The 56,979-nt window shown below is 69.8% G+C and carries 56 protein-coding genes and 4 pseudogenes (2 of these 60 running past the window's edge); 40 read left to right on the forward strand and 20 right to left on the reverse strand.

Features of this window, described 5'->3' with window-relative positions; genetic code table 11:
- Positions 1-365, reverse strand: partial view of a TetR/AcrR family transcriptional regulator C-terminal domain-containing protein gene (locus ACFTZC_RS01200; protein WP_382885620.1) — the 5' portion only. 283 nt of this gene lie to the left of the window's left edge; 365 of the gene's 648 nt are visible here — the first part of the coding sequence; it begins with the start codon at positions 363-365; the stop codon falls past the left edge of the window.
- A 109-nt stretch (positions 366-474) separates the two neighbouring features.
- Here ACFTZC_RS01200 and ACFTZC_RS01205 point away from each other — a divergent pair, with 109 nt between their 5' ends.
- Positions 475-1,947, forward strand: a complete 1,473-nt coding sequence (locus ACFTZC_RS01205) for an FAD-dependent monooxygenase (protein ID WP_382885621.1) — start codon at positions 475-477, stop codon at positions 1,945-1,947.
- Between the two features lie 558 nt (positions 1,948-2,505).
- On the opposite strand, the gene ACFTZC_RS01210 is transcribed toward ACFTZC_RS01205, so the two are convergent.
- The 4 genes from ACFTZC_RS01210 to ACFTZC_RS01225 form a co-directional block, all read right to left on the reverse strand.
- Positions 2,506-3,570 (reverse strand): aldo/keto reductase, encoded by a 1,065-nt coding sequence (locus tag ACFTZC_RS01210; RefSeq protein WP_382885623.1) that lies wholly within the window; start codon positions 3,568-3,570, stop codon positions 2,506-2,508.
- Between the two features lie 186 nt (positions 3,571-3,756).
- Positions 3,757-4,164 carry an Lrp/AsnC family transcriptional regulator gene (locus ACFTZC_RS01215; RefSeq protein ID WP_382885625.1) on the reverse strand — a complete coding sequence of 136 codons (408 nt, stop codon included), beginning with the start codon at positions 4,162-4,164 and terminating at the stop codon, positions 3,757-3,759.
- A 188-nt stretch (positions 4,165-4,352) separates the two neighbouring features.
- Positions 4,353-5,114: an SDR family oxidoreductase gene (locus ACFTZC_RS01220; protein ID WP_382885627.1), complete on the reverse strand. Its 762-nt coding sequence runs from the start codon at positions 5,112-5,114 to the stop codon at positions 4,353-4,355.
- A gap of 139 nt (positions 5,115-5,253) precedes the next feature.
- Complete coding sequence (locus ACFTZC_RS01225; protein ID WP_382885629.1) at positions 5,254-5,856, reverse strand: TetR family transcriptional regulator; 603 nt, start codon at positions 5,854-5,856, stop codon at positions 5,254-5,256.
- A 163-nt stretch (positions 5,857-6,019) separates the two neighbouring features.
- On the opposite strand from ACFTZC_RS01225, the gene ACFTZC_RS01230 reads away from it, so the two are divergent.
- Both ACFTZC_RS01230 and ACFTZC_RS01235 read left to right on the forward strand, forming a co-directional pair.
- Positions 6,020-6,361: a hypothetical protein gene (locus ACFTZC_RS01230; protein ID WP_382885630.1), complete on the forward strand. Its 342-nt coding sequence runs from the start codon at positions 6,020-6,022 to the stop codon at positions 6,359-6,361.
- Between the two features lie 272 nt (positions 6,362-6,633).
- A complete protein-coding gene (locus ACFTZC_RS01235; RefSeq protein ID WP_382886002.1) occupies positions 6,634-6,918 on the forward strand; it encodes a DoxX family protein in 285 nt (94 codons plus the stop codon).
- Between the two features lie 265 nt (positions 6,919-7,183).
- On the opposite strand, the gene ACFTZC_RS01240 is transcribed toward ACFTZC_RS01235, so the two are convergent.
- Positions 7,184-7,981: an IclR family transcriptional regulator gene (locus tag ACFTZC_RS01240; RefSeq protein ID WP_382885632.1), complete on the reverse strand. Its 798-nt coding sequence runs from the start codon at positions 7,979-7,981 to the stop codon at positions 7,184-7,186.
- Positions 7,982-8,183: 202 nt separating this feature from the next.
- On the opposite strand from ACFTZC_RS01240, the gene ACFTZC_RS01245 reads away from it, so the two are divergent.
- The 13 genes and pseudogenes from ACFTZC_RS01245 (at position 8,184) to ACFTZC_RS01305 (ending at position 19,341) form a co-directional block, all read left to right on the forward strand.
- On the forward strand, positions 8,184-9,065 hold the full coding sequence (locus ACFTZC_RS01245; RefSeq protein ID WP_382885634.1) for a hypothetical protein: 882 nt from the start codon (positions 8,184-8,186) through the stop codon (positions 9,063-9,065).
- A gap of 35 nt (positions 9,066-9,100) precedes the next feature.
- Positions 9,101-10,090, forward strand: coding sequence for an NAD(P)/FAD-dependent oxidoreductase (locus tag ACFTZC_RS01250; protein WP_382885636.1), 990 nt, complete (start codon positions 9,101-9,103; stop codon positions 10,088-10,090).
- Between the two features lie 14 nt (positions 10,091-10,104).
- Positions 10,105-10,434, forward strand: a complete 330-nt coding sequence (locus ACFTZC_RS01255; RefSeq protein ID WP_382885637.1) for a 4Fe-4S binding protein — start codon at positions 10,105-10,107, stop codon at positions 10,432-10,434.
- Between the two features lie 4 nt (positions 10,435-10,438).
- Complete coding sequence (locus ACFTZC_RS01260) at positions 10,439-11,623, forward strand: FAD-dependent monooxygenase (RefSeq protein ID WP_382885639.1); 1,185 nt, start codon at positions 10,439-10,441, stop codon at positions 11,621-11,623.
- A gap of 21 nt (positions 11,624-11,644) precedes the next feature.
- Entirely contained in the window at positions 11,645-12,340 is a 696-nt protein-coding gene (locus tag ACFTZC_RS01265) for a class II aldolase/adducin family protein (protein WP_382885641.1), read from the forward strand.
- On the forward strand, positions 12,337-13,425 hold the full coding sequence (locus ACFTZC_RS01270; RefSeq protein ID WP_382885642.1) for a cupin domain-containing protein: 1,089 nt from the start codon (positions 12,337-12,339) through the stop codon (positions 13,423-13,425). Before ACFTZC_RS01265 ends, ACFTZC_RS01270 begins: the two co-directional genes overlap by 4 nt.
- Positions 13,422-14,258: a fumarylacetoacetate hydrolase family protein gene (locus ACFTZC_RS01275; RefSeq protein ID WP_382885644.1), complete on the forward strand. Its 837-nt coding sequence runs from the start codon at positions 13,422-13,424 to the stop codon at positions 14,256-14,258. The genes ACFTZC_RS01270 and ACFTZC_RS01275 overlap by 4 nt, the downstream gene beginning before the upstream one ends.
- Positions 14,248-14,985, forward strand: coding sequence for a maleylpyruvate isomerase family mycothiol-dependent enzyme (locus ACFTZC_RS01280; RefSeq protein WP_382885646.1), 738 nt, complete (start codon positions 14,248-14,250; stop codon positions 14,983-14,985). The genes ACFTZC_RS01275 and ACFTZC_RS01280 overlap by 11 nt, the downstream gene beginning before the upstream one ends.
- A gap of 55 nt (positions 14,986-15,040) precedes the next feature.
- Complete coding sequence (locus ACFTZC_RS01285) at positions 15,041-15,691, forward strand: MBL fold metallo-hydrolase (RefSeq protein WP_382885648.1); 651 nt, start codon at positions 15,041-15,043, stop codon at positions 15,689-15,691.
- Positions 15,692-15,947: 256 nt separating this feature from the next.
- Positions 15,948-16,884, forward strand: a pseudogene (locus tag ACFTZC_RS01290) (ATP-binding cassette domain-containing protein).
- Positions 16,881-17,601: pseudogene (locus ACFTZC_RS01295) on the forward strand (ABC transporter permease). The pseudogenes ACFTZC_RS01290 and ACFTZC_RS01295 overlap by 4 nt, the downstream one beginning before the upstream one ends.
- A gap of 93 nt (positions 17,602-17,694) precedes the next feature.
- Complete coding sequence (locus ACFTZC_RS01300; RefSeq protein ID WP_382885650.1) at positions 17,695-18,561, forward strand: sensor histidine kinase; 867 nt, start codon at positions 17,695-17,697, stop codon at positions 18,559-18,561.
- A gap of 102 nt (positions 18,562-18,663) precedes the next feature.
- Complete coding sequence (locus ACFTZC_RS01305) at positions 18,664-19,341, forward strand: response regulator (RefSeq protein ID WP_382885652.1); 678 nt, start codon at positions 18,664-18,666, stop codon at positions 19,339-19,341.
- Positions 19,342-19,409: 68 nt separating this feature from the next.
- Here the strand turns inward: ACFTZC_RS01305 and ACFTZC_RS01310 are convergent, their stop codons facing one another.
- The 10 genes and pseudogenes from ACFTZC_RS01310 to ACFTZC_RS01355 all read right to left on the reverse strand — a co-directional run bounded on the left by ACFTZC_RS01310 (position 19,410) and on the right by ACFTZC_RS01355 (position 27,088).
- Positions 19,410-19,721: a hypothetical protein gene (locus ACFTZC_RS01310; protein ID WP_382885654.1), complete on the reverse strand. Its 312-nt coding sequence runs from the start codon at positions 19,719-19,721 to the stop codon at positions 19,410-19,412.
- Positions 19,718-20,317, reverse strand: coding sequence for a zinc-binding dehydrogenase (locus ACFTZC_RS01315; RefSeq protein WP_382885655.1), 600 nt, complete (start codon positions 20,315-20,317; stop codon positions 19,718-19,720). Before ACFTZC_RS01315 ends, ACFTZC_RS01310 begins: the two co-directional genes overlap by 4 nt.
- A gap of 2 nt (positions 20,318-20,319) precedes the next feature.
- Entirely contained in the window at positions 20,320-20,874 is a 555-nt protein-coding gene (locus ACFTZC_RS01320) for an alcohol dehydrogenase catalytic domain-containing protein (protein ID WP_382885656.1), read from the reverse strand.
- Positions 20,875-20,935: 61 nt separating this feature from the next.
- Positions 20,936-22,537 carry a bifunctional 3-(3-hydroxy-phenyl)propionate/3-hydroxycinnamic acid hydroxylase gene (locus tag ACFTZC_RS01325; RefSeq protein ID WP_382885658.1) on the reverse strand — a complete coding sequence of 534 codons (1,602 nt, stop codon included), beginning with the start codon at positions 22,535-22,537 and terminating at the stop codon, positions 20,936-20,938.
- Positions 22,534-23,124, reverse strand: a complete 591-nt coding sequence (locus ACFTZC_RS01330; RefSeq protein ID WP_382886004.1) for a zinc-binding dehydrogenase — start codon at positions 23,122-23,124, stop codon at positions 22,534-22,536. The genes ACFTZC_RS01325 and ACFTZC_RS01330 overlap by 4 nt, the downstream gene beginning before the upstream one ends.
- 122 nt (positions 23,125-23,246) lie before the next feature.
- Positions 23,247-23,645, reverse strand: a pseudogene (locus tag ACFTZC_RS01335) (alcohol dehydrogenase catalytic domain-containing protein); the annotation flags it as partial.
- Positions 23,646-23,870: 225 nt separating this feature from the next.
- The gene (locus tag ACFTZC_RS01340) at positions 23,871-24,662 is read right to left on the reverse strand and encodes a hypothetical protein (RefSeq protein ID WP_382885659.1); all 792 of its coding nucleotides are present in this window, start codon (positions 24,660-24,662) and stop codon (positions 23,871-23,873) included.
- Between the two features lie 114 nt (positions 24,663-24,776).
- Positions 24,777-25,319, reverse strand: a complete 543-nt coding sequence (locus tag ACFTZC_RS01345) for a hypothetical protein (protein WP_382885661.1) — start codon at positions 25,317-25,319, stop codon at positions 24,777-24,779.
- The gene (locus tag ACFTZC_RS01350) at positions 25,316-26,062 is read right to left on the reverse strand and encodes a hypothetical protein (protein WP_382885663.1); all 747 of its coding nucleotides are present in this window, start codon (positions 26,060-26,062) and stop codon (positions 25,316-25,318) included. The genes ACFTZC_RS01345 and ACFTZC_RS01350 overlap by 4 nt, the downstream gene beginning before the upstream one ends.
- A 225-nt stretch (positions 26,063-26,287) precedes the next feature.
- Positions 26,288-27,088, reverse strand: a complete 801-nt coding sequence (locus ACFTZC_RS01355) for an IclR family transcriptional regulator (RefSeq protein WP_382885665.1) — start codon at positions 27,086-27,088, stop codon at positions 26,288-26,290.
- Positions 27,089-27,200: 112 nt separating this feature from the next.
- Here ACFTZC_RS01355 and ACFTZC_RS01360 point away from each other — a divergent pair, with 112 nt between their 5' ends.
- From ACFTZC_RS01360 to ACFTZC_RS01370, 3 genes are all read left to right on the forward strand, one after another.
- The gene (locus tag ACFTZC_RS01360) at positions 27,201-27,482 is read left to right on the forward strand and encodes a nickel-binding protein (RefSeq protein WP_382885667.1); all 282 of its coding nucleotides are present in this window, start codon (positions 27,201-27,203) and stop codon (positions 27,480-27,482) included.
- On the forward strand, positions 27,475-28,437 hold the full coding sequence (locus ACFTZC_RS01365; RefSeq protein WP_382885669.1) for a TAXI family TRAP transporter solute-binding subunit: 963 nt from the start codon (positions 27,475-27,477) through the stop codon (positions 28,435-28,437). Before ACFTZC_RS01360 ends, ACFTZC_RS01365 begins: the two co-directional genes overlap by 8 nt.
- 95 nt (positions 28,438-28,532) lie before the next feature.
- Entirely contained in the window at positions 28,533-28,901 is a 369-nt protein-coding gene (locus ACFTZC_RS01370) for an antibiotic biosynthesis monooxygenase family protein (RefSeq protein WP_382885671.1), read from the forward strand.
- Positions 28,902-29,025: 124 nt separating this feature from the next.
- Here ACFTZC_RS01370 and ACFTZC_RS01375 read toward each other — a convergent pair whose 3' ends face one another.
- Positions 29,026-29,784 (reverse strand): IclR family transcriptional regulator, encoded by a 759-nt coding sequence (locus ACFTZC_RS01375; protein ID WP_382886006.1) that lies wholly within the window; start codon positions 29,782-29,784, stop codon positions 29,026-29,028.
- Positions 29,785-29,839: 55 nt separating this feature from the next.
- Positions 29,840-30,148, reverse strand: a complete 309-nt coding sequence (locus tag ACFTZC_RS01380; protein WP_382885673.1) for an MFS transporter — start codon at positions 30,146-30,148, stop codon at positions 29,840-29,842.
- Between the two features lie 22 nt (positions 30,149-30,170).
- On the opposite strand from ACFTZC_RS01380, the pseudogene ACFTZC_RS01385 reads away from it, so the two are divergent.
- The 10 genes and pseudogenes from ACFTZC_RS01385 to ACFTZC_RS01430 all read left to right on the forward strand — a co-directional run.
- Positions 30,171-31,157: pseudogene (locus tag ACFTZC_RS01385) on the forward strand (IS1380 family transposase); the annotation flags it as partial.
- Positions 31,158-32,131: 974 nt separating this feature from the next.
- Positions 32,132-32,785, forward strand: coding sequence for a site-specific integrase (locus ACFTZC_RS01390; protein WP_382885675.1), 654 nt, complete (start codon positions 32,132-32,134; stop codon positions 32,783-32,785).
- A 224-nt stretch (positions 32,786-33,009) separates the two neighbouring features.
- Complete coding sequence (gene pcaC / locus ACFTZC_RS01395) at positions 33,010-34,302, forward strand: 4-carboxymuconolactone decarboxylase (RefSeq protein ID WP_382885677.1); 1,293 nt, start codon at positions 33,010-33,012, stop codon at positions 34,300-34,302.
- Between the two features lie 84 nt (positions 34,303-34,386).
- Entirely contained in the window at positions 34,387-35,019 is a 633-nt protein-coding gene (locus ACFTZC_RS01400) for an MBL fold metallo-hydrolase (RefSeq protein WP_382885679.1), read from the forward strand.
- A gap of 55 nt (positions 35,020-35,074) precedes the next feature.
- Positions 35,075-35,854 carry an exodeoxyribonuclease III gene (locus ACFTZC_RS01405; RefSeq protein WP_382885681.1) on the forward strand — a complete coding sequence of 260 codons (780 nt, stop codon included), beginning with the start codon at positions 35,075-35,077 and terminating at the stop codon, positions 35,852-35,854.
- Between the two features lie 87 nt (positions 35,855-35,941).
- Positions 35,942-36,379, forward strand: a complete 438-nt coding sequence (locus ACFTZC_RS01410) for a DUF6278 family protein (RefSeq protein ID WP_382885683.1) — start codon at positions 35,942-35,944, stop codon at positions 36,377-36,379.
- Positions 36,380-36,517: 138 nt separating this feature from the next.
- The gene (locus ACFTZC_RS01415; RefSeq protein ID WP_382886008.1) at positions 36,518-37,261 is read left to right on the forward strand and encodes an amino acid ABC transporter ATP-binding protein; all 744 of its coding nucleotides are present in this window, start codon (positions 36,518-36,520) and stop codon (positions 37,259-37,261) included.
- 26 nt (positions 37,262-37,287) lie between these two features.
- Positions 37,288-38,205: a glutamate ABC transporter substrate-binding protein gene (locus tag ACFTZC_RS01420; RefSeq protein ID WP_382886010.1), complete on the forward strand. Its 918-nt coding sequence runs from the start codon at positions 37,288-37,290 to the stop codon at positions 38,203-38,205.
- A gap of 9 nt (positions 38,206-38,214) precedes the next feature.
- A complete protein-coding gene (locus ACFTZC_RS01425; protein ID WP_382885685.1) occupies positions 38,215-38,859 on the forward strand; it encodes an amino acid ABC transporter permease in 645 nt (214 codons plus the stop codon).
- Positions 38,856-39,713 carry an amino acid ABC transporter permease gene (locus ACFTZC_RS01430; RefSeq protein WP_382885687.1) on the forward strand — a complete coding sequence of 286 codons (858 nt, stop codon included), beginning with the start codon at positions 38,856-38,858 and terminating at the stop codon, positions 39,711-39,713. Before ACFTZC_RS01425 ends, ACFTZC_RS01430 begins: the two co-directional genes overlap by 4 nt.
- 154 nt (positions 39,714-39,867) lie before the next feature.
- Here the strand turns inward: ACFTZC_RS01430 and ACFTZC_RS01435 are convergent, their stop codons facing one another.
- Entirely contained in the window at positions 39,868-40,605 is a 738-nt protein-coding gene (locus tag ACFTZC_RS01435) for a hypothetical protein (protein WP_382885689.1), read from the reverse strand.
- Between the two features lie 121 nt (positions 40,606-40,726).
- Between ACFTZC_RS01435 and ggt the strand changes: the two genes are divergently transcribed.
- Positions 40,727-42,550 carry a gamma-glutamyltransferase gene (gene ggt / locus ACFTZC_RS01440; protein WP_382885691.1) on the forward strand — a complete coding sequence of 608 codons (1,824 nt, stop codon included), beginning with the start codon at positions 40,727-40,729 and terminating at the stop codon, positions 42,548-42,550.
- Between the two features lie 427 nt (positions 42,551-42,977).
- On the forward strand, positions 42,978-46,001 hold the full coding sequence (locus ACFTZC_RS01445) for a family 16 glycoside hydrolase (RefSeq protein WP_382885692.1): 3,024 nt from the start codon (positions 42,978-42,980) through the stop codon (positions 45,999-46,001).
- A gap of 64 nt (positions 46,002-46,065) precedes the next feature.
- Here ACFTZC_RS01445 and map read toward each other — a convergent pair whose 3' ends face one another.
- Positions 46,066-46,833 carry a type I methionyl aminopeptidase gene (gene map / locus ACFTZC_RS01450; protein WP_382885693.1) on the reverse strand — a complete coding sequence of 256 codons (768 nt, stop codon included), beginning with the start codon at positions 46,831-46,833 and terminating at the stop codon, positions 46,066-46,068.
- 63 nt (positions 46,834-46,896) lie between these two features.
- On the opposite strand from map, the gene ACFTZC_RS01455 reads away from it, so the two are divergent.
- From ACFTZC_RS01455 to ACFTZC_RS01495, 9 genes are all read left to right on the forward strand, one after another.
- On the forward strand, positions 46,897-47,157 hold the full coding sequence (locus ACFTZC_RS01455) for a helix-turn-helix transcriptional regulator (protein WP_365809113.1): 261 nt from the start codon (positions 46,897-46,899) through the stop codon (positions 47,155-47,157).
- 41 nt (positions 47,158-47,198) lie between these two features.
- Positions 47,199-47,582: a PPOX class F420-dependent oxidoreductase gene (locus ACFTZC_RS01460; protein WP_382885694.1), complete on the forward strand. Its 384-nt coding sequence runs from the start codon at positions 47,199-47,201 to the stop codon at positions 47,580-47,582.
- A 149-nt stretch (positions 47,583-47,731) separates the two neighbouring features.
- Entirely contained in the window at positions 47,732-49,351 is a 1,620-nt protein-coding gene (locus ACFTZC_RS01465; protein WP_382885696.1) for a hypothetical protein, read from the forward strand.
- Between the two features lie 193 nt (positions 49,352-49,544).
- Positions 49,545-50,387 (forward strand): nitrilase-related carbon-nitrogen hydrolase, encoded by an 843-nt coding sequence (locus tag ACFTZC_RS01470; RefSeq protein WP_382885698.1) that lies wholly within the window; start codon positions 49,545-49,547, stop codon positions 50,385-50,387.
- Positions 50,384-51,664 (forward strand): aspartate aminotransferase family protein, encoded by a 1,281-nt coding sequence (locus tag ACFTZC_RS01475; RefSeq protein WP_382885700.1) that lies wholly within the window; start codon positions 50,384-50,386, stop codon positions 51,662-51,664. The genes ACFTZC_RS01470 and ACFTZC_RS01475 overlap by 4 nt, the downstream gene beginning before the upstream one ends.
- Positions 51,665-51,794: 130 nt before the next feature.
- On the forward strand, positions 51,795-53,198 hold the full coding sequence (gene hydA, locus ACFTZC_RS01480; RefSeq protein ID WP_382885702.1) for a dihydropyrimidinase: 1,404 nt from the start codon (positions 51,795-51,797) through the stop codon (positions 53,196-53,198).
- 17 nt (positions 53,199-53,215) lie between these two features.
- A complete protein-coding gene (locus tag ACFTZC_RS01485; RefSeq protein WP_382885704.1) occupies positions 53,216-54,217 on the forward strand; it encodes a TIGR03842 family LLM class F420-dependent oxidoreductase in 1,002 nt (333 codons plus the stop codon).
- 79 nt (positions 54,218-54,296) lie between these two features.
- Positions 54,297-55,838, forward strand: coding sequence for an NCS1 family nucleobase:cation symporter-1 (locus tag ACFTZC_RS01490; protein ID WP_382885705.1), 1,542 nt, complete (start codon positions 54,297-54,299; stop codon positions 55,836-55,838).
- Positions 55,839-55,868: 30 nt separating this feature from the next.
- Positions 55,869-56,979 carry the 5' portion of a 6-phospho-beta-glucosidase gene (locus ACFTZC_RS01495; protein ID WP_382885707.1) on the forward strand. The gene runs 236 nt beyond the window's last position, so only the first 1,111 of its 1,347 coding nucleotides appear in the window; its start codon is at positions 55,869-55,871; the stop codon falls past the right edge of the window.

Consider the following 56,979-nt stretch of genomic DNA (forward strand, 5'->3'; position numbering starts at 1 on the left):
GCTTCGAGCACATCCTCCGTCGGGCGCAGGGCCGCCTCCGAGGTGGGGTTGGCCTGATCGCCGACCACGGCCTTGGACACTGACGGGTGGCGGCTGAACTCGCCATACAGGTTGCGGGCGGTGATCCGCAGCCGCTCTGCCCACGGCAGGCCGGGGTCGGCGCGTTCGACGGAGGCGAACACCGCCTCCGCGAGCGCGTCGAGCAGGTCGGTCTTGTTGGCGACGTGGTTGTAGAGCGACATGGCCTCCACGCCGAGCGATTTGGACAGCCTGCGCATGGTGAGCGCTTCGACTCCCTCCGCATCGACCAGAGCCAGTGCGGCGGCAACTACCTTCGCCCGGTTCAGCGGCTCCCGTCGACTCATGCGTCGCCCTCCACTCACGGTTGGTTTCTTGACGAACCTACATCGCACATGCCTTACTTACGCCGTAAGCTTACTGTGTAAGTAAGGGGTTGTCGTGATCGATGTACTGGTGATCGGCGGTGGGCCGGTCGGCCTGTTGCTGGCTGCGGAACTGCGCCTCGGCGGGGCAACTCCGTTGATACTTGAGGCGTCCGACGGCACCGAGCGGCGGACGCGGAGCTTCGGCCAGCGTTCCGTGAACGGGCGCAGCTCTCAGACCCTCGCTCTGCGTGGGCTCACTCCCGCACTCGAAGCCAAGCAGGAAGCCTGGGTCGAACACTTGGCGGCCGCGGGGCAGCGGACGGAGGACGGGGATCAGATCGCGCACGTGCTCAAGATGATGCGCGAAGGCCGCATCGCGGGCCACTTCGGAGGACTTCCGCTGGCGGCCGACGACAGCGGCGCCGACCGTTGCTTCCTGATGAAGCAGCACATGCTGGAACATCTGCTCGCCGACTGGGCGAACGAGCTGGGCGTGCGCATCGAGACGAACTCGCAGGTGGTCGCAGTCCACGACGAGGGCACGTCCGTGGTCGCGGAACTGGCAGACGGGCGGTCGCTACGCGCCGATTATCTAGTGGGCTGTGACGGCGGGCGCAGTACCGTGCGTAAGAGCGCCGGCTTCGCGTTTCCCGGGACGGGGGCGACTATGACGGGGCGAGTCGCGTCAGCCAAACTGGCGGACGAAAGCATGCTCAAGTCCGTCCTGCGCGGCCCCAACGGGCTGGTGAACTGCCTGATGGTGCCGGGGGAGATCACCACTGTCGAGTTCGATGTCACCGGGCCGGCGGACCGTGATGCGCCCATGACTCCCGCCGAACTCGAAGGCAGCATGCTGCGCGCGGGCGGACTTGAGGCGACCGTGGCCCATCTGGACGCCGGTACCCGGTTCAGCGACAACACCCGGCAGGCTGACACCTACCGGCGCGGACGGGTACTGCTGGCCGGCGACGCCGCGCACGTGCACTCGCCCATCGGCGGGCAGGGCCTCAACCTCGGCCTTCAGGATGCTGCGAACCTCGGCTGGAAGCTGGCGCTCGTGGCCACAGACCGTGCTCCGGAGGAACTGCTCGACACCTACACGGCCGAGCGCCACTCCGCTGCCGCCCACGTGCTGCGCAGCACCCTCGCGCAGGTGGCGCTGATGCGGCCGGGCCCCCAGGTCGACGCTCTGCGCGAGGTCCTCACCGAGACACTAGTGATCCCCGAGGTACGTGAGTACTTCGGCACCCTGGTCAGTGGCGCGGATGTGGACTACGCGCCGGAGTCGGAGCAGCCGCTGGTGGGCCGATTCCTGCCGAGCGTGTTCCGGGAGGTGGCCGCGGAGTACATGAGTGATGGACGGTTCCTGCTGCTGGATCTCGTGGGCGACGGGTCGATCGACGCTGCGGTGGACGGTGCCGATCGCGTACGACTCGTACACCGGCCGGTGCCCGACCCCGATGCGGCAGCGCTCCTGGTGCGGCCGGACGGATACGTGGCCTGGGCGGGAGCGGACACCACCGGGCTGCGGGACGCGCTCGACCGGTGGTACGCCGTCTGATCCGTGGCACCGCTGAGAGCATTCCAGAGGGCAGCTGCCGGACCACGTGATCGGGATACGGCGGCCGCTGGTCTTCTGAGTCGGGAATTCTGTTCAGATATGAGGCGAGGCGTTCGAGGATCTCGTTCGCGGTCTTGGTCCCGATACAGGGCCTGGGGTCAGTGTTCCAGGTGCGGGAGGAACCGGTCGGTGTGAAGTGCAGGTGGAACCGAGGGTGGGCCAGCCGCCAGGTTTTGATGGCGGGGCTCTTGTGGGTGGCGTAGTTGTCGAGCACCAAGTGGCCGGCCGGGGCCGCGGGCTCGGACCGCACCGTCGATCACGATCGGGACCACCGAGGCCCCCGCAGCGGCGAGCACGACAGTCTCATCCTGGCCCGGTGACTGTGCCGGACCCGCCTGGGGCAGCACGCTGCCGGTGACCGTGATGTCGCCGTGCGTCGTCCGCGACGGCGTGACGTGCACGAGCGCGTCGCGGACCATAGCGGTGGGCGGTTCCGGCACACTCATCAATACCTTTCCTCCTGGTCGGATGGAACGGTGTGCTCTGCCGTGGTCGTGGTCATGCCCTCTGGGCGTTGTCGTTGACGGGGCGACAGGATGCGCGCCGGTGGTCGGTGACCTGGCGCCACTGGTCGCCGTAGGTGAGGCCGATCATGTCCTCACCGGCCATCACGTCGTGGGGGAAACCCAGGCGAGGTGCGCTGATCTCGTCGAGCCGGTGCAGGGCGTCGTCGTCGAGGGTGACGTCGAGGCTGGCGAGGTTGCCGGTGAGCTGCTGTTCGCTGGTCGCGCCGAGCAGCGGGATGACGGTGCCGGGTCGTGAGCGCAGCCAGGCGAAGGCGACCTGCGCGGGCGTCCACCCTCCGGCCTCGGCGATGTCGACGACCGCGCGCACGATGTGGTCGCTCTGATCTCCGCTGAAGTCCCAGCCGCCGCGGGTGATGCGCCCCTCCGCGCCGTCCAGGTACTTGCCGGTCAGACGCCCCTCTGCCAGCGGCCCCCAGGCGAGGACCGCGAGGTCGAAAGCCTGCGCCATCACCGTCAGCTCCGACTCCACCGACCGGCTGAGCAGGTTGTAGCGCAGCTGCACACCGACGAACGGCGACCAGTCACGCAGCTCGGCGAGCGTGTTCGCCTGCGCAATCTCCCAAGCCGGCCAGTCCGAGACACCGACGTGCAGGACCTTGCCCGCTCGCACCTGGTCATCGAGTGCCCGCATCAGTTCCGGCAGCGGGGTGAGCGTGTCCCGTGCGTGCACCCACAGCACGTCGATGTAGTCCGTGTCCAGACGGCGCAGGCTGGCCTCAAGCGAGGACACGAGGCTCTTGCGGTGGTTGCCCGCGCTGTTCAGGTCGCCGGGCACGGCCTGCATCGTGTACTTCGTGCCGAGCACGAACCGGTCCCTCCGGCCCTTCAACGCTCGGCCGATGATCGACTCCGCCGTCCCGCCGGTGTATGCGTTCGCGGTGTCGATAAAGTTCCCGCCGGCCTCGGCATACAGGTCGAGCAGCCTCGCGCTGGTCTCCGGCGAGGCGCCCCACCCCCAGTCGTCGCCGAACGTCATGGTGCCGAGGGCGAGCTCGGAGACACGGATGCCGGAGCGGCCCAAGAGCGTGTAGCGCATGGATGTCCTTCGTGTTTGACGGTGCTGGTGTCCGCGGGACGAGAGCCTCGCCGCCGCGTTGTCCAGCCTCAGGTGTCGCGTCTTCCTCAACCAGGGTGAAGACTTCCTGGGTGTCATCCACCCAGGAGACCGGCGCGACGGCGTCGTATCGTCGGAGCATGCAGAACAAAGGGCTCGGCGCGTTCCTCAAGGCGCAGCGCGCGAAGGCGCACTCCGACGCGGCCGCCGTCGTCGGCTCCGTTCGTCCCGCGCCTTTCGGTTGCGGGGCTTCATCGAGCAGACGATCTCGGTGCCGCCGGAGATCAGGGCCACGTGGCGGGTATCGGCGCGCTTGGCGAGCGCTTCCGAGAGCTGCTCCGCCACGTCCGGCGAACAGTGCGCCCGTACGATCCAGCTCTGCTGACCGAGACGGTTCTCGTCCGTCATTCCGAGTACGCGTACGTGGGCAACATTGTGAAGCCGTCGGTACCGGCGGGCCACGGTCTGGTCGGAGACGCCGAGGACGGCTGCGATCCGGCTGAAGGGTGCCAGGCCGTCGAGCTGCAAGGCGTGCAGCACCTGCAGATCGAGGCGGTCGAGTACGGGGACGTCCACCAGGCTCCCTTTCTCCTCGGGCGGCGAAGAACGTTGATGTACGCGTATATCTACGGGAGCGGTGACCAGCGGGGTCGGACGACGCGGGGAGGTCGGCGCGGTCATCCGCCGAACAGCCCCGTGCCATCGGGGCGGTGTACGACCGCCGCACCGATGGCCATGGCCTAGCCGACGCGCGGCCGCCGAACTCACATACGGGAAACGGTGGATCCCCCGTCGACCGGTACCACGGCCCCGGTCACGAACCCCGCGTCATCGCCGATGAGCATGGCGATCGCCCGCGCCACGTCCTCCGCCTCGGCGACCCGGCGCAGCGGAGCCCGGTCCGCCAGGTGTCGCTGAAGGGCCTCGGGTATGCCGGCGCTGGCCTCGGTGCGCACGAAGCCCGGTGCGACGACGTTGACGCGTACGCCCAGGGGGCCTGCCTCACAGGCGAGGAATCGCGCGAAGGTGTTCAGGGCGGCCTTCGCCGTTCCGTGGGCCGCCATCCCGGGGGCGGGCGGGCCGTCGGCGACGGTGCTTGAGACGAAGACGATGCTCCCGTGCTGCTGCTCCGCCATCAGACCCAGCGCGCGCTGCGCCAGCGAATAGACGCCGGCCAGCTCGTCGGCCACCTTCGCGTGGAAGTCGGACCAGGGCAGCGAGCCGAGCGGCGTGGGCACGAACGAGGCCGCTGCCGCGTTGCACACCAGAGCGTCCAAGCGCCCGTCGGGAGCGGCCTGTTCGATCAGCGCGGCGGCGTCGTCGGCGGCACGGACGTCCCCGCGCACCGCTATCGCACTGCCCCCGTCCGCTTCGATCTTCGCAACGACCTCGTCGGCCGCGGCACGGTTGGAGTGATAGTTCACCGCGACCCGGAAGCCCGCCGCGGCAAGTCGCAAGGATGTGGCCGCTCCTATGCCTCGACTCCCGCCGGTCACAAGGGCGTTGGGGCGGACAGGGCTTGCCATGGGTACTCCCGCAGATCGATGGAACGTGCACGGGGACGCTACTGAGCCCCGACCCGCTACTCAACTTTGACTTCGGGGCCGACTTCGCGTCTCGTCAGAACCTGGCGGGGGCTCACCGGACGGCGTTGGTGAAAGAATTTCAGGCGAGGTCGCCCGTGAGGTAGCGCTGGATGTTCGGCGCCACGGCCGCGGCGAGCCGGTCGGCCGGCAAGGTCGCGACCGGGTTGATCTTCCATACGTAGCGGGTCATGGCCAGGCCGAGCAGCTGCGTCGAGACGAGCCCGGTCCGCAGCAGTCGCTCCTCTTCCGGGAAGGACGCGGCGACGGTGGGGAGCACGAGGTCCTCGAAGAAGGCGCGCAGGCGCCGCATCGCCAGGGGTTCCTGTGATGCGGTCAGCAGCACCAGGGTGAGGACCTCCGCGTCGGTCGGGTTGTCCCACGCGGCGAGGAAGAAGCCGAGTAGCGCGGCGCCGCGCTCGGGCAACGGGCTCTCGACCGCGGCGGCGAGGGCGGCGGGGAAGTCCTCGGGCAGCGTCAGCGCCGCGTTCAGCAGAGCCTCTTTGCCGCCTGGGAAGTAGTACCGGACGAGCGCCGGGTCCACCCCGGCGTCGCGGGCCACCGAGCGCATCGACGTCGCGGCGAAGCCGTTCTCGGCGAACGAGGTCCGCGCGACCGTCACGATCCTGTCGAACAGCGCGCCACGCTCGTCGCGCGGGCCTTGAGTCCGGCGTTCCTGTTTCACCTTGGAAGTCCCATTTGCGTTGGCGGTCCCGTCGGAGAAGTGTACGATCGAGATAGTTTCCCCATGTGAGGAAATTAGAGGAACGGCGAGGAGGCCGGACAAGGGACAGCAGAAGCGCCGCCGCCCGCAGGCGCAGGACATAGGTCGCATCCTGGGGCAGGGCATGTCCCCCGAGGACTTCATCAAGCTGATGAACCGGACTGAGCTGGACTGTGCGACGCTCGACAAGATCCCGGACGGCGAAGACTTCGTCCTCGTGGCCGACGGACTCGGCGACGAGGCCTACGCGTACGCGGAAGAGCAGTCGGAAGCCGGGCGTCGGGCGACGGAGAGCCGCTACCCGATCCTCGGAACCGAGGGCGCCCAGACGATCTACGGCAAGGTGTCGAGCACCGACAAGGAGTACCACCAGATCCCCGGCAACGTGCACTGCGGCACCAACGAGAACGAAAAAGTCAGCTCGCACGGGGCCGACTGGGTCGTGGACCGGCTCCTGAAGGCCTGACGCGATCGGGTGCGGCTGGCGTGTCCAGCCGCACCCCATCAGTGCCGGATCCCGTCGACGCGGTGCGGGAAGCTGGATCTTCGGCGACCGCATGATGCAACGTAAGTGCCACTGTTCCATATCGTGGAACAGAAGTGGCGCTCTCCCTCGCGCGTCCATGACTCCCCGCCGTCCTGCGGACGAGCCTGCCCCTGGAGGCCCTCGATGTTCATTGCCACCGTCATCGTCAGCTGTGTCCTCGCCTTCGCCATGATCGGCAGCGGCTCGCCAAGCTGACCGGCAACGCCGGCCAGGCCGAGTTGATGAAGCAGGTCGGCTTCCCCGTCGAGCGGATGTGGATGCTCGGCGCGCTCACCGTGGCCGGAGGCCTCGGACTGCTCCTCGGGCTGTTCTGGTGGCCCCTTGGCGTCGCGGCCGCGGCGGGCGGCCTTGCCTGCTTCGCCGGAGCGCTCGGCTTCCACCTGAAGTCCGGACGTGCGGATCAGTCGATGACCGGCGCCATCGCCCTGACGCTCCTGTCCGTTGCGGCCCTCGCGCTGCGCGCTGCGACGGCCTGATCGGCAGCCCGGTCACCACGATGCCCGACCGGTCACCACGATGCCCGACCGGTCACCACGATGCCCGACCGGTCGCCAACGCCCGCAGCTCGCAGCCGGGCCGATCGTGCGATCGCGGTTGAAGTGCCCTGCGGGCAGGGGCGGTTAAGCGTGCGCGGCGATGGAAGAATAGTGAGGGCGCGGTCCACTACGGGCGCGCCCGGAGTCCTCATCGCCGCGCGCTGGGGATCGATAGCCCGAGCGGCGGTGATGTCGCCAGTGATCGTCAGCCGATGCGCTCGCTCAACTCCTTCGCGATACGCGTCACCGTCGCCGCCGCGTCCTGGAGCCACTTCGAGTCTGCCCTGGAGCTGGGCGCCGTGACCGCGAAGGCGGCGCGGGCACGGCCGCGGCGGTCCCTCACGGCTGCCGCCGCCGAACGCACCTCGAGTTCACTTTCGCCGTCGTTGGTCGCGTAGCCGCGCTCGTGGACGGTCTCCAGCTCGGTGCGCAGGACCTCGAGCGTGGTGATCGTCTGTGGTGTGAGTGCCGTCAGCTCGCCGCTCGGATGGAGCGCGGCCAGATCCGCGTCCGGCAGTTCGGCGAGTAGCACCTTACCGATTGCTGTTGCATGCGCCGGCACGGTCCATCCGACACGGCTGCCCGCGCGTACGGCGCGGTTGCTCTCGACGGCGTCCAGATAGACGGCATCGGCTCCCCGCAGACAAGCTAGATGGGCGGTCTCGCCCGTCTCGTCCCGCAGCCGCACCAGGGCATCCCGCGAGATGGCCCGGATGTCGATGCTCGACACGACCGACAGGCCGATGTCGATCAGGGCGGGACCGGGCCGGTAGGCCCGGGAGCCTTCGTCCTGTTCCACGAACTGATGGTGGCCCAGGGTCGCCAGCATGCGGTGCACCGTCGAGCGCGACAGGTTCATGTCGCGTGCCACCTGGTTGACGCGGATCGCTTCGTGATCTTCGAACATGCTCAGCAGGCGCAGCACGTTGTCGACCGCCCCGATCAGTCCCGAGGGGTGTCTTGCCTGGCCTGCCCCGTCGCCGGACGCGTCATCTTCGGTCATGCGGAGCACGTTATCCCAGCGTTTTCCAGCCTTGCCTCGATCGTGAAAACGGGTCACACTGCAGAACAGTGTTCCGCATGATGCGTCATAACTGATGTCCTGGAGGAGCTGCTATGTACCAGCACCTGCGCCTTCCCGCTGTCCCGTCGCCACCGTGTGCCCGCCCTGCGGGTGTGCGTCAGCTGGTTCGCCGGGCATCCTCGTGACTGCCGGGTCCGTCCTGCTGGCCGACCAGGCCGATGTGGGCGTGCTGCGGAGCCGTATCGAGCAGGCTGTACGTCAACTCGCCGCGCAGACAGTGCGGTTCACGTCCAGGAGTGGGCGCGGCGGCCTGGACGAGACCGCCGCCCTCTTCAACGGGACCGCCGATGTCGCGGTCGTGACGCCGACCGCGGCGCTGCGCCTGCTGCACCAGTTCGGTGATCTCCAAGGGCTGTTCGCCTTGGGAGTCGTGCCCCGGCGTGGCTGTCTCGCGGTCGCGGCCGACGCGGCGTTGTCGCTCGACACTGTCGCCGAGCTGGCGCGCCACGCCGGTCACGCGGCGATCGCGACGCCCGCGGACGACGGGGTCGGTCTGGTGGGCTTCGCCGTGCATCGGGCATTGCGTCTGGCCGGCCTGGGTGTCGGCGACATCGGCTTCGTGCACGACGTGGAGCCCGCCGACTGTCTCGACCGGTTCGTCGCGGGCGAGGCCGACGTCGTTATTCACGACCTGATGTCCATGCCGGGATGGGCAGAGGCCACGGCCGCACGCCCGGTGCGATACCTGCCCTGGGGTGACCGGGTCCTGCACGGTTTCGCTCTGCAGGGCTGGCTGCCCCACGTTGCCCGCCCAGGTCAACTCCCGGGGCTTGACGAGGAGTTGACTGCCCTGGACTGCTCTGACTTCGCGGTCCTGTGCCGAGGCGACCTGGACGACGCACTCGCCCGCCTGATCACCGAAGTCCTGATCCGAGGGTGCCGCCCCGCGGACGCAGCGGATGTGGCGCGCACGCCGCTCCCGCTGCATCCGGCGGCCGCCCGTGCCTATGCCGAACTCGTCGCCGACGGTGCGGTCGCCGACGTACCTCTTTGGAGCCGATGATGTCCGAACCCGTCCCGCCGTCCGGGACGCCCTCCGTGCATGAGACTGAACTGCTCATCGTCGGTGCCGGTCCCGCGGGACTGTTCGCCTGCTACTACGCGGGGATGCGCGGGCTCGACGTGACCCTTCTGGACAGCCTGCCCCACCTGGGTGGTCAGGTCGCCGCGCTCTACCCGGACAAGGAGATCTTCGACGTCGCCGGTTTCCCCGCGGTCACCGGCCGCGAACTCGTCGAGAGGCTCACCCGGCAGGCCGAGACAGCCTCACCGACCGTCGTCCTTGGCGAGGGTGCCGTCGACATGACACCGCACGGCGCGGATGCTGTCACCGTCACCACCGACACAGGACGCGTCATCCGCGCGGGCGCCGTGCTGATCACTGCGGGCATCGGGCGCTTCACCCCGAGACCGCTGCCCGCCCTGGACGGTTTCACCGGGGACGGCGTGCATCACCTGGTCGCCCCGCCGCATGAGTACGCCGAGCGCGACGTGGTGATCGTCGGCGGCGGCGACAGCGCCGTCGACTGGGCCAACACCCTTGCCCCGCATGCCCGCCAGGTGACCCTCGTGCACCGGCGCAACCGCTTACGCGCCCACGAACACTCGGTGAGCTTGCTCATGGACTCCCCGGTCCGGATCCTCACCAACAGCGAGATCGCCGACGTACACGGTTCCGACGCCCTCAAGGCCGTGACCGTACGCGACTGCGGAACCCAGGTCATCGAGACCGTCGACACCGACGTCCTGATCCCCGCCCTCGGCCACATTGCCTCGCTGGGACCCCTCACCACCTGGGGACTCACGATCGACAAGCAGCACATCCAGGTGGACACCGCGATGTCCACCGGCCTCGACCGCGTCTACGCCGCCGGAGACATCACCACCTACCCCGGCAAGGTCCGGCTGATGACCGTCGGATTCGGCGAGGCCGCCACCGCCGTCAACAACATCGCCGTACGACTTCGGCCCGACGAAGACCTCTTCCCCGGCCACTCCAGCGAACGCCCGCCGGTACCGACCCCCTGAGAGAGGGACGCCTCATGGGTTACGTGATCAACGACAAATGCGTCAACGAACTCGACGGCTCCTGCGTCGACGTCTGCCCCGTGGACTGCATCTACGAGGGTCTCACCAAGCGCTACATCAACCCCACCGAATGCATCGACTGCGGGGCCTGCCTGCCTGAATGCCCGGTCGACGCCATCGCCACCCCGAAGAAGGCCGACCCCATCTGGCTGAAGGACAACGCCGAGTTCTTCTCGGCTGCCCTGCCAGGCAAGGACGATCCGCTGGACAGCCCCGGCGGCGCCTACGGCACCGGACCCATCGGGGTGGACACCCCCCTCGTCGCCCACTGGACCAAGGAGTAACACCGTGCGTCACATACCACTGCTCACCATCGGAGGCGGCATTGGGGGCATGACGACCGCCCTAGCCCTCGCCCGGGCTGGCTTCGACGCCCATATCGTCGAGCAGGCACCGGAGTTCAGCGAAATCGGCGCGGGCATCCAGCTCGCCCCGAACGCGCTGCGCATCCTCGACTCCCTCGGCGTCCTCGACGCCATCAACGAGGTCGCGGTCCGACCGCGCAACCTGGTCTTCCTGCACGCCGAGACCGGAAAACACCTGACGACCATCGACTTCGGCACCGCGTTCCGCGAGCGCTACGGACAGTCGTACAGCGTGCTGCACCGCGGCGACCTCCTCGACGTCCTGCTCGCCGCCTGCCGCGAGCACCCCAAGGTCACCCTGGAGAACAGCCGCCAGGTCGTCGACATCGAGGAGCAGGGCACCTCCGCGGTCGTTCACTTCGCCGACGGCGAGAGCTACCGCACCGATGCACTGATCGGCGCCGACGGCCTCAAGTCTCGTGCCCGGCAGCTCTTTTCGGACGACACGCCGGTCACGGACGCGTACGTCGCCTACCGCGGCGCGCTCCCCATGAACCAGGTCGACCTGCCCGTCGAGCAGGACGACGAGATCATCTGGATCGGCCCGAACCGGCACCTGGTGCAGTACCCGATCCGGCGCGGCGAGCTCTACAACCAGGTCGCCGTCTTCCGCAGTCCCAGCTACACCCCCGAGGTCGAGCACACCGACCAGTGGGGCGGGCCCGACGAGCTCACCGAAGCCTTCGCCACGTCCTGCGAGCAGGTCCGCGATTCCGTGAAGATGTTCAACACGTCGAGGCGCTGGCCGATGTACGATCGCGAACCTCTGGACAACTGGACCCGCGGCCGCGTCACCCTGCTCGGCGACGCCGCGCACCCCATGTTCCAGTACCTCGCGCAGGGCGCCTGCCAGGCCATCGAGGACGCCGACTGCCTCGCCCGCCAACTGGTCAAGCACAGTGGCGACATCGACGAGGCCTTCGCCGCCTACCAGGCGGAACGCATCCCCCGTACCGCGCTCGTGCAGCGCGTCGCCCGCGGCTGGGGCCAGGTCTGGCACGCCCACAACGACACCCCCGTCTCGGCCCTGCGCGACCGCGTCTTCACCCGCCGCAGTGCCGACGACTTCACCGACCTGGACTGGCTGTACCAGCCGCTCGCCGCATGAGCCGACCCCACAAGGACAGTGATGAAAGAAGAGATCGACGAGACCGTCCGCGCCAGCCGAGCCCTGGCCACCGCCGGTCTGACCGACATGGTGTGGGGACACGCCGCCGTCCGTGACCCCGACAGCGACGGCGTGTGGATGAAGGCCTCCGGCTGGGGCTTCGAAGAGATCGAGAGCGAGCGCGTCCTGCTCGTCAGCCGCGAAGGTAAGGTCCAGCACGGCGAGGGCAAACGGCACATCGAATACCCAATCCACACCGAGATCATGGCCCGGCGCCCGGACGTCGGCTGCGTCGTGCACCTGCATGCGCCCGCCCTGAGCGCCTTCGCCTCGCTCGACGTACCGCTGCGGCCCATCTCCCACGACGGCACCGTCTTCTGCGACCCCCAGATACCGCGCTTCACCAAGACCGGTGCCCTCATCGCCACCGCAGAACTCGGCACGGCGCTCGCCGACACGCTCGGCGACGCACCCGCCTGCCTCATGCCGCAGCACGGCGCCGTCACGGCCGGCCCCGACGCTGGGACCGCCGTGATGTACGCCGTCCTGCTGGAACGTGCCTGTCGTACGCAACTGATGGCCATGGCCGCGGGGGGACCGAAGGTGTGGTCCGACAGCGAAGAGGCCGCCTTCAAGCGCGACCAGATCTGGAATCCCGCCCAGCTCGACGCCGGCTGGAACTACTGGCAGCGGCTCTCGGAGAGGACCGAGCGATGAACCAGTCGCAGACTCAGGCAGCGGACGGAGCCGAACTTTCCGTCGCCGAGAAGCAGTTGTACGAGGACTTCAACCGGTTCGGGCTCATCCCGCTGTGGACCGAGCGCGAAGACCTCATGCCGATGACGCCCGCGCCGCAGGCCGTCCCGCACATCTGGCACTGGGACGACCTGTACCCGCTGGCCGCCCGCGCCGGGGACCTCATCCCCGTCGGGCGCGGCGGCGAGCGGCGCGCCATCTCCGTGTCCAACCCCGGCCTGCCCGGACTCCCGTACGCCACCCCCACCCTGTGGGCCGCCATCCAGTACCTCGGCCCCAACGAGGTCGCTCCCGCCCATCGGCACAGCCAGAACGCCTTCCGCTTCGTCCTCGAAGGCGAAGGCGTGTGGACGGTCGTCGACGGCGACCCGGTGGCCATGCGCCGCGGCGATCTTCTGCTCACCCCGGGATGGCAGTTCCACGGACACCACAACCCGCATCCGAAGCCGATGGCCTGGCTGGACGGCCTGGACATCCCGTTCGTCTCCAACACCGACACCGGCTTCTTCGAGTTCGGTGAGGACGGGGTGAGCGACCGCTCCACCCCGGAACGCTCGCGCTCCGAACGTATCTGGGGCCACGCGGGCCTGCGCCCGCTCGCCGCCACGGACAAGGACACCCCCAACTCGCCGCTCGCTGCCTTCCGTTGGGAGCACACGGACGCCGCGCTGACCGCTCAGCTCGAAGTCGCCGCCGAGGGCCACCCGGGCGTCCTGACGGAACCCGGACACGCCGCCGTGCGCTTCAGCAACCCCACCACGGGAGCCGACGCGCTCAGCACCATCCGCACCGAAATGCACCGCGTCGCCGCCGACCACCGCACCGCGCCCGTCCGCGAGACCGGCTCCAGCGTCTGGCAGGTCTTCGACGGATCCGGCGCGATCACCCTCAACGGCAAGCGCACCGACGTCGTACGCGGCGACGTCATCGCCGTGCCCTCGTGGTGCGAGGTCTCCATCGAGGCCCGCACCGACCTGGACCTCTTCCGGTTCAGCGATGCCCCCATCTTCGAACGCCTCAACCTCGCTCGCAGGGAGTACTCATGAAGCTCGCCACCATCCGTACCTCCACCGGCACGGCCGCCGTCCGCGTCGATGAGACCGAGGCGGTGGAGACCGGCCACCAGGACGTCGGCGCGCTGCTCGCCGAGGACGGCTGGCGCGAGATTGCCGCCAACGCCGACGGCACCCGGCACGCCCTGGACGGACTCGACTACGCGCCTGTCGTCCCGCGCCCGCAGAAGATCTTCTGCGTGGGCCTCAACTACCGTTCCCACATCCTGGAGATGGGCCGCGACCTGCCCCAGTACCCCACGGTCTTCGCGAAGTTCCCGGCGGTCCTGATCGGCGCGTACGACGACATCGTGCTGCCCGCCGCCTCGCAGGCCATGGACTGGGAGGGCGAGATGGCTGTCGTCATCGGGGGACGGGCCCGCAACGCCTTGGTGGAGGAGGCCGCCGGGCTGGTCGCGGGTTACGCGGTCCTCAACGACGTCACCGCCCGCGACTGGCAGTACCGCACCAAGGAGTGGCTGCAGGGCAAGAACTTCGAGGCCACCACGCCGTTCGGCCCGGTCCTCGTGACCTCGGACGAGGCGGGAGCCGGCTCGCGTCAGCTCACCACCGAGGTCGACGGCGTCACCAAGCAGCAGGCCGACACCGGCGACCTGGTCTTCGACGCGGCCGCCCTCGTCTCCTACCTGTCGACGATCATCACCCTGGAGCCCGGCGACGTCATCGCGACCGGCACCCCCGGCGGCGTCGGCCAGGCCCGCGACCCCAAGGAGTACATGGGCGACGGCACGATCCTCACCACCCGCATCGAAGGGCTCGGCGAGTGCCGTAACCAGTGCGTCCAGGAGAAGCCGCATGACGCGTGAGCCCGCGCCGGTACCGCGGCTGCTCGATTGGCTCGCAGTGGGCACGCGCCTGCTGAACACCCAGCTCGGCAGGGTCGACGAGGCATGGGTGGCCGGTCCGAACACCCTGCCCGGGTGGCGCAACGCCCACCTGCTCACCCACCTGGCGCGCAACGCCGACGCCCTCACCAACCTGGTCACCTGGTCCGCCACCGGCGTCGAGACCCCGATGTACCCGCACGGCACCGAAGGGCGCCTGCGGGACATCGACGAGGGCGCACGGCGGACGGCGCAAGTGATCCTCCAGGACGTGAAGGACAGCGCTGTCCGTCTTCAACAGGCCCTGGATGAACTGCCGGTCATGGCCTGGGGCCGTACGGTGCGCACCGCTCAGGGGCGCCTCGTGGCGGCCTCTCTCATTCCTTGGCTGCGGATCCGCGAGGTGTGGATCCACCTCGTGGACCTCGGCACGGGCGTCACTTTTGACGCCCTGCCCGAGGACCTGGCAGAGGCACTGCTGCCCGACGTGGTCGCCACGCTCGCCGGGCGCGACGGCTGCCCGGCGCTCATAGTGCGTGACCAGCCAGGCGGGCTGCCCCTGACGACCAGGCCGACCGAACCGGTCGGCTCTGCGGCCGAAGTGAAGGGCCCCACGGCAGAGTTGATTGGCTGGCTCACCGGACGTACCGCCGGAGACGGCCTCACCTGCTCGCCTCCGGGCCTGCCCGCACTGCCCGCGTGGCTGTGACGCGGACGGCGAAGCCGACCAACCATCACCCTTGATGACGTACATGGAGCACACCATGAAGATCACTCACTACGGACACTCCTGTGTCCTGGTCGAGATCGAGCGGGAGGGCCACACCGCCCGCCTGCTCTTCGACCCCGGCACGTACTCGACCGGCTTCGAGAGCCTGCACGATCTCGACGCCGTACTCATTACCCACGAGCACCCTGACCACGTCGACATCGGGCGCTTGGGACCGTTGCTCGAAGCGAACCCGGCGGCCCGGGTGATCGCGGACCCGGGAAGCACCAAGCAGCTGGGAGACGCAGGGCTGCGGCACGAGACCGTCGGCAAGGGCGACTCCGTCACCATTGCTGGAGTGCCGATCCAAGTCCTGGCCGGCGACCACGCGGTCATTCATCCTCAACTGCCGTGCGTCCACAACAACGGCTACCTCGTGGACGAACGCCTCCTCCACCCCGGTGACGCCTTCGTTGTCCCGCAGCCACCCGTGGATGTGCTGCTGTTGCCGACCGGGGGACCGTGGATGAAGGCGAGCGAGGCGATCGACTATCTGCGGACGGCAGCGCCCCGCATCGCGATCCCTGTCCACCAGGCGGGCCTCGCCACCGTCCATCAGCAGTTGCACCAGCAGCTGTTCCGGAATCTGGCCCCGGAGAAGTGCACGGTCCAAGTTCTCGATCACGGGACGACGACTGCTGTCTGACGCCGCTTGGTCGGCAATGTCACCTGGGTAGTAGCAGGCCAAGGACGGGCAGGACGGCTGGGGTGGAGCGCTCCGGCCGTCCTGCCCGGCGTGTGCTCAGGGGCCGGCTGTTGTTCTCCGCGATGCACGTAGTACCGCGGTACGACGCTCTCACGACGATTCGGACCGCGGTACCACAAGGTCGGCAACGTACGGACCGTAGCTTTCCCAGCGAGCGCCGGGACCGTCCGGCGCCGGAAGCCGAGGAACCAACGCGATGATCGAGGCACATCACCTGACGAAGAGGTACGGAGAGAAGACCGCCGTCGACCGGCTGGACTTCGTCGTACGGCCGGGGACCGTCACCGGCTTTCTCGGGCCGAACGGCGCGGGCAAGTCCACGACCATGCGGTGATCGTGGGGCTGGACGCCCCGACGAGCGGCTCCGTGTCGGTGGGAGGCCGCGCCTATGACCGGCACCTCGCCCCCTCCAGGAAGTCGGCGCGCTGCTGGAGGCGAAGTCGATCCACCCGGGACGCTCCGCGTTCCAGCATCTCCACGCGCTCGCGCTGACACATGGGATTCCGCGCCGCAGAGTGGACGAGGTCATAGATCTCGCTGGTCTGGGCAGTGTGGCAAAGAAGCGTGCCGGGGCATTCTCGCTCGGCATGGGGCAGCGCCTGGGCATCGCGGCGGCCCTGCTGGGCGACCCGCAGACGGTCATGCTGGACGAACCCGTCAACGGCCTCGATCCCGAAAGTGTGTTGTGGATCCGCAATCTGCTGACGGACCACGCGGCAGAGGGGCGCACGGTGTTCGTGTCGTCCCACCTGATGAGCGAGATGGCACTGGTGGCGGAGCACCTGATCATCGTGGGCCGGGGCCGGATGCGGGCCGACACCACCGTGCAGGACCTCGTGCGCGAGGCGGGCGGAGACACCGTGCACGTGGTGACGCAGGATCCGGCACGACTGCGAGAAGCCCTCGCGGGTCCGGACGTCGAGATCACGGGACGACCCGGCTCCGAGGAATTGCAGGTTCGCGGAGCGAGCGCACGGGAGATCGGGCTCAAGGCAGCGGCGCAGGGCATCCCGCTGTTCGAGCTGAGCCAGAAGACAGTGCCGCTGGAGGAGGCGTTCATGGAACTCACCCGGGATGCAGTGGAGTTCCACGGCACCACCACCGGCATCGAGACCCCCGGGAGCGTTGCATGAGCACCACTGTCGCTGTCGACACCGAGATTCCGCGTCCCGCACCCGTCCCGCGTCCCGTCTACCGGGTGACCGGTCTTCGCGTGCTGCGCTCGGAGTGGGCCAAACCGTGGTCCCTGCGCTCGACATGGATCACGCTGGGGCTGGGCCTGGTCTTCCTGGTCGTGGTCGGGTTGATCGCCTCGACGCAGTACAAGTCGCAGGTCGATTCCGGAAAGCCCATCGACGGCGACTTCGCCGACGCGACGGCCGTGAGCCTGGCCCTGGTCCAAGTCCGCCGTGTTCGGGGCGATCGCGCTCGTGGTGGGGACGGTCGGCGCCTTTGCCACGTTCCTGTTCGCCAAGGGCATCGTCGACGGCACGGGCGCGGCTCGGGGCTTCTCGGACGCGGGCGTCGTACGAAGCCTCTTCGGCGCGGGACTCTGCCTCGCCCTCGTCGGGGTCATGGGCGCTGCGCTGGGCGCGCTGTTGCGCTCGGTGGCGGGTGGTATTTCCGTGCTGGTCGCCGCCCTCATGCTGATCCCCGGACTGATGTCGCTGCTGCCCAGTTCATGGCAGGACACCATCAGCCCGTACCTGCCCGGCAACGCGGGCGAGGCCATGTTCGCCCTGACCCACGACTCCACGATGCTGTCGCCCGGCGCCGGGCTGCTGGTTTTCCTCGGTTGGGCGGTGCTCGCCCTGGGCGGGGCTGCGTTCCGTCTCGTACGCACCGTCTGATGGCCTGCGCGACGAGCCGATGATGGTGTTTGTGACCACCGACGACATCACCGGCATGGGCCCGGTCATCGCCCGTGGGCGCTGGATGTCGCGGTGGCCGTGCTGGTTGTCGCCGTGTTCTGTGTGCCCGACCTCATCAACGGGGGCGCCGTCGACGGCGACGCCCCCCGAACGGTCCGGGCTGCGTTCACCGAGCTGCCCGTGCCGGGGATGCTCGCGTTGCAGAGCGGGCTCGTGCTGCCACTGGTGTGGCGCCGCCGCCGGCCATGGCTTGTGTTCACCATCATCTTTGCGTTCTTTGTCGTCCAATGGGCCCTCGGCGCCGTACTGCGCGCAGATGTCGCCTTGATCATCGCCCTGCCCAACCTGGCGCTACGCGGGCGGATACGCCAACTGCCGTGGGCCTGCGGGGCCGTGCTGGGCGCGATGGTGCTCGTCACGCTGCGGGTGAGCACGGTCATCTCGGCATGGTTCGCATTGTTCTTCCTCCTCAGCGCCCCGACCGCCGCCCTCGCGCTCGGCTTCGCCATGCGGATCCGACGGGCGCAACTCGCCGGGTTGCGGGAGCGAGCGGCTCGGCTGGAGACCGAACGCGACCAGCGCAGCAGGCTGGCGGTCGCCGTGGAGCGTGCCCGGGTGGCTCGCGAGATGCATGACGTCGTCGGCCACAACTTGTCCGTCGTGATCACCTTCGCAGACGCGGGCGCGTACGCGACGGACGTCACCCCTCACCGCAGCAAGGAAGCCCTCGTGCTCATCGGCGATACCGGTCGCCAGGCACTGGACGAGCTGCGACGTGTGCTCGGCCTGCTACGCGACACCCGCGAGGGGCACAGCAACGAGGTCGAGCTCAGCCCTCAGCCCGGAATCACCGACATCGACGAGCTGTGCGACGGTGTACGCGCTGCCGGACTGGACGTCGTCTATCGAAGAGGGGCATGGACTGGTGGGAATGCGTGAGCGAGCCGCTTTCTACGGAGGGAGCCTGACAGCAGGGCCCGCGCCCGGCGGAGGATGGACGGTCGAGGTCGCTCTCGATCTCAATCCTCATGGCGGTATGGCATGACCACTGTGCTCATCGTCGTCGACCATGACCTCCAACGCTTCGGCTTCCGCGTACTGCTTGAGTCCGTTCCCGAGACCGAGGTGGTCGGCGAGGCCACGCATGGGGCCGACGCCGTCCGCAAGGCCGCTGTATTGCGGCCCGACGTCGTACTCATGGACGTACATATGCCCGGCATGGACGGCATGGACGGCATCGAGGCTACGCGGCGCATCATCGCCTCCGGCGGACGCTCTCGCGTCCTCGTTCTGACCACCTTCGACCTGGACGAATACGCTCACGCTGCGCGCCGCGCCGGTGCCAGCGGCTTCCTCCTCAAGGACGCCCGTCCCGAAGAACTGCTCGCCGGCATCCGAGCCGTCGCATCCGGGGACGCGGTGATCGCCCCTGCGCTCACCCGCCGCCTGCTGGACGAGTTCACCCAGCACCTGCCCTCTGCTGCCAAGGACCCAGCCGCGGACCCGAGACTGGGTTCTCTCACCGAGCGCGAGCGCGAGATCCTCCTCGCCATAGGCAGGGACTGGACCAACACCGAAATCGCCGACCGCCTCGTCGTGTCCGAATCCACGGTCAAAACGCACGTCGGCCGTGTCTTGGCCAAGATCGGGGCCCGAGACCGAGTGCAGGCAGTGATCTCCGCCTACGACATCGGCCTCGCCCGGCCCAACTCCGACTGAGCTGATCGTCCACCGAATAGTGGTGACGGGAGGGGCGTTGTCAGACACCGCCCCTCCCGTCACATCGTTCAGGCCTTCGGTCCTTCGGCCGCCCGGGGGCGGTTGGAGCCGCCCCCGGGCCGACCAGTTAGCGAGTGAGGGCCCGCATCATGCCGGTCGGCCATCTCGTGCAGCGCGCGGGCCCGCAGTTCGCGGTCGCGTGCCCCACCGGTCTCCCTGAAAGCGCGCCGTGCCGCGTCGATCGCCGCCCGCGCGGTCACCGCGCCGGCGTCGGCGAAGGTGCCGATGAGCTGACCGGTCGCGGGGGCATGTGCGTCGCGGACCGCGTGACCGTCGGTCCACTGGCCACCGATGAGATTGCGTGCGTACGGGAGGCTCATGCGCTCGCGCCCTCCTGCGGGTTCTGGAGATCCTGTCCGTCGAAGCGGATCACGGGCTTGATGGTGCGGCCGGAGCGGGCGTCGGCCACAGCCTGGTCGAGTGCGTCCGGGGCGTAGAAGCGCACGAACTTCTCGTACGGGAGCCGCCTTGGCGCGCGAGGCGGACCAGCGAGGATGAACGTGCCCCGGTCGCTGCTGCCCTCGGCCACCCCGCGGATCGTGCGCCCGTCGATGAGGGAGTTGATGTCGAACGAGGCGCGGCTGCCCGCTGCCGGGGCGCCGATCACGGCGACGGACCCGTACGTCGTGAGAGCGGTCGCGGCCAGTTCCAGGAGGGCCGGGACACCGGTCGTCTCCACGATGTACGTGAATCCGGTGCCGCCGGACAGCTCCGAGAGACGCTTGCCGAGGTCTTCGTTTCTGCTGTCGATGGTGTGCGTGGCGCCCAGCTCGGCGGCCAGAGCCAGACGGGAGGGGACGAGGTCGGCGACGACGATGTCCACGGCTCCGCTCATGCGCGCGGCCATGACGGCGGACAGCCCGACGGCCCCGGCGCCAAACACCGCGACCGAGTCACCGGGCGTGGGCTGCAGCACGTTCAGGATGGCGCCGGCCCCCGTCTGGATGCCGCAGCCGATCGGTGCGAGCCGGGACAGCTCCTCGTCATCGGCGGCGTCGACGCGTACGACGCTCTGGGCGGAGACGAGCGCGTGCCATGCCAGGGAGGACTGGCCGAAGAAGAGACCGCCGAGCGGCGATCCGTCCTCGGTGTGGATGGAGGTGGAACCGTCGGCACGCGCGGCACCGAAGTTGCTGGGGAAGTACGTGCCGCACCGGGGGGGCTCCGGTACGGCAATGGGCGCACTGTCCCCTGTCTACAGGAGTTGAAGGAGAGGACGACCTTGTCGCCAGGGACGACGCCCACAACATCGGCGCCGACGGCCTCGACGACGCCCGCTCCCTCGTGGCCGAGGACGGCGGGGAGCGGGGTGGGCAGGCGGCCGGCGAGCACGGAGAGGTCGGTGTGGCACAGGCCGGTGGCGACGAGGCGCACCAGGACCTCGTCGGCGCGCGGGTCGTCGAGCACGACGCGCTCCCAGCAGAACGTGTCCTCTCCGACCCGCGCCACGGCGGCAGTTGTGGGTGTGGGCACGGGGCCTCATTTCTCGGTGGGAAGGGCTGGAGACATGGCGGTACGGGTACGTACGGGCGCGTCAGCGCAGCAGCCGGCTCAACCGGGCGGCCAACGGACGGATGTCGTCGGGGCCCATGACCGCGGCGACGTACCGGTCCGGCTTCACGAGCACGAACCTGTTGCGCGCTGTGCCGAGCACCTGTTCCAGTCGGCCGTCGGCGTCGGCGAACGCCATGCGCGGGCGGGCGTCGGCCGGGAGCCGGTCGCCGAGCACTACATCGATCAGCCGGATACGGTCCCGGCCGCCGGGCCAGGGCGGGTTGTCGAACCGGCGCCAGGCAGCGGCCGGAACGTCCACTCCCAGGAGCACCAGGCCGTCGCCGAGCACCTCGTCGAGCGGCACCGGGCGCAGGCTCGGCGGCATCAGGACGAGGGGCCGCGGCAGGGGCGTGCCCGTGAGTGGATGGCTGCCCATGACCAGGCCGGCCTGGTGCCGTGCGCGGGGCCTGAAACGCATCTCGGTCAGGTAGCGGCGCCCGGCCGGGACGCGCAGCATGGCGCGGACGGCGACATCGCGCACCAGGGCGCGCCGAGGATCGGTCGTCATCACCACGTCGCCGAGGCGTTCCGAGAAGCGGACCGTCGCCTCGGCGTGCGGGCGACGCTCGGCCTCGTACGTGTCGAGCAGCTGCTCGGTGGCCCGCCCGTGCCACATCTCGGCGACCTTCCAGGCCAGGTTCGCGGCGTCCCGGACACCGGAGTTGAGGCCCTGCCCGGCGAACGGCGGCATCATGTGCGCCGCGTCGCCCAGGAGCAGCGCCCGCCCCGAGCGCCAGCGGTCGGCCACGACGGCGTTGAAGGTGTAGCTGGTGCAGCGCTCGATCTGGTCCTCGCGCAGGTGCCGGTAGGGCGCCACGAGGCGGCGGATCGTCGCGAAGTCCGGCCGGACACCCTTCCGTCCTTCGCCGGGATGCAGCAGGAACTCGTAGCGGCATCGCCCGCCGCGGCCCGGCACGATCACCGTGGGCCGCTCGGGGGTGCCATGGTGCATGCCGTAGCGCTCGTCGTGGTGGTCGCCGACCGTTTCGACCACCAGCCACACGTCCTGGTGGCGGGTGCCGCTCATGTCGATCCCGCACAGCTCGCGCACGGTCGAGCGTCCGCCGTCACACCCCAGGACCCAGCTGACTCGGAGAGGCTCCGACGAGGCGGTGCCGGGCTCGTGACCTGCTGCGTGCAGTTCGGCCGTGACTTCGGTGCCGCTCGGGTTCTCGTGCAACGCAACCAATTCGGCGGAGAACCGGATGTCGACCTCGGGCCGGGACTTGAGGGCATCGAGGAGTACCGATTCCAGTTCGGGCTGGGCGAACTGGTTCTTGAAGGGGAAGCCGAGCCGGTACGGCTCCGAGCCGCGCGCGTGCAGGAGAGGCCTGCCCTTGCGGTCGTAGTAGCGGGTGCCTGTGCCGGGCACGACGATGTCGAGGACGTCGTCGGCGAGACCTGCTGCGTCCAGCGTGCGCAGCGACTCGTCGTCGAGACTGATGGCCTTGGCCTCGTCGCTGGTGGAGTCGTTGCGTTCGACGAGAACGACCCGGACGCCGCGGGCGGCGAGCAGGTTCGCGACGGTGAGGCCGACCGGGCCCGCGCCGACCACCAGAACGGGATCGAGCGAGGCCGTCACGGGCTGACCACCGCCATCCACATCGGCTCGGAGCGGCTCTGCATGGCCGCCACCGCCGCCTCGACGTCGGCCAACGAGAAGCGGTGGGTGATCAGTTCGTCCGCCGAGAGCGCACCGTCCGCCAACAGGGTCAGGACTTCCTGCGCGTCGGTGCGGGTGCAGGAGCGGGTGCAGACGACCTTCCAGCAGTTGACCGTGATCGCGGCCAGCGGCGGGAGCAGGGGCGAACGGTTGGCACCCATGTGCACCAGCGTGCCCCCAGGGCGGAGCGCCGCCAGGGACTGCACCGAGGCAGGGCCGTCGGGCACGTAGTCGAGGACGGCGTCGGCGCCCTCCGGAGCCAGAGCGCGCAGCGCCCGGGTGAGGCCATGGTCCGTGGACAGTCCCGCGGTAGTTCGTCGAGCGCGACAGTCTCCGTGGCCACGTCTCCTGCCAACTGCCGTACGGGGTCCAGGCGTTCGGCGCTCCGGCCGACGAGGATCAGCCGCGCGACCCCGGAGTGCGCGGCCAGCTTGATGGTGGCGGTGCCCATGGTGCCGGTCGCGGCGGTGACGACGAGCGTGCCGCCGAGGGGGAGCCGCGCGCACTTCAACGCCCGTACGGCGTTGGCCAGATCGTGGACCTTGGCGCCCACATCGAAGCCGACAGAGTCGGGCAGCGGGTCGATAAGCCAGTGCGGTACGCGGACGTATTCGGCGAGAGCGCCGTCGTGGTACTCCTCGTACAGAGGCATGGGTACGTCACCGAAGGCGGCGTGGCCGATCATCGCCTGCTGGGGGCAGAGCATGTCCCGCTCGGACCTGCAGTACACGCACGCGCGGCAGTTCAGATTGGCGTGTACCCGGACCCGCGGGCCGGCGAGATCGGCGGGTGCCCCGCTGCCGACCGCCACGACGGTTCCCGCGGCCTCGTGGCCCAGTGTGATGGGTAGATGCCGGAACGCTCCCTGGGCGAGGAGCGTCATCATGCCGGGGGCAAGCCCGGTGGACGCGATGGTGGACGCGACCCTGACCAGGACATCCTCCGAGCCCGGATCAGGTATCGCGATCTTGTTCAGGTGCACGGCACCGGAGCCCTTCAGGGCCCGGGCGGCGAGCATGGCGTTCATGGTGCACGGCTCCAAGGTGTGGGCAGGTGGCGTCAGGGCAGGGGGGGCGGCGAGCCGCTCGGGCGTGTACGGCTCAGCGATCCTCGCCGTCTCGGCGATCTGCGGCAGTTCGCGGTCCGAGTACAGGGCGATGTGCTCGCTGTTCTCCGCGCAGACGCTGGTGTGGGAGACACCTAGCGGGACGCGGACGAAGTCGCCGGGGCCGAGCTCGACGATGCCGCGCCGCTAGACCAGCGTGCGGCGGCCGGAGACCTGGTACTGGATCTCGTCCGCGTCCAGGGTGCGCCGGTAGACACGCTGGTCGGAGGCCGTGCGCCGCACTGTGCCCAGACGGAACGTGGACGAGCGGTACAGACAGGTCATGCCCGACTCGCCGGATCCGCCCAGCACTTGGAGACGTTCCTTCTCCGCGTGCACCTGTTCCAGGAGCTTCAGCTCGTCGACGGGGAATACGCCGATGTCGTGTCCGGGCATGCCCATGCACTGCGTCACCGCCTCGTTGACCTGCCCGGGCTGCCAGCCGGGGAACGGCGGGAAGACCGCCTCCGACGTGCGCGAGGCCGCCCGCTCCTCGTTGACGGGAGCGGGTGTGTAGAAGAGGAGGTGGCTCTCGCGGCGACCGTAGTTGTCGTGGGCGACGCCGCGCGGCAGACGGGAGAACTCGCCGGGACGGTGCTCGACCGTGCCAAGTTCCGTCATCAGCGTGCGCTCACCGGCGATCTGGTACGAGATCTCGTCCACGTCGCAGTTGCGGTGGTAGAAGGGCTGCCGGTTGTCCATCGTCTGCCACTCGACGCGGGCCTGCGCGCTCTCGTAGATGCCACGCGGCGGCGCGAACGGCATCGCCTCGTACTCCTGCGGGAAATGCACGACCGTCAACGACTCCTGGTCGCTCCAGAGTTTGACGGGAAAGGGATTGGGGTGCGGAGGCGACAGCAACAGATGCTCGTCGCGTTCGATGGTCCGGGACGGCTGATCGGAGCCGATGACAGCGACGACTTCAGTAACGATCCCCACGGAAACTCCTTGTGCCACTGGGGTGTTGGAGGGCGAGGGGACGGTGCGTGCGGACCGCCGGCCCCTTGGGGCGGCGATCCACACGCAGGTGGGTCGCGCTTGCCGGGCTCGCTCTCAGGCGGGCACCGGGCTCGACCAGCCGAACGCGGCGAGATCGATCTCGGGGTGCACCGTCTTGCAGGCGCCGCAGGTGCGAGCGGCCTCGTCGGCTGAGAACTTCGCGCAGGCCGCCGCGTAGAATCGGGAAGGCGTCACGTCGTTGTCGTGCTCCCACTCGAGGCGGTGCAGCTCCGTACGGCACTCCGGGCAGTACCAGACCGCCCCCTGCCGTCCGGCCTTGAGCGCCATGAACCGGATCACGGTACCGCCCTCTACGGGGACGATCTGGTGCGGGGTGCCGGCCGGGACGTAGACATGATCGCCGATGTTCATCCGGAACCGGTTCACCGAGCTGTCGCGCAGCAGCACGTCGCTGCCGCCGGACAGCTGGCTCAGCACGGTGTCCTTCTCGCAGATGAGATGGAACGGCTGCGGCAACTCGTTGTGCGACAGGTACAGCTGGGGGTCCGTGTCCGCGGGAAGTACGGGCGCGTCCGCGTAGTTGCCGAGCTCGGGGGCGACCTTGAGCGCGTGGAGCATCCGTCGGCGGTTGATCACCGTGCGGCCTCCTTGAGCGCGGGCTGCCCGGCTTCCAGCAGCGAGCGGTACGCGGCATTGGCCGCGGCGGTTTGGGCAACGGTGCGGTGCCAGCCCCAAGGGGCAGGTGCGAACGGCTTGTTGACGTGACCGCACTCCTTGCAGGTGCGCCCCGCATCCGAGTTGCGGATGTCCGCGAACCTGGCCGAGCCGACCGTCGTCGGGAACTGGTTCACGCGGTCGTCTGCCGCACCGCCGTGCCGTGCCGGGTCGTAGCCGGGCAGGCCGGGCGGTGTCGCGTCATACTCGTGCCGCACGATCTCCGCCTTGCACTCCTGACAGCGGGCGATCATTGCCTCGGACTGGTCGCCCTCCTCTGCCTGATGCTGGGTCACCACCATGAGCCCATAGGCGCCCTCCTCCTCCTCGTCGCGGAGATAGGAGTTCACGCCGTGCAGGTTCTGCGTCGCCATGATCTGCCCGGTCGCCATCACGGACTGGTGGGCACCGTAGACGACAACGACCTCGTTGACGGTGTTCCAGTGAAAGAAGTGCCCGTAGTCAGCATCCTGTCCGCCGATGAGGACCGCACCGCACGGCACGATCGCACCGGCGTGGTCGTACGGGAACAACGGCATCAGCTGACCGGCGGCCATGGCCATGTGCTCGTAAACGTTGGTCTTGAGTGGTTCGCGGTCGGGGTCGGCCGGAGAGATCTGCTGCTTCTCCTCCAGAAGGACCGCCCCAGTGGTGGGCTCGCTCATGGCTGCCCCTCTCTTCGAGAGTGTGTCACTATGCGGAACAGTGGTCGCCATTCTGGTACCAAAATCCGGAGCGTGGCAAGCGCCGGGGGTAGGCAATGTGGCTGTGCCTGCCTGGAGAGAGCGTCCCTACGGGTGTTGAACGCGCAGGTCACGCGCGGTGCGCAGACGTCGACAGCCGCCCCGGAAAGATCCGGGGCGGCTGTCGGGCGAGGTGATGCCGGCGCGTCAGTCGATGCGGTCACCCAACTCGCGGGCCACGCGGACGGTGGCCGCGGCGGCGGAGGTGATCCAGGTGTCGTCGACACGGGACTGCGGGGCTGTGGTGGCTACGGCCGCGCGGGCACGGCCGCGCTTGTCGCGGACGACCGCCGCGACCGCGCTCACATCCGCCTCGCTCTCGGCGTTGTTGACCGCGTAGCCGAGGCGGCGCACGTCGGTCAGCTGCTTGCGGAGCTCGTCACGGGTCCGGGGTGCGCGCGAGGTGGGGGTCTGCAGGTTCTCCGTGGGGTAGCGGGCCGCGAGTTCGTCGTCGTCGAGCTCGGCAAGCAGGGCTTTGCCCGCCGCGGTCGCATGGGCCGGGAGCGTCCAGCCGGTCCGGCTGCCCGTGCGCACGACCTGGTTGCTCTCGACGCTGTCGACGTACAGAACCTCCGCCCCACGCAGGGTCGCGAGGTGAACGGTTTCGTCAGTTTCGTCGCGCAGGCGGGTCAGGGCGCCGTGGGCGAGGGTGCGGATGTCCATGTTGGCGACGACCGACAGCCCGATGTCGACGAGCACGGGCCCCGGCTTGTACGCGCGGGAGAAGTCGTCCTGCACCACGAACCGGTGGTGGCTGAGCGTGGCCAGCATTCGGTGGACTGTCGATCGGGACAGGCCCATGTCGCGGGCCACCTGATTGACCCGGATCATCTCGTGGTCCTCGAAGAGTCGCAGCAGGCGCAGCACGTTGTCGACCGCCCCGATCAGGCCGGCCGGACGGCTCTCGCTGCCGGTTTCATCGCTGCTGGTCCCCGTTTTTCGGTCCACGCAGAGCACAGTAGCGCAGAGATTTCCATCTTCCCCGCCCTTGCGATTATGTTCCTGTGAGCGGGACAGTGTTCTGTATCGTGACACATTGCAAGGATGAGGGAGTCTTGCCATGCCTCTGTACGTGAGCCTTCACCAGGCCCCGGGCCTGTCGGTCGAGGAGATTGCCGGGAACGCGCCGGAAGTCGCTCAGCAGGTCCACGCGACCTTCCGGCAGCTGTACGTGAACACCGACTCCGGGTTCATCGTCTCGGTCTATGAGGCCGACAGTGCCAAGGCCCTGGAGGAGGAGTTCGAGCGGATCGGTTTCCCCTTCGGCTCCATCAACGAGGTCGACTTCACGCAGAATGCCGCGGAGCTGGCCGAAATGGTGGGGCAGGGTGGCCATGTCTGAGGCGCCCGTTCTGAAGAACCCGATCACGCTCCAGTTCCGTGGTGACTGGGGTCAGGCGAACCTCCACCGGATCTGCGGCTGGCTGGCCCAGGAGATCGGCGACCGGGCCCCAGAGGGATCCCGCTTCGGCATCTGGAACGGCCGAGGCGGTATCGACCAGATCCAGGCGCTGCAGGCGGGTGAGGTCGATATCGCCCTCGTCACGCCGACCGCCGCCGTGCAGATGCTGGATCGTGCGGGGAAGGCGAAGGGGCTTGCCTCGCTCGGCGTGGTCGGCCAGCGCGACCGTCTGGTCGTTGCGGTCGACGCGTCCCTTCCGGTCAGTACGGTCTCTGAACTCGCCTCCATCGCCGACCAGTTGACCGTGGCCACCTCGCAGGACGACGGCGTGAACCTCATCGGTCTGGCCGCCCACAAGGCGCTGCGCATTGCCGGAGTCGACCCCGAGAAGCTGAACTTCTTCTACGACGAGCGCCCTTTCCCGCCGCTGGAGCACTTCATCGCGGGCAAGTCGAACGTCCTCGTCCACGAAGCGGTCATGACGCCGCGCTGGCAGCAGCTGGACCGCGTACGCCCGGTCAAGTACCTGCCCTGGGGCGACGAGGTCCTACAGGCCTTCGCGGCCGAAGGGTGGCAGGACGCGATCGTCGAAGCGGGCTACTTCCCCGGACAGACCGAGGACCTGCGCACCCTCGACTTCTCAGACTTCGCGGTGCTGTGCCGCCAGGACATGGACGACGACGTCGCCGCCCTCGTCACCTGGTGCATGGTGATGACGCGCCGGGCCCTGGAGGTGCAGTACGCGCACCTGCCGGCCGACCACTCGCCGGTCACGTATCCGCTCGTCCCGGCTGACATGGCACGCACGCCCCTGTCGCTGCACCCCGCCGCGGCGCGGACCTACGAGGCGCTGGGGGACAGCGAACTGTCCGACGGTGCCCCGGTATGGAAGTGACCTCGCCGGGACCGGCGGGGCGCTGTTCGTAGCAAGGTACCTCCACCCGCGGCGATCCGTCGCGGGCCCACCCTGAGGGACAAGGAGCAGGAATCATGATCGAGATGGCCAATCTCGACGAGGCGATTCCGTACCCGAAGCAACTCCAGGGAAAGGAAGGACCCGTCGTCCTGATCAACACCTCCGTGGCCCCCGAGGGGAAGGTCGACGAGGTGCTGGCGGCGTGGAAGACCGACTCCCAGCACTTCCAGAAGCAGCCTGGGTTCATCTCGACCCAACTGCACCGCGGCACCGGCGGAAGCCGCGTTCTGGTGAACGTCGCGGTCTGGGAGTCGACAGCTCAACTGGCCGCAGCCGTCGGCACAGAGGCGTTCCGGAAGTCGTTGGCCAACTACCCGGACGGAACGGTCTCCCACCCGCACGTCTTCCAAAAGGTCGCGGGAGAAGGTGTCTGCGTCGCTTGATCCAAGAGTGAGCGCGGTGACGTCCGCCGTGGGGGAAGGGGCGCAGAGCTGTCGGTGGTTCTGCGCCCCTGTGGCGTGTAAGAGACGGCGGGTGCGGCGGCCTTGCGTGTTCGTGCGGCCGTGGCTACGAAGCAGTGGTGGCGGAGGTGTGACCGATGCCGGCGGAGACGGCGGCAGTCGTATCACAGAGCTCCCGGGCGAGTTGAGCGATTGCAGCCTCGGTTGCATGGCGGGCAGGCAGAACGAGGGCCACGACAAGGGGAAGTGAATCGCCCGTCGTGAAAACCGGGGCCGCTACGGAGGAGACCCCCGGGACCACCCCGCCCGACGTGACCGCGAAGCCCTGCATGCGTACTTCTTCCTTGAGGGCCTCGATCTCGGCGTCCGACAAGTCGGCCTGCGCGGCGGTGTCGGCCTGCTCGCGCAGGACGGGCTCGGTCAGCACGGTCGGCAGATGGGCCAGGTACACGCGGCCGATGGAGGACGTGAGCATCGGCATGGTCGCCCCGACCCGCACGGTGATGGGCAGGGCGTAGGAGCCGTAGTTCCAGCGGACGACGACGGGGCCGTGGTCGCCCCACACGGCGAGGTTGACGGCGTGGCCGGTCCGGTCACGCAGGCCAGGCAGGTACTCGGAGGCCAGGCCGACCTCGTCCATGCGGCGCAGCGCCTCCGTGCCCAGACGCCGCATGGAGGGACCGAAGTCGTAGAGAGCGGAACTCGGCGACTGGGAGACGAAGCCGATACGGCCGAGGCTGACCAGATACCGGTGGATCTTGCTGGGCTGCATCCCGCTCATGGCGGCTAGCTGGGTCAGGCTGGCCGGGCCGGCCTTGCGTTCGAGCGCCTGCAGAACCGTCATCGCGATCTCGACGGACTGGATCCCCTGGCGCGCCTACGGCTCGCGTTTGCTTGTTGGGTCCGCTGACACGGCTGAACTATAACGACCGGCTGCGCACTGCGGGGACGCACGCAGCCAACACGGCCCCGATGACCCCGGGAACGGCGAACAGGTAGAAGTTCCAGCGCGCGTCGAGGCCGCAGGAGAGGATCCAGCCTCCGAGGGATGGGCCGAGGATGGCGCCGAGCCGCCCGATCGACAGCGCCCAGCCAATGCCGGGGCCACGGAGCTCGTCCGGGTAGCGCGTGACGACCAATGCGTTGGCGAGAGTCTGCGAGCCGATGAACCCGAAGCCGCTGCTGAACATCAATACGAGCAGCAGTACGAGCGGGGGTTTGCCACTCATGGCCAGCGCCGTCCAGGCCGGCGGACGAGAACTTCCCGGCCTGGTCCTGGACCTCGACGCCACGCTGATCACCTCCCACTCGGAAAAGGAACAGGCCGCGCCCACTTACAAAGGCGGCTTCGGCTTTCATCCGCTGCTGTGTTTCCTCGCGAACACCGGCGAGGCCATGTCCGGCCGGCTGCGGCCCGGCAACTCCGGAGCCAACACCGCCGCCGATCACATCGCGGTGCTGGACGACGCCCTCGCACAGATCCCCGACGCTCACCGGTACGGCACCCAGATCCTGGTCCGCGCCGACAGCGCCGGATCCGCGAAAGCCTTCCTCACCCACATCCGGACCTTGCGCGAGCACGGGTTGAACCTGCGGTTCTCGGTCGGATACGCCATCACCGAGCCAGTCCGTCGCGCAATCCGCTCACTGCCCGAAGCTCTCTGGCATCCTGCCTTGGACCAGAACGGGACACTGCGCGACGGGGCCGAGGTCGCCGAACTGACCGGCATGGTCGACCTCGCCGGTTACCCGGCCGGCACCCGCATCACCGTGCGGCGCGAACGACCGCACCCCGGCGCCCAGCTGTCCCTGTTCGATCAGGACGAGGGCCTGCGGCACCAGGTATTCCTTACCGATACCCCTTACTCCGGCGGCGGTTCCGCGCAGTTCCTTGAGGTCCGCCACCGCGGTCACGCCACCGTCGAGGACCACATCCGGTGCGGCAAGAACACTGGCTTCGGCCGCTTTCCTTCCCGCCATTTCGACGTCAACGCCACCTGGCTCGAACTCAGCCTCACGGCGATCGATCTCCTCGCCTGGACCCGCGTCCTCCTGCTGGACGGCGAACTCGCCGCCGCCGAACCCAAGAAACTTCGCTACCGGCTGCTACACGTTGCCGCGCGCCTCACTCGCGGTGGACGCCGCCTCCGCCTGCGGATCTCGGCGACCTGGGCCTGGAGACACGAACTGGCCACGGCATTCCACCGCCTCGCCGCACTGCCCCGACCGGTTGACTGATCTGCGGCCCCCCGCCCGCCCACGATCCGAAGGACCCGGAGAACCCGACCATTGCGCCGGGACTCCACCATACCCAGGCAACAGAATCGCCTCGACCACCCAACAGTTGGTGACCAACGCAGCCACCTCAGCCCAACCGAAACGGCGAGGCTAATACCACGTCGACTGTCCGCGCGGCCTTGCAGCGCCGCGCCCCTGGCACTGGAAAAGGATCACGTAGCTCTCGCGGACTCCGCGACACTCAGGCGCTGTAGCCCGGCTACTGCACTCCGGGTTCCAAATTGCTGAGACTTGGGCGATCCACGAGTACGCCTTGCAGCACAGCCAGTGACTCCGGCGCCGCTTCCGTCGCGGCGGCTGTGGGATCGGCCGTGTTCCAGAAATAGCGCCGACCGCCCGAAGGGCGGTACTGGACGTACTCGGGCGACTCCGACAACGCGGCGAGTGTGCATGCCGGACGCCGCCGGGCAGGCGGGGCTTCTAAAACATGGCCTAATCGTCCGGGCTGATCGCTTGCGCCGTGCACACTCGGCACCACGGTGCGACCGAGCCAGGCGAACGCGGAGCATGCCCGGCCCTGCTCCTCACTGAAGGAATCGCCGCATGATATTTCCTTTGTTCTTTCCTCGGACTGTCATTCGCCGACGGTAGACGAGAAAGAACCCCGAAGGACTGGAACCTGCTCCGGAACCATGTCAACGTACAACGTCCCGGAAGAAACCAGGTCAGTGAGGGTATCCAGGCTTTGAGTCGACCTGCGGACAGGTCGGCCATGACTCTGGCCGGTACCTCATGCTGCTCGGCCTCATCGCAGAGCCCCCAACTCGAGGAGGTCCCTTTCGAATGCTGTACTCCGATCTGCCCGATTCATCGCCCCCATCCGCTTGGCACATGGCGTGCTGTATGCCTAGTAGATTCTGGCTGTATATGGAATCACGGGGGAACGGCTCTATGCTCCACTTTTGCTATCCCTCATGGGGTTGCGCCCCGCTGAAGTCTGTGGACTGCGGTGGGAGGATGTCGACCTCGACAACGCCACGATCGCTATTGCCAACACGCGGACGATGATGGGTAATCGATACGTTGTGGAGAAGGATACTAAGTCTATGGCTGGCGAACGTGAACTTCCGTTGCCCACCCCGGTGCTTTCTGCTCTCAAAGCGTTCAAAGCTCTCCAGGCCAGGGAGAAGCTAATTGCGGGGGAAGCGTACGCGGGCTCTGGGTACGTTCTGGTGCACGAGACCGGAGAAGCTTTCACGATCAAGCAGCTCCGTCGACGCGCGTACCGGCTCATGGAGATCCTTGGTCTCCGCCGAGTTCGTATCTACGACGCTCGTTCCTCTTGCTTTACCTATCTGGCCAACAAGGGTGTGCCGGACCACATCCTTGCGCGGTGGGCCGGACACACGAATGTGAAGACCACCAACCGACGACGGGGATCCGAGGCTCGGCGCCTGGTTGTGGATGGAAGCTGTAAGCAGGAGGCTGCCTGGCTACGGCTCAGCAGCCTACTGGGGGAAAGTCAATTCGCTCCCCGGGTAGTGCGCAGGCCGCTGGTAGGCGAGATGTCAGAAGGTTCCGAAGTGAGTGATGCCGAGCCTGGGGGCGCCGCCGCGTGCTGCACCTGACCAGCTGGGAGGCCGTGGTCAAGGAGAAGGTTGTTCGAGGCCGGGACTGGGAGAAGGGGGCCAGACGGCCGCACTCCGGGCCGGTCACGTGATGATGCCGGAGAACGTGTACGTGGACCCTTGAGGACTCAGGCGGTGCAGGACCTGTCGTCGCGAGGTGAACAAAAGCCGATGAGCTTGCCCTGGCCACGTGAGATCTCGTGAGACATGAGAGGGTCGGGCGGGTGAGCGAGACACCACCGAAGACCCTGCAATACCGCCTTGACGGGCCCCAAGAAGCCCCTGTGCTGGTTGTGGGCCCCTCCTTGGGTACCACATGGCACATGTGGGACCGCCAGGTGCCCGAGCTGACCCGCCAGTGGCGGGTGTTCCGTTACGACCTGCCCGGTCACGGCGGCGCGCCGGCCCACCCCGCCACCAGCGTTCCCGAGCTGGCCCAGCGGCTGCTGGCCACCCTCGACGGGCTCGGCGTCCAGCGCTTCGGTTACGTGGGCTGCTCCATCGCCGGGGCCATCGGCGCCGAACTGGCGCTGCGCCGCCCCGACCGGGTCGCCTCGCTCGCCCTGGTCGCGGCCTCGCCCCGGTTCGGCACGGCCGACGAGTTCCGCCAGCGCGGGGTGATCGTCCGGGCCAACGGGCTCGACCCGATGGCCCGGACCGCGCCCGAGCGCTGGTTCACGCCGGGCTTCGCCGCGGCCCAGCCCGCCATCGTCGAATGGGCCGTCCAGATGGTCCGTACGACCGACCCCGGCTGCTACATCGCCGCCTGCGAGGCGCTCGCCGCCTTCGACATCCGCGCCGAGCTGGGCCGTATCACCGTGCCCACGCTCGTCCTGGTCGGTGCCGAGGACCAGGTCACCGGGCCCGCCGAGGCGCGCACCCTGGTCGCGGGGATACCCGACGCCCGGCTCGCGCTGGTCCCCGGGGCCTCGCACCTGGCGCCCGTCGAGCAGCCCGCCGCCGTCACCGACCTGCTCGTGCACCATTTCGCCACCGCCTGGTACAACCCGTCCGACACCGCCACCGGCCTGACCGTGATGCCCGACCGGCCCGACCGGCCCTCCGTCTCCGTGACGGTCGGCCCGGTCGCCGAGATCGCCCCCGCCGAGCAGCCCCAGGCCGTCGCCTCCGGGCGCGCCGACCCGTTCGAGGCGGGGATGCTGGTCCGCAGACAGGTCCTGGGCGACGCGCACGTGGACCGCGCCATGGCCGCCGCGGACGAGTTCGCCGGCGACTTCCAGGAGCTGATCACCCGCTACGCCTGGGGCGAGGTGTGGACCAGGGACGGCCTGGACCGCCGGACCCGCAGCGCGGTGACGCTGACCGCGCTCGTCGCGGGCGGCCACATGGAGGAGCTGGCCTTCCACACCCGGGCCGCGCTGCGCAACGGCCTCACCCCCGCCGAGATCAAGGAAGTACTGATCCAGACGGCCGTGTACTGCGGGGTTCCGGCGGCGAACACCGCGTTCCGCGTGGCCAGAACCGTGATCCAGGAGGAGACCCGGCCGGAGGCGTAGCAGGATGGCCGGTGAGGGCGCACAGAGGGGGACAGCGGTTCGACAGGGAACGGTTCGGAACAGGGAACAGGGAGGCGGTCAGCGGTGAGGCTCACCAAGAAGACGCACGCTTGTGTCCGGCTGGAGAAGGACGGGCGCACGCTCGTCATCGACCCCGGGACGTTCACGGAGGAGGACGCGACACACGGCGCGGACGTCCTCCTCGTCACGCACGAGCACCTCGACCACTTCAACGAGGACCGGCTGCGGGCCGGTCTGGAGGCCAACCCGGGGGCCGAGCTGTGGACGCTGCGCAGCGTCGCCGAGCGGATGTCCGCCGCCTTCCCCGGCCGGGTCCACACGGTGGGGCACGGAGACGCCTTCGACGCGGCGGGCTTCGCCGTACGGGTCTACGGGGAACTGCACGCCGTGATCCACCCGGACATCCCCCGGATCACCAACGTCGGCTTTCTCGTGGACGGCGCGGTCTTCCACCCCGGCGACGCGCTCACCGTGCCCGACCACCCGGTGGAGACGCTCCTGCTGCCCGTCCAGGCGCCGTGGAGCAAGATCTCCGAGGTGATCGAGTACGTACGCGAGGTCAAGCCCGTGCGCGCCTTCGACATCCACGACGCGCTGCTCACGGACCTCGCCCGGCCCATCTACGACACGCAGATCGGCTCGCTGGGCGGCGCCGACCACGGCAGGCTCGCCCCCGGCGCCTCGGCCGAGCTGTAGCCGCCGGTGGGGCTGTCGGCCCCGGCTGTCGTACCCCGCCGATAGGCTGTCACGCATGCGCATCGCCACCTGGAACGTCAATTCGATCACCGCCCGGCTGCCCCGGCTGCTGGCCTGGCTGGAGAGCAGCGGCACGGACGTGCTCTGCGTCCAGGAGACCAAGTGCGGCGAGGAGCAGTTCCCCGCCGAGCCGCTGCGGGAGGCGGGGTACGAATCGGCGGTGCACGCCACCGGCCGGTGGAACGGGGTGGCGCTGATCTCCCGGGCCGGCCTGGCCGACGTGGTCAAGGGGCTGCCCGGCGGCCCGGAGTACGAGGGCGTCGCGGAGCCGCGCGCCATCTCCGCGACCTGCGGCCCGGTCCGGCTCTGGTCGGTCTACGTCCCGAACGGCCGCGAGGTCGGCCACGACCACTACGCGTACAAGCTGCGCTGGCTGGAGGCGCTGCGCGACGCGGTGACCGAGGACGCGGCCGGCCCCCGCCCCTTCGCCGTCCTCGGCGACTTCAACGTCGCCCCGGCCGACGAGGACGTGTGGGACCTGTCCCGCTTCGAGGGCGCCACCCACGTCACGCCCGCCGAGCGCGCCGCGCTGGCCGCGCTGCGCGAGCGGGGGCTCGGCGACGTGGTGCCCCGCCCGCTCAAGTACGACCGCCCGTACACCTACTGGGACTACCGCGAGCTGGGCTTCCCGAAGAACCGGGGCATGCGTATCGACCTGGTGTACGGGAACGGACCGTTCGCGGGCGCCGTCAAGGACAGTTACGTGGACCGTGAGGAGCGCAAGGGCAAGGGCGCCTCGGACCACGCCCCGGTCGTGGTCGACCTCGACGTCTGAGCCGTCGCCCCGGACGCGGCCGTTCCGGACGTGGGCGTTCCGCGCGCCCTGTGGTGCCCCGACGGGGGGAGTGGCACGCTGAGCGGTATGAATTTCTCCTTTCTGGACAACTGGCGCAAGCGGCGTGACGGCGCGGACGGGGCGCCGCTCTCCTCCGCGGTCGGGGAGCCGGAAGGGGTGGCGGAACTCCTCTCCGAGTGTGAGCTGCTGCGCGCCAGAGCGGGGCGGCACGGTCTGGAACTGGACGACTCCCCGGCCTCGTTGGAGGCACTCGATCAGCTGCCGCCGCGCTGGCGCGACGATCCGGAGGAGCTGCCCTGGCTCGGCAACGACGCGGGCCTCTACCTGGGCACGGTGCTCGTCCGCACCGTCCCCGGCGCCGTCTGGCACATCGGGCCGGACGGTCACCCCGTCGTGCGGCTGGTGTCCGGCCGGGAGATCGAGGTGGTCGAGGCGGGCCAGGAGTGGGCCGCCACCGGGGCGCCCGAGCTGTCCCAGGTCTACGCGGAGGCGGCCGAGGCCTGACCCCGGGCGGCGTTCTGCAGTAAATACGGGTTATGTCCCCTCTCGCCGTGCCATGCGTGTCGTACGCGAAGTCCCTTGGCGGGCTGGATAGTTTGCGCTGACCTCGACACAGCCGAGAGTGAGTGGGTGGGGCAGCGTATGGCCGGCGATCCGTTGATCGAGCTGCGTGATGTCAACAAGTACTTCGGGCAGTTGCACGTCCTCCAGAACATCGACCTCACGGTCGACCGGGGCGAGGTCGTCGTGGTCATCGGACCCTCGGGTTCCGGCAAGTCCACGCTCTGCCGCACGATGAACCGCCTGGAGACCATCGACTCGGGCCGGATCACCATCGACGGCAGCCCCCTGCCCGCCGAGGGCCGCGGACTCGCCCGGCTCCGTACCGAAGTGGGCATGGTCTTCCAGTCGTTCAACCTCTTCGCGCACAAGACCGTGCTCGCCAACGTCTCCCTCGCGCAGACCAAGGTCCGCAAGCGCAAGAAGGAGGACGCCGACCGGCGTTCCCGGGAACTCCTCGACCGCGTCGGCCTCGCCGACCAGGCCGGCAAGCTGCCCGCGCAGCTCTCCGGCGGCCAGCAGCAGCGCGTCGCCATCGCCCGCGCGCTCGCCATGGACCCCAAGGCGCTCCTCTTCGACGAGCCCACCTCGGCGCTCGACCCGGAGATGATCAACGAAGTCCTCGAAGTGATGCGCCAACTCGCGGGCGAGGGCATGACCATGGTCGTCGTCACCCACGAGATGGGCTTCGCCCGCTCCGCCGCCAACCGCGTCGTCTTCATGGCCGACGGCCGCATCGTCGAGGACCTCACCCCGGAGGACTTCTTCACCGCCCCCGCGAGCGAGCGGGCCAAGGACTTCCTCTCCAAGATCCTCAAGCACTGACGGGGGTGCGGTCCGTGAGACACCCGCTGGCACGTCCGCTGCTCCGCCTCGGCGCGGCGCTCGTACTGATCCTCCTCGTCCCCCTGGTGGCGGCGTGCGGCAAGCCCGGCAGCCCGCCCGTCAAGGGCCCCCGCCCCGAGGCGCTGCCCCACTACCACGTCGACCGGGGCTTCCGCCTCCCCTCCTCGCCCACCTGGGAGAAGGCCAAGCGCCGCGGCTATCTGATCGTCGGGGCCAAGGAGGACCAGCCGTACATGGGCGAGAAGGACCCCGCCACCGGCGTCTACTCCGGCTTCGACATCGAGATCGCCAAGATGATGTCGGCGTCCCTCGGCTTCGACCCCGCCACCATCCGGTTCCGCACCATCGCCTCCGCCAACCGCGAGACCGCCCTCCAGAACGGACAGATCGACTACTACGTCGGCACCTACACCATCAACGAGAACCGCAAGAAACTCGTCGGCTTCGCCGGCCCCTACTACATGGCCGGCCAGTCCCTCCTCGTCCGCACCGACGAGCACGGCATCGAGGGGCCCCGGGACCTCGACGGCAAGCGCGTCTGCTCCGCCTCCGGCTCCACCCCGTACCAGCGCATCCAGCAGGACTACCCGCGCGTCCAGCTCGTCGGGTACGACACCTACTCCGCCTGCGTCGACAACCTGCTGACCTACCAGGTCGCCGCCGTCACCACCGACGACACCATCCTCCAGGGATACGCCGCCAAGGTGCCCCACGAACTGAAGGTCGTCGGCAAGCCCTTCTCCAAGGAGCCGTACGGCATCGGCGTCCCCCGCTCCGACAACGCGCTGCGCCTCGCGCTCGACGACGCCCTCGCCGTCCACGAGCGCAACGGCGACTGGCAGAAGGCGTACGACGCGACCCTCGGCCTCTCCGGCCGCAAGGCGACCCCGCCGCCGCCCATCGACCGCTACCCGGCGAGCTGAGGCCGCGCCATGGACGTACTCACCGACAACTTCGCCCTCTACGGCGAGGGTTTCCTCGGCACGCTCGAACTGACCGTCTACGCCTCCCTGCTGGCGCTCGCCCTCGGCTTCGTCATGGCGTCGTTCCGGGTGTCGCCCGTACGCGCCCTGCGCGCCTTCGGCACCGTATGGGTCACCGTGCTGCGCAACACCCCCCTGACGCTGCTCTTCTTCGCCGTCGTCCTCGGGCTGCCGCGCTTCGGACTCGTCCTGCCCTTCCAGCTCTTCGCGGTCCTCGCCCTCGGCTGCTACACCTCCGCGTTCATCTGCGAGGTGCTGCGCTCCGGCATCAACACCGTCCACAAGGGACAGGGCGAGGCGGCCCGCAGCCTGGGGATGAGCTTCGGCCAGACCCTCGGCGACGTCGTCCTGCCGCAGGCCTTCCGTACGGTCATCCCGCCCGTCGGCTCCACGCTGATCGCGCTGGCCAAGAACTCCGCGATCGCGGGCGCGTTCAGCGTCACCGAACTGCTCGGCACCTACAAGGTCCTCAGCGAGAGGGGCTACAACATCGTCTGGTCGTTCGTCTGGATCGCCGTGGGCTATCTCATCATCACCCTGGCCATCAGCGCGCTGTTCCATCTGATGGAGCGGCGCTGGGGGGTCGCCCGATGAGCGAGTCGACCGCCCTCTACGACATCCCCGGGCCCCGTACCCGGCGCCGTCACCGCGCCTACGGGCTGGTGTCGACCGCCGTGATCGCCGCGCTGCTCGGCTGGCTGATCCATCTGCTCTTCGACACCGGGCAGTTCACCGCCGTCAAGTGGGACCCGTTCACGTACCAGGGGATCCAGGACCTGCTGCTGCGCGGTCTCGGCAACACCCTCAAGGCGTTCGGGTACGCGGCGGTGCTCTCGCTGGTGCTCGGCGCGGTCCTCGCCTGCGGGCGGCTCTCCGAGCACCGGCCGGTCCGGCTGCTCGCCACGCTGCTCGTCGAGTTCTTCCGGGCCATGCCCGTACTGGTGATGATCTTCTTCATCTTCGTGGCGCTCAAGGTGCAGGCCCTGCCCGCGCTGGTGGCGGGTCTGACGCTCTACAACGGCTCCGTGCTCGCCGAGGTCTTCCGTACCGGAGTCCACGCGGTGGAGCGCGGTCAGCGGGAGGCGGCGTACGCGCTCGGCATGCGCAAGACGCAGGTCATGACGTACGTGCTGGTGCCGCAGGCGGTCCGCGCCATGCTGCCCACGATCATCAGCCAGTTGGTGGTCGCTCTCAAGGACACATCGCTCGGTTATCTCATCACCTACGAGGAGTTCCTCCATGCCGGCAAGCTCATCGCCTCGAATCTCGACTACGATTTGCCGTTCATCCCTGTGGTGATGGTGATTTCACCGATCTACATCGGGATGTGCATGCTGCTCTCCTGGTTCGCCCACTGGCTGGCCGGGCGTCAGCGGCACAACCCGAGAACCGAGGCCGTGGAAGCCGCCCCGGCCGGGACAGGGACGCTGCTGCCGGGAGGGCAGTAGCGCACAGGGCAGTGACCCGCCCGGCAGACAGCCGGTGATCACTTCCCGTACGGCGGCGGTACCCGGCCCGGAGGCCGGGCCCGGCGCCCGGGAGGAAGGTCAGCTGTCCGCCGGTCGGGTTGTGCCCCGGCCCACCCACGCGCCCCGACCGCCGCTACTCGGCGGGCTCGGGTGTCGGCTCCGGCAGCGGGGTCCGGGCCGCGCGGGTCACATCGGCGACCAGCTCCACCACATCGGGGCCGTACGCCTGCGAGTTCACCACCTTCAGCAGCAGACAGAACGAACCGTCGCCGTACTTGCGGGCCAGCCGTTCGTGGTGGCGGGCGAGATAGCGCGTGGCCGCCTGGTTGGTGATCGACCGCTGGCCGCAGCAGAGGAAGACGGGCCGCGCGCCCTCCCCGACGGTGAGCCGCGCCAGCAGCACGTACTCACTGACGCCGGGCTCCGCGAGATGGCGGTCGGTCCCGATCCGGAAGGCGCCCCGCTCGGACACCGGCTCGGAGTCCGTGTTCACCCGGATGCCCGGCAGCAGGGATGACAGATGTGCCGCCATCCGCCGATTGGAGGAGGGGCCTCCCAGGCAGAACTCCGTACGTTCCCCGAAGCCCTGGCGCGCGGTGTCGTGCTGGACGATGTCGGCGTGCGCGCCGCAGTCCTTGATCAGCGCGGAGAGTTCCAGCAGGGCGGAGACGTCGTTGCGGTGGACGGTGCCGTCGCTGCCCGCCTTCCGGTTGACGACCAGCAGACACTCGGAGTTGGCCGGCAGCCCGAAGAACGCCTGCTTCCTGCGCAGCTTCCGCCGCCAGAGGTAGCTGCGGGCGATCCAGCCCAGCGCGGCACTGACCCCCGTGGCGACCACGCCGAGCACGATGTTGCGTATGTCGTCATTCATGGGCGCGCATCGTAGCCGTAGAGCGTGTCCGTGTCCGAGGCGGTCCTGACGGTGCCGGTGTCCCGCGGTTACGCTGCGCGCGACAGTCACCGACCGGCTCCCTCGCCGACGGAGGTACCTGATGCGTCGCTCCACCGCGCGGAATCTCTCGCTCGCGGCCGTCACCGCCGCGCTGCTCTCGATAGCCGCGGAGGCGCCGCCCGGGGCGGCACCGGCCCCGCCCACCCCGGTGCCGCCCGTGAAGGTGCCGGTCGCCACGGGGTCCGGGGGAGCCGTCGCCAGCGTCGACGCCGACGCCTCCGCGGCCGGCATCGAGGTGCTCCGGCAGGGCGGCAACGCCGTGGACGCGGCCGTCGCCACCGCGGCGGCGCTCGGGGTCACCGAGCCGTACTCCGCGGGCATCGGCGGGGGCGGCTACCTGGTCTACTACGACGCCAGGTCCCGTACGGTGCGGACCATCGACGGCCGCGAGACCGCGCCGGCCTCCGCGGACCGCTCGCTCTTCCTGGAGAACGGGGTGCCGATCCCGTTCGCGGAGGCCGTGACCAGCGGTCGCGGCGTCGGCACCCCGGGCACCCCGGCCACCTGGGAGACCGCCCTCGACGCATGGGGCAGCCGCTCCCTCGGCCAGGTGCTGAAGCCCGCGGAGCGGCTCGCGAAGGACGGCTTCACCGTCGACGCGACCTTCCGCTCCCAGACCCAGTCGAACCAGGCGCGGTTCGCGGACTTCCCCGACACCGCGAAGCTCTTCCTGCCCGGCGGCCAACTCCCCGTCGTGGGCTCGGTCTTCAAGAACCCCGATCTGGCGCGCACCTACCGGGAACTGGGGCGCGAGGGCACCGGCCTCCTCTACCGGGGCGCGCTCGGCCGCGACATCGTCCGCACGGTGCGCACCCCGCCGGTCGACCCGGCGGCGGACCGTACGGTGCGCGCGGGCGACCTGAGCACGCGGGACCTCGCCGCGTACCGCACGAAGAGCCAGGCACCCACCAAGGTCGGTTACCGCGGGCTCGACGTGTACGGCATGGCGCCCTCGTCCTCCGGCGGCACCAGCGTCGGCGAGGCGCTCAACATCCTGTCCCGTACGGACCTTTCGAAGGCGTCACAGGCGGTGTACCTGCACCGCTACATCGAGGCGAGCCGGATCGCCTTCGCGGACCGGGGCCGCTGGGTCGGGGACCCGGCCTTCGAGGACGTACCGACGAAGGGGCTGCTCTCCCGGCGCTTCGCGGACTCCCGCGCCTGCCTGATCAAGGACGACGCGGTCCTCAAGAGCCCGCTGGCGCCCGGCGATCCGAGCGATCCGACACCGTGCGCGCCGGGCGGCACCGCCGCGCCGACCACCTTCGAGGGCGAGAACACCACCCACCTCACGGTCGCCGACAAGTGGGGCAACGTCGTCGCGTACACCCTGACCATCGAGTCCACGGGCGGCAGCGCGATCACCGTGCCGGGGCGGGGCTTCCTGCTCAACAACGAGCTGACGGACTTCTCGTTCGCCCCGGCCAACCCGGCGGTCCACGACCCGAATTTGCCGGGTCCCGGCAAGCGGCCGAGGTCGTCGATCTCCCCGACCATCGTCCTGGACCGGCACGGCAAGCCGGTCCTCGCGGTCGGTTCGCCGGGCGGCGCGACCATCATCACCACCGTGCTCCAGACGCTGACCGGGACCCTGGACCGCGGCCTGCCGCTGGTCGAGGCGATCGCCGCGCCCCGCGCGAGCCAGCGCAACACGGCCTCGACCGAGCTGGAGCCGGGGCTGTGGAACAGCCCGGTGCGGCAGCAACTGGAGGCGCTGGGGCACACGTTCACCCAGAACCCGGAGATCGGCGCGGCCACCGGGGTGCAGCGGCTGCCGGACGGCCGCTGGCTGGCGGCGGCCGAGACGGTACGCAGGGGCGGCGGCTCGGCGATGGTCGTCCACCCGGCGGGCGGCAAGCCCTGACCCCGACGCACCCGGCCTGACCCGCCACCCTGACCCGCCGCGCCCGCCCGGGCGCGGCGGCACCGTCCGCACCGAGCGCCCCGCGAGTTTCAACTCATCGAGGACAAAGTGTGGACGGTTCGGTGCACTCTTCGTACGCTGGGCGTCGCTCCAGTGCCCCTCCCGGCAAGCTCCGCCCGTCACGCCGTCCAGCACGCACACTCGCGGCATTGGCCAAAAGCCCTGGTAGCTCCGCTACAAGGGCTTCCGGCGGCCGTGCGATCGCGCTCGGCATCCGAAAGGCGTGTCAAAACGCCGAGACGGAGCGAGCGAAGCGAGCGCAGTGCACCGGACGACGCTCCTTCGGGGCGGACACCGCCGATCGCGGCACTTGCACGGAAGGTCCGTCCCCGGCCGCGCTGCCTCGCAGCGCACAGCAGGAGGAAGAGTGACGCCCCGCACGCACCAGAGCGCCCCCAGCCATCGCCGCCGCCCCCGAAGACTCGCCGGGCTGTTCCTCGCGGCGCTTCTCACCGGCGGTCTCACGGCGCCGGCCGCCGAGGCGGAGGAGAGACCCTTCGGGGACCTGCCGCCCCAGGAACCCGGGGTCACCCTCCGGGTCTTCGACATCCAGTCCCCGCTGAGCAAGCTCTGCGATCTCAAACCCGCCCAGACCCCCAACGTCGACAAGCTGATCCCCACCGTCGACTGGTCCTCCACCGAGGGCTTCGGTTTCACCGACAACTTCGTCTCGCAGATCATCGGCAACATCGACGTCCCCGCGGACGGCACGTACGCCTTCCGCCTGATCAGCGACGACGGCTCCCGGCTCTTCGTCGGGGACAAGAAGGTCATCGACCACGACGGGCTGCACGGCGCCGAGCCCAAGGACGGCGAGATCTCCCTTGCCCCCGGCTACCACCCCCTGCGGATCGACCACTTCGACCGGGGCGGCGAACAGCAGGTCACCCTCCAGTGGAAGCCGCCGGGCGCGGACTCCTTCACCCTCGTCCCGAACTCCGTGCTCAGCACCGACGCCGGCGTCGTACGGGTCACCGCCCCCGGCCGCAAGGAGTGCGAGGGGACGTACGACACCCCCGGCGACGGCCTCCCGCTGACCTCGGTCAACCCCGGCTACACCCTCACCGACCTGCGCCCGGAGGGCTTCGAGCCGCAGGTCTCCGCCATGGACTGGCTGCCGGGCGGCCGGCTCGCCGTGACCACCTGGGGCGGCAGCACCAAGTCGGAGGGGGAGGTGTACGTCCTCGACAACGTGACGGGGAACACCGGTCCGGAGAAGGTCACGTACACGAAGATCGCCGGCGGCCTCAAGGAGCCGATGGGGATCAAGTACGTCGACGGAAAGCTGTACGTCTCCGAGAAGCACCAGCTGACCGAGTTGTCCGACACCAAGGGTGACAACTCCCCGGACGAGATCCGCAAGATCGCCGAGTGGCCGTACGGGGGTAACTTCCACGAGTTCGCCTTCGGACTGCTCTACGAGGACGGGAACTTCTATCTGAACCTGTCCGTCGCCATCAACCAGGGCGGCGCGACGACCAACCCGCAGCCCGCCCCCAACCGCGGCACCACCGTCAAGGTCAACAGGAAGACCGGGAAGGTCAGTTACCTGGCCGGCGGCCTCCGCACGCCGAACGGGATCGGACGGGGCCCGGGAGATGAGCTGTTCGTCACCGACAACCAGGGCGGCTGGCTGCCCGCATCCAAGCTGCTCCACGTCAAGAAGGACCGGTTCTTCAACCACTACACCAACCCGGACGGCCCGTTCGACGACCGTACGGTCACCAAGCCGGTGCTCTGGCTGCCGCAGAACGAGATAGCCAACTCGCCCAGCACGCCGATGCTGTTGAAGAAGGGGCCCTTCGCCGGGCAGATGCTCTTCGGCGACGTCACCTACGGCGGCCTCCAGCGCGCCGACCTGGAGAAGGTGAAGGGCGAGTACCAGGGCGCGGTGTTCCGGCACACCCAGGGCCTGGAAGCGGGCATCACCCGGATCAGCACCGGCCCGGACGGCGCGATCTACGCGGGCGGCCTCGGCGCCGAGGGCAACTGGGGCCAGGAGGGCAAGCTCCGCTTCGGCCTGCAGAAACTCACGCCGAACGGCAAGACCGCGTTCGACATCAAGACCATGCGCGCCACCCGTGACGGCTTCGAACTCACCTACACCCAGCCCCTGTCGGAGGAGACGGCCGCCAAACTGACCGACGGCGCCTACTCCGTCGAGCAGTGGCGTTACGTCCCCACCCCGGCGTACGGGGGCCCCAAGATCGACGAAGAGGTCCTGCCCGTCTCGGCCGCCCGGCTCTCCGACGACCGGCGCACGGTCCGGCTCACCATCCCGGGCCTGAAGACCGACCGGGTGGTGCACGTCCGCTCGCCGCGCCCGTTCGCCTCGGCGACGGGTGAGCAGCTCTGGTCCACCGAGGCCTGGTACACCCTGAACGCCCGCCCGGGACCCGAGCAGCCCGTCACCTCGTACGACGCCGAGTCGGCGCGGCTCTCCGGCGGGGCGGACATCGACACCGAACACGCCGGGTACACCGGTGGCGGCTTCGTGGACGGCTTCGGCACCCAGGGAGCCACCGCCACCTTCGAGATCGACGTACCCGCGAAGGGCGAGTACGACGTGGCACTGCGCTACGCCAACGGCCCCAACCCCTTCACCGGAACCAAGACCATCGGTGTCGCCGTCAACGGCGGGCAGGCGCGGCAGGCCGGCTTCCCCTCCACCGGCGCCTGGAACCGCTGGTCCACGCAGACGGAGCGGTTCACCCTGAACAAGGGCCGCAACACCGTCACCTACACATACCGGCCCGAGGACACCGGCCACGTCAACCTCGACATGATCGAGGTGCGCAAGCCGGGCAGCCGTATCGACCTGTTCTCCGGCGGCAGCGTCTCCACCGCCTGGCAGCACACCGACGGCCGCAGTGTCGAATGGCCGCGCACCGCCGAGAACTCCATCGAGGTGTGCTGCGGCGACATCCGCACCAAACAGTCCTTCCGTGACTTCAGGCTGCACGCCGAATTCCGGGTGCCGAAGCTGCCGGACGACGTCACGGGACAGGACCGCGGCAACAGCGGCGTCTACCTCCAGGAGCGGTACGAGATCCAGATCCTGGACTCGTACGGTGTGGAGAAACTGGCGGTGAACGAGGCCGGGGCGATCTACAACAAGAAGGCCGCGGACCTGAACGCCGGCACACCGCCCGAAACCTGGCAGACGTACGACATCGTCTTCCGCGCGGCCCGTTTCGACGCCGAGGGCCGGAAGACCGAGGACGCCAGGATCACCGTGGAGTGGAACGGCCGTACGGTCCACGACAAGGTGGCGGTGGACGGGCCGACCGGCGCCGGCGACGCCGAATCGGCCGCGGCGGGTGCGATCCGGCTCCAGGACCACGGCAACAAGGTGCGCTTCAGGAACGTCTGGATCGAACCGCTCAACTGACCGGCAGCACAGGTCGGACGTCCGGTGCGGGGCCGGACGTCCGGCACGGCGGGCGCGGGGTGTCTCAGAGCGCCGTCAGGATCCGGGGGCCCTCGTCGGTGATCGCCACCGTGTGCTCCGTGTGGGAGGCACGGCTGGAGTCGAGGGTGCGGACCGTCCAGCCGTCGCGGGCCGTGTAACTGCGGTCCGTACCGCTGCCCGTCAGCATCGGCTCGATCGCCAGCACCATGCCGTGGCGCAGCCGCAGGCCGCGACCCGGGCGTCCCTCGTTGGGGACGCCCGGGTCCTCGTGCATGGTGCGGCCCACGCCATGGCCGCCGAAGCCGTGGGGGATGCCGTACCCCGCCGCGCGGCAGACCCGGCCGATCGCGTGCGCGATGTCGCCGATCCGGTTGCCGACCAGGGCCGCGGCGATGCCCGCCCCCAGCGCCTCGTACGACGTGTCGATCAGCCGGAGGTCGTCCGGGCGGGCGCGGCCGACCGTGAAGCTGACCGCCGCGTCCCCCACCCAGCCGTCGAGGACCGCGCCGCAGTCGATCGACACGAGGTCGCCGTCGACCAGCCGGTAGGAGCCGGGGATGCCGTGCACGATCGCGTCGTTGACGGAGGCGCAGATGACGGCGGGGAAGGGGGTGGGCGCCCAGTGGGGGTGATAGTCGAGGAAGGGTGAGCCGGCCCCCGCCTCACGCAGCACGGCGCGGGCGGTCTCGTCGAGGGCGCGCAGCGTGACCCCCACGGCGGCGGCCTCGCGTACGGCCGCCAGTGCCTGGGCGACGACCCGGCCCGCTCCCCGCATGGCGTCCAGGGACGCATCGGTCTTGATCTCCACCATTCCAATAACTTTACCGGTCGGCGGGGTGTGCGGGAATTATCAGGGCGGTATTACAATGACGCAATGGTGCGAACCCCCCTCACCCCGGAAGAGCGTGAACGCGGCGAACGGCTCGGCCGTCTGCTCCGCGAGGCGCGTGGCTCACGGAGCATGGTGGAGGTCGCCGCCGTCGCCGGGCTCTCCGCGGAGACGCTGCGCAAGATCGAGACCGGCCGGGCCCCGACGCCCGCCTTCTTCACGGTGGCCGCGCTGGCCGGGGCGCTGGGGCTGTCCATGGACCGGATCGCCGAGAGCTGCGCGCTGGTGTCGCTGCCGGCCGCCTGAGGCCGTGGCCGGGGCGGTGTCCCTCGCGTACGCTCGCGTGCGTGACGACCCTTGATGAGCTCGGCCGCAGCCGCTATGTCAGTCTCACCACCTACCGCAAGGACGGGACCGGCGTCGCCACCCCCGTCTGGCACGCCGTGGACGGGGGCGAGCTGTTCGTCTGGACCCGGTCCGACTCCTGGAAGGTCAAGCGGATCCGCGCCAACCCCCGCGCCGTGGTCACCGCGTGCACGCTGCGCGGGCGGATCGCCCCCGGCGCGCCGAGCGCCGAGGGGACGGCGCGGCTGCTCGACGGGGCGGATCTGGAGCGGGTCAGGCGCCTCCTCGCCCGCAAGTACACCTGGCAGTTCTGGCTGACCGACTGGCCCGCCATGGTCGTACGGCGCGGCAAGCGGCCGCACACCGGGATCGCCGTCACGTTCTGACGTGCGGCCGCTGAGGGCATCGCACCGGCGGGGACGATGAGGGCATCGCACCCTCCCGGAAAACTGTCTGTATTCGTCCTGTAACACGACTGAGGTCGAATGCCTCGGACCGGAGAGTCCTCTTCGGCTCGGGGAGGGGCGAGACAGCGATGGCGGTGCGGCAACTCCCGGTGGAGATCGGGACGTTCGCTCGGTACTTAAAGGATCTGACGACGCTGCTCGACCCCGGCGCCGGCTGGTACGGAGTCTTCCTCCACCGCGACCCCGAGGGCCTGCGGGCCTGTCTCGGCGGTGCCGAGATCCCGCCGTGGGACGTGGTGGAGTCGCTGCTCCAGGACTACACGGCCGGACGCGACACGCAGCCCGTCGACGCGGCCGCGGAGGCCGAGCGGGCCCGGCGGCTCCACACCGCCTCCGCCCTGGCGTACGACCGGCTCCCCGGCAACGGCGCGGCGCTCGCGGAGCGGCTGCGGCTGATGGACCGTGAGCGGACCGCCGCGGCGGGCCGGGCCGAGGAACTGGTCCGGCTGCTCCGCACCACCCCCGAGGGCGCGCCGGGCGAGCAGCAGCTCACCCATGATCTCGCGTGGGTCCGCGACGACCTCGCCCGCGCCACTGCCCGCTGCGCCGAACTCCGTTCCAGGATACGGGCGTTGCCGGAGCCGGCGGCGGATCCGGTCGCGGACACCGACACCGACACCGGCGGTGGCATCGGCGCCGGCAACGACATGCGTACGGACGCGGACCCGGGCGCCGATCCGGACACCGGCGCGGCTCCGGGCGCGTACGGCCGGGAACCTGCGGCCCGCGGCGATGCGTCCGGCCGGACCGAGCGGGGCCGGACGCGCTGGGGCGGCCGCCGCCGCACCGGCGGTACGGCCCCCGGCCCCGGCACCGCCGGGGAGGGCGCGGGCCCCGGCCCCGCCGCGGGCCGGGCCGGGCCCCCGCCGAAGAAGCGCAAGCCGCGCGGCGCCCGCTTCGCCGGGCTGGACGTCGATGAAACTTACGAGGCGTACGAGGCCTCTGAGCCCTACGAGCCCTACCGGTCCGGTGATGCCGACGCGGCCTACGACACCGGCAGGGCCCGGCGGGCCGGCGAGCCGCCGCCCGCGACCGTCCTCCCGGCGCCGCCGCCCGCCGCGTCCGCCACCCCGCGTGGCGCCCGGTTCGGCGGCGCGCCCGTCGCCGCGCCACGTACCGCGTCCGCCGGGCCCGCGGCGTCGCCCTCGCCCTCGCCGGAGGACCGGCGCGCCGCCGACCGGATCGTCGGCGCGCTGCGCAGGCTCCGCGCCGAGGGCCGGACGGGCGAGGCGCACGTCGTGCTCTGCGAGGCCGCGGGCAGCCCACCCGAGCAGCTGCCCCTGCTTGCCGCCGAGCTGCACCGCGCCGGGCTCGGCGCCGACTGGTCCGAACTCCTCTGGGAGGCCGCCTTCCTGCCGCCCGCGCAGCTCGCCGCGGCGGCCGGGGCGCTCGCCGCCGCCGGGCGCGACGACGACTGCGGCCAGCTGCTGCGCCAGGGCGTCTCCCGGCCGGCCGGGGAGATCACCGACGCCGTGCTCGCGCTGGACGAGGCGGGCCGCGCAACCGAGGCGCGGGCGCTGCTCAGCGCGTTCGTACAGGCGCGTCCGCCGGCGGACTCCGCGCTCGTCGCCGCACCCGATCCGCGCCGGCTCGTCCCGCGCCTTCTCGACGCGGCGCGCGCCGTGTCGGCCTCCCGCGAGCGCGATGTGGTGCATGCTCTACGGGTGGCGGGAATCGCGGCAGGCTGAGAACCGGTCGGCCCGCCTCCGGCCGGGCTGCCCGGTGTCGACCGCTCGGGTGTGAAACTTGATCGACTCTGCGGGTTAACGACGATGGTCTTGCCCCCGTGTGAACCGGGGCTTACGTTCTCCTCCTACGCAGATCTACGTGCGTAGAGCTGACCGAAGCAGCTGACCGGAGCACCCGCCGAAGGAGCAGCTCGTGGCCCGAGTCGTACGCGCCGCACTCGTCCAGGCGACCTGGACGGGCGACACCGAATCCATGATCGCCAAGCATGAGGAGCACGCCCGCGAGGCGGCCCGGCAGGGCGCGGAGATCATCGGATTCCAGGAAGTCTTCAACGCCCCCTACTTCTGCCAGGTGCAGGAGCCCGAGCACTACCGCTGGGCCGAGCCCGTCCCGGACGGTCCGACCGTCACCAGGATGCGCGAGCTGGCCCGGGAGACCGGGATGGTCATGGTGGTCCCGGTCTTCGAGATCGAGCAGTCCGGCTTCTACTACAACACCGCGGCGGTGATCGACGCCGACGGCTCGTACCTCGGCAAGTACCGCAAGCACCACATTCCCCAGGTCAAGGGGTTCTGGGAGAAGTACTACTTCAAGCCCGGCAACGCCGGCTGGCCCGTCTTCGACACCGCCGTCGGCAAGGTCGGCGTCTACATCTGCTACGACCGCCACTTCCCCGAGGGGTGGCGCCAGCTCGGCCTGAACGGCGCCGAGATCGTGTACAACCCGTCGGCCACCTCGCGCGGTCTCTCCAGCTACCTCTGGCAGCTCGAACAGCCCGCCGCCGCCGTCGCCAACGAGTACTTCATCGCCGCGATCAACCGCGTGGGCCAGGAGGAGTACGGCGACAACGACTTCTACGGCACGAGCTACTTCGTCGACCCGCGCGGCCAGTTCGTCGGCGAGCCCGCGAGCGACAAGGCCGAGGAACTCGTCGTACGCGACCTGGACTTCGCGCTGATCGAAGAGGTGCGCCAACAGTGGGCGTTCTACCGCGACCGGCGGCCCGACGCGTACGAGGGGCTGGTGCGGCCGTGAGCGACCTCCACGACCGGCACCGCGCCGTCCTGCCCGACTGGCTCGCGCTCTACTACGACGAGCCGATCGAGATCACCCACGGCGAGGGCCGCCATGTCTGGGACACGGAGGGCAACCGCTACCTCGACTTCTTCGGCGGCATCCTCACCACGATGACCGCCCACGCGCTCCCCGAGGTCACCAAGGCGGTGACCGAGCAGGCGGGCCGGATCATCCACTCCTCCACGCTCTACCTCAACCGCCCGATGGTCGAACTCGCCGAGCGCATCGCGGCGTTGTCGGGAATCCCGGACGCCCGGGTCTTCTTCACCACCTCCGGCACCGAGGCCAACGACACCGCGCTGATGCTGGCGACCGCCCACCGCGGCTCGAACCACGTCCTCGCGATGCGCAACAGCTACCACGGCCGGTCCTTCTCGACCGTCGCCGTCACCGGCAACCGCGGCTGGTCGCCCACCGGGCTCTCCCCGCTCCAGACCCTCTACGTGCACGGCGGCGTCCGCAACCGCGGCCCGTACGCGGGACTCACCGACGAGCGGTTCATCGAAGCGTGCGTCGCCGACCTGGAGGACCTGCTCGGCCACACCCGTACGCCCGCCGCGCTGATCGCCGAACCGGTGCAGGGCGTCGGCGGGTTCACCGCGCCGCCGGACGGTCTGTACGCCGCCTTCCGCGAAGTCCTCGACCGGCACGGCATCCTGTGGATCAGCGACGAGGTGCAGACCGGCTGGGGCCGCACCGGCGAACACTTCTGGGGCTGGCAGGCGCACGCCGGGAACGGCCCGCCGGACCTGCTCACCTTCGCCAAGGGCATCGGCAACGGCATGTCCGTCGGGGGCGTCGTCGCCCGTGCCGACATCATGAACTGCCTGGACGCCAACTCCATTTCGACCTTCGGCGGCAGCCCCGTCACCATGGCGGCGGGCCTCGCCAACCTCTCCTACCTCCAGGAGCACGACCTCCAGGGCAACGCCCGCCGCGTCGGCGGCCTGCTCATCGAGCGGCTGCGGGCCATCGGCGCGGGCGTCGACTCCGTACGCGAGGTACGCGGCCGGGGACTGATGATCGGCATCGAGCTGATCAACCCCGTGACCGGGGAGGCGGCGCCGCGCGCCGCCTCGGCCGTCCTGGAGGCGGCCCGCGAGGGCGGGCTGCTGATCGGCAAGGGCGGCGGCCACCACACCAGCGTGCTGCGGATCGCCCCGCCCCTCTCGCTGACCGTCGCCGAGGCGGAAGAGGGCGCCGCGATCCTGGAACTGGCCCTGCGGAGCGCCTGATCCGGCGATCCGCCCGGCCGCGTACGCCCCGGTCCTTCCCGTCCCGGTCCGGACCGGGACGAACCGGTCGTACGCGGCCGGCCCGCACCCCGCCCCCTCCACCGACCGTACGAAAGGGAGCGCCACCACCATGAGCAGCACCCGCACCCTGATCCGCGGCGGACTCGTCGTCACCGCCGCCGACGAGACCCACGCCGATGTCCTGATCGAGGACAGCAGGATCGTCGCCCTCGCCGCGAGCGGCTCCGACGTGGCCGAGGGCTGGACCGCCGGCCGTACGATCGACGCCACCGGCAAGTACGTCATCCCGGGCGGTGTCGACGCGCACACCCACATGGAGATGCCGTTCGGCGGCACCTTCGCCGCCGACACCTTCGGGACCGGCACCCGGGCCGCCGCCTGGGGCGGCACCACCACCATCGTGGACTTCGCCATCCAGTCCCCGGGCCAGTCGCTGCGCGCGGGGCTCGACGCCTGGTTCGCCAAGGCCGACGGCAACTGCGCCATCGACTACGGCTTCCACATGATCATGGCGGACGTCAACGAGGGCTCGCTCAAGGAGATGGACCTCCTCGTCCAGGAGGGCGTCACCAGCTTCAAGCTGTTCATGGCCTATCCGGGCGTCTTCTACAGCGACGACGGCCAAATCCTGCGGGCCATGCAGCGCGCCTCGCACAACGGCGGGCTGATCATGATGCACGCCGAGAACGGCATCGCCATCGACGTCCTCGTCGAACAGGCCCTGGCCGCAGGCCACACCGACCCGCGCTACCACGGCGAGGTGCGCAAGGTCCTGCTGGAGGCCGAGGCCACCCACCGGGCCATCCAGCTCGCCCGGGTCGCGGACGCGCCGCTCTACGTCGTCCACGTCTCCGCCGAGGAGGCCGTCGCCGAACTCGCCGCCGCCCGGGACAAGGGGCTGCCCGTCTTCGGCGAGACCTGCCCGCAGTACCTCTTCCTCTCCACCGACAACCTGGCGGAACCGGAGTTCGAGGGCGCCAAGTACGTCTGCTCCACCCCGCTGCGGCCCAAGGAACACCAGGCGGCCCTGTGGCGGGGGCTGCGCACCGACGACCTCCAGGTGGTCTCCACGGACCACTGCCCGTTCTGCTTCTCCGGGCAGAAGGAGATGGGCCGCGGCGACTTCTCCAAGATCCCCAACGGGCTGCCCGGCGTGGAGAACCGCATGGACCTGCTCCACCAGGCCGTGGTCGACGGGCACATCACCCGGCGCCGCTGGATCGACATCGCCTGCGCCGCCCCGGCCCGGATGTTCGGCCTCTACCCGCGCAAGGGCACCATCGCGCCGGGCGCCGACGCGGACGTCGTCATCTACGACCCGGGCGCCGGGCAGACCGTGTCCGCCGAGACCCATCACATGGACGTGGACTACTCCGCGTACGAGGGCAAGCGCCTCACCGGCCGGGTCGAGACGGTGCTCTCCCGAGGTGAACTCGTCATCGACCGGCGGCAGTTCACCGGCCGGGCCGGACACGGCCAGTACACCCCCCGCGCCCTCTGCCAGTACCTCTGAACCCGGGAGCGACCGCCATGGACTTCGGACTCGTCCTCCAGACCGACCCGCCCTCCTCCGACGTCGTCGACCTCATGCGGCGCGCGGAGGGCAACGGCTTCCGGTACGGCTGGACCTTCGACTCGGCCGTGCTCTGGCAGGAGCCGTTCGTCATCTACAGCCGCATCCTGGAACACACCACCACCCTGACCGTGGGCCCCATGGTCACCAACCCGTCCACCCGGACCTGGGAGGTGACCGCCTCCACCTTCGCCACGCTCAACGAGATGTACGGCAACCGCACCGTGTGCGGCATCGGCCGCGGCGACTCGGCGATGCGCGTCGCGGGCCGCAAACCCAACACCCTCGCCACCCTCGGCGAGTCGATCGGGGTCATCCGCGATCTGGCGGAGGGCCGCGAGGCCACCGTCGACGGCAGCACCCTGCGGCTGCCGTGGGTCCGGGACGGGAGACTGCCGGTGTGGATGGCGGCGTACGGGCCCAAGGCGCTCGCGCTCGCCGGGCGGAAGGCCGACGGCTTCATCCTCCAGCTCGCCGACCCGTTCCTCACCGAGTGGATGGTCAAGGCCGTCCGCACCGCGGCCTCCGACGCCGGACGCGACCCGGACGCGATCACCATCTGTGTCGCCGCGCCCGCCTACGTGAGCGACGACCTCGCCCACGCGCGGGAGCAGTGCCGGTGGTTCGGCGGGATGGTCGGCAACCACGTCGCCGACCTCGTCGCGCGCTACGGGGAGCACTCCGGGCTCGTACCGGACGCGCTGACCACGTACATCAAGGCGCGCGAGGGGTACGACTACAGCCACCACGGCCGGACCGGCAACCCGTCCGCGGACTTCGTCCCCGACGAGATCGTGGACCGCTTCTGTCTGCTCGGTCCCGCCGAGGCGCACATCGAGAAGCTGAAGGCGCTGCGCGCGCTCGGCGTCGACCAGTTCGCCGTCTACGACATGCACGACGCGAAGGAGGCGGTGATCGACGCGTACGGCGCCGAGATCATCCCGGCGCTCCAGGACTGACACCCCCGGTCAACCCGCCGCCCGCACGGCCTCGTTCGACGTCCCCGACATCCGCCCTCGAACGAAGGGTCCCGCCGTCATGACCGCGACCGTACCGCCCGCTCCCTCCGCCGAAGGACCGATAGGCGACCCGCGGGGCCGCGTCGAGCTGCCGCCCGGCGCGGTCCCCGAGGACAGCCGCTTCGTCAACGCCGATCTGCTGCCCGTCCCGGTGGCGGAGCGCCGCTGGACGACGTACAACTTCGCCGCCCTCTGGATCGGCATGGCGCACAACATCCCGTCCTGGCTGCTCGCGTCCGGCCTGGTCACCCTGGGCATGGACTGGAAGCAGGCGGTCCTCACGATCGCCCTGGCCAATGTGATCGTGCTCCTCCCGATGCTGCTGACGGGGCACGCGGGACCCAAGTACGGCATCCCCTTCCCGGTGCTCGCCCGCGCCTCCTTCGGGCTGCGCGGCGCCAATCTGCCCGCGCTGATCCGGGCCGCCGTCGCCTGCGCGTGGTTCGGGATCCAGACCTGGATCGGCGGGCAGGGCATCTTCGTGCTGCTCGGCAAGATCTTCGGTGGCTGGACGGACGCGTCCCGGATCGGCGGCCAGCCCTGGACGCTCTGGCTCTGCTTCCTGCTCTTCTGGGCGCTCGAACTCGCCATCATTTACCGGGGGATGGACACCCTGCGGCGGTTCGAGAACTGGGCGGCGCCGTTCGTGATCGTCGGCGCGCTGGTACTGCTGGTCTGGATCACCGTCAAGGCGGGCGGCCTCGGCCCGCTGCTCGACCAGCCGTCCGAGCTGGGCTGGGGCGCCGAGTTCTGGCCCGTCTTCTTCCCGTCCCTGATGGGGATGATCGCCTTCTGGTCCACCCTGTCGCTGAACATCCCCGACTTCACCCGGTTCGGCGCGGGCCAGCGGGCCCAGATCCGGGGCCAGGCGCTCGGGCTGCCCACGACGATGACGCTCTTCGCGCTGCTCTCGGTCTTCGTCACCTCCGGATCCCAGGCGGTGTACGGCGCCGCCGTCTGGGACCCGGTCGAGCTGGCGGCGAAGACGGACAACGTCTTCGGGCTGGTCTTCGCGCTGGTGACCGTGCTGGTCGCGACCATCTCGGTGAACATCGCCGCCAATGTCGTGTCACCGGCCTACGACCTCGCCAACCTCGCCCCGAAACGCATCAACTTCCGTACGGGCGCGCTGATCACGGGCGTCATCGGCGTCCTCGTCATGCCGTGGAAGCTCACCGCCACACCCGAGCTGTACATCTTCACCTGGCTGGGTCTGGTCGGCGGACTGCTCGGTACGGTCGCCGGCATCCTGATCGCCGACTACTGGATCGTCCGGCGCACCGTCCTCGACCTCGCCGACCTCTACCGGCCGGGCGGACGGTACTGGTACGCGGGCGGCTGGAACCCGCGGGCCGTGGCCGCCTTCGCCGTCGGCGGGGTGCTGGCGGTGGGCGGCTCCCACTCCCTCCCCGGAAAGGGCCCGTTCCCCGAGGACGGGCTGATCCCCCTGCTCAAGCCGCTCGCGGACTACGGCTGGGCGGTGGGGCTGGTCGCCGCGGCCGCGGTGTATCTGGTGCTGACCCTGCCGTCCGGGCGCCGGGGCGCGAAGATGGTCCCGTAACGGTGACCAACGTGTGAAAGCGGTGCGGGTGTGAAGCTGACGATTCTCGGCGGCGGCGGGTTCCGGGTTCCTCTGGTGTACGGCGCCCTCCTCGGCGACCACGCGGAGGGGCGGGTCACCCACGTCACCCTCCACGACCTGGACGCCGGCCGGCTCGGCGCCATCGCCCGCGTCCTCGCCGAACAGGCCGCGGGCATTCCCGACGCCCCCGCCGTCACCGCCACCACCGACCTCGACGAGGCGCTGCGCGGCGCCGACTTCGTCTTCTCCGCCATCCGCGTCGGCGGGCTCGAAGGACGCGCGGCCGACGAGCGGATCGCGCTGGCCGAGGGCGTCCTCGGCCAGGAGACGGTCGGCGCGGGCGGCATCGCGTACGGGCTGCGCACCGTGCCCGTCGCCGTCGACATCGCCCGGCGGGTGGCGCGCCTCGCACCGGACGCCTGGGTCATCAACTTCACCAACCCGGCGGGGCTGGTCACCGAGGCCATGTCCCGCCACCTCGGCGACCGCGTCATCGGTATCTGCGACTCGCCGGTCGGACTGGGACGGCGGGTCGCCCGGGTGCTCGGCGCCGACCCCGACCGTGCCTGGATCGACTACGTCGGCCTCAACCACCTGGGCTGGCTGCGCGGACTGCGCGTCGACGGCCGCGACGAACTGCCCCGGCTGCTCGCCGACCCCGACGCCCTCGGCTCGTTCGAGGAGGGCAAGCTCTTCGGCACGGACTGGCTCCGCTCGCTCGGCGCCATCCCCAACGAGTACCTGCACTACTACTACTTCAACCGCGAGGCGGTCCTCGCCTACCAGCAGGCCGAGCAGACCCGCGGCGCCTTCCTCCGCGACCAGCAGGCCCGCTTCTACGAGGAGGTGGCCCGCCCCGGCGCCCCCGCGCTGGGCACCTGGGACCGTACCCGCGCCGAGCGGGAGGCCACGTACATGGCGGAGAACCGCGAGGCCGCGGGGGCCGGCGAGCGGGACGACGACGACCTGGAGTCCGGCGGCTACGAGCAGGTCGCCCTCGCGCTGATGCGGGCCGTCGCCCGCGACGAGCGGACCACACTCATCCTCAACGTCCGCAACCGGTCCACCCTCGCGGCGCTCGACGCCGACGCCGTCATCGAGGTGCCCTGCCTGGTGGACG

Source organism: Streptomyces sp. NPDC056987 (assembly GCF_042673865.1).
Lineage (GTDB): Bacteria > Actinomycetota > Actinomycetes > Streptomycetales > Streptomycetaceae > Streptomyces.

Coding starts and splice junctions, on each gene's coding strand:
- ACFTZC_RS01230 (WP_382885630.1), top strand. CDS start 6,020: ATGTCCCCCGAGGACTTCATCAAGCTGATGAACCGGACTGAGCTGGAC.
- ACFTZC_RS01210 (WP_382885623.1), bottom strand. CDS start 3,570: ATGCGCTACACGCTCTTGGGCCGCTCCGGCATCCGTGTCTCCGAGCTC.
- ACFTZC_RS01485 (WP_382885704.1), top strand. CDS start 53,216: ATGGACTTCGGACTCGTCCTCCAGACCGACCCGCCCTCCTCCGACGTC.
- ACFTZC_RS01405 (WP_382885681.1), top strand. CDS start 35,075: ATGCGCATCGCCACCTGGAACGTCAATTCGATCACCGCCCGGCTGCCC.
- ACFTZC_RS01265 (WP_382885641.1), top strand. CDS start 11,645: ATGAAAGAAGAGATCGACGAGACCGTCCGCGCCAGCCGAGCCCTGGCC.
- ACFTZC_RS01430 (WP_382885687.1), top strand. CDS start 38,856: ATGAGCGAGTCGACCGCCCTCTACGACATCCCCGGGCCCCGTACCCGG.
- ACFTZC_RS01455 (WP_365809113.1), top strand. CDS start 46,897: ATGGTGCGAACCCCCCTCACCCCGGAAGAGCGTGAACGCGGCGAACGG.
- ACFTZC_RS01465 (WP_382885696.1), top strand. CDS start 47,732: ATGGCGGTGCGGCAACTCCCGGTGGAGATCGGGACGTTCGCTCGGTAC.
- ACFTZC_RS01310 (WP_382885654.1), bottom strand. CDS start 19,721: ATGAGCCTCCCGTACGCACGCAATCTCATCGGTGGCCAGTGGACCGAC.
- ACFTZC_RS01255 (WP_382885637.1), top strand. CDS start 10,105: ATGGGTTACGTGATCAACGACAAATGCGTCAACGAACTCGACGGCTCC.
- ACFTZC_RS01280 (WP_382885646.1), top strand. CDS start 14,248: ATGACGCGTGAGCCCGCGCCGGTACCGCGGCTGCTCGATTGGCTCGCA.
- ACFTZC_RS01240 (WP_382885632.1), bottom strand. CDS start 7,981: ATGACCGAAGATGACGCGTCCGGCGACGGGGCAGGCCAGGCAAGACAC.
- ACFTZC_RS01390 (WP_382885675.1), top strand. CDS start 32,132: ATGGGGTTGCGCCCCGCTGAAGTCTGTGGACTGCGGTGGGAGGATGTC.
- ACFTZC_RS01220 (WP_382885627.1), bottom strand. CDS start 5,114: ATGGCAAGCCCTGTCCGCCCCAACGCCCTTGTGACCGGCGGGAGTCGA.
- ACFTZC_RS01365 (WP_382885669.1), top strand. CDS start 27,475: ATGTCTGAGGCGCCCGTTCTGAAGAACCCGATCACGCTCCAGTTCCGT.
- ACFTZC_RS01370 (WP_382885671.1), top strand. CDS start 28,533: ATGATCGAGATGGCCAATCTCGACGAGGCGATTCCGTACCCGAAGCAA.
- ACFTZC_RS01270 (WP_382885642.1), top strand. CDS start 12,337: ATGAACCAGTCGCAGACTCAGGCAGCGGACGGAGCCGAACTTTCCGTC.
- ggt (WP_382885691.1), top strand. CDS start 40,727: ATGCGTCGCTCCACCGCGCGGAATCTCTCGCTCGCGGCCGTCACCGCC.
- ACFTZC_RS01410 (WP_382885683.1), top strand. CDS start 35,942: ATGAATTTCTCCTTTCTGGACAACTGGCGCAAGCGGCGTGACGGCGCG.
- ACFTZC_RS01350 (WP_382885663.1), bottom strand. CDS start 26,062: ATGAGCGAGCCCACCACTGGGGCGGTCCTTCTGGAGGAGAAGCAGCAG.
- ACFTZC_RS01360 (WP_382885667.1), top strand. CDS start 27,201: ATGCCTCTGTACGTGAGCCTTCACCAGGCCCCGGGCCTGTCGGTCGAG.
- ACFTZC_RS01380 (WP_382885673.1), bottom strand. CDS start 30,148: ATGAGTGGCAAACCCCCGCTCGTACTGCTGCTCGTATTGATGTTCAGC.
- ACFTZC_RS01435 (WP_382885689.1), bottom strand. CDS start 40,605: ATGAATGACGACATACGCAACATCGTGCTCGGCGTGGTCGCCACGGGG.
- ACFTZC_RS01285 (WP_382885648.1), top strand. CDS start 15,041: ATGAAGATCACTCACTACGGACACTCCTGTGTCCTGGTCGAGATCGAG.
- hydA (WP_382885702.1), top strand. CDS start 51,795: ATGAGCAGCACCCGCACCCTGATCCGCGGCGGACTCGTCGTCACCGCC.
- ACFTZC_RS01305 (WP_382885652.1), top strand. CDS start 18,664: ATGACCACTGTGCTCATCGTCGTCGACCATGACCTCCAACGCTTCGGC.
- map (WP_382885693.1), bottom strand. CDS start 46,833: ATGGTGGAGATCAAGACCGATGCGTCCCTGGACGCCATGCGGGGAGCG.
- ACFTZC_RS01275 (WP_382885644.1), top strand. CDS start 13,422: ATGAAGCTCGCCACCATCCGTACCTCCACCGGCACGGCCGCCGTCCGC.
- ACFTZC_RS01490 (WP_382885705.1), top strand. CDS start 54,297: ATGACCGCGACCGTACCGCCCGCTCCCTCCGCCGAAGGACCGATAGGC.
- ACFTZC_RS01425 (WP_382885685.1), top strand. CDS start 38,215: ATGGACGTACTCACCGACAACTTCGCCCTCTACGGCGAGGGTTTCCTC.
- ACFTZC_RS01415 (WP_382886008.1), top strand. CDS start 36,518: ATGGCCGGCGATCCGTTGATCGAGCTGCGTGATGTCAACAAGTACTTC.